Genomic DNA, 57,671 nt, shown 5'->3' with positions numbered 1-57,671 from the left:
ATCGTCGCTGCCGAAGCGTCGGTGCGACGTGTGCTCTCCTTCCACGACGCCGAGCGCTCTGCGCACCGTGGGCAGCGTGAGCGAGCCTGCAAGTGCCTCGATGCGTCGGCGGGTCGAAGCGCTCGCAGGTTGTGGCCTGCCAAGCTGCGCTGTACCTTTGCCCGTCTCGCCCCTGCCAGTGCGTGCTGTGCCGAATCGTGTCCCAAAACTCATGGAACCGGCACCGCTTCCAGCACCGAATCGACGACCTGATCGGCCGACACGCCGTCGGCCATCGCCTCGAAGGTCAGCACGATGCGGTGGCGCAGCACCTCATGCGCGAAGGACTTGACGTCCTCGGGGATGACATAGTCGCGCCCTGCCAGCAGTGCGTTCGCCTGACCGATGCGCACCAGGGCGATCGAGGCGCGGGGGCTGGCACCCAGCCGCACCAATGCAGCCAGATCGCGCAGCGGGTTCGTGCCAGTGCCGCGCGAAGTCGCCGCGAGATCGACCGCGTAGCGCATGATCGAATCCGAAACATGCACCCGGCGAGCGCAGGAGCGCAGGAACTCCACATCTTGGATGGAGAGCACATCGCGATTCAGCGTCGAAGGGTCGATAGTGTCCGAGCCGCGGCGCGTGAGCATATCCAGCATGCGCTCCTCTTCATCGGCCGTGGGGTAGGTCATGACCGCCTTCATCATGAAGCGGTCCATCTGCGCCTCAGGCAGGGTGAAAGTGCCCTCCTCCTCGATCGGGTTCTGCGTGGCAATCACCATGAACGGCTTCGGCAGCGCGATGCGTTCGCCGCCGATGGTCGTAGCGCCCTCGGCCATGGCTTCGAGCATGGCCGACTGCGTTTTCGCATTCGAGCGGTTAATTTCGTCCAGCAGCACGAAGTTGGCGTGGATCGGGCCGATCTGCGTGCTGAAGCGCTGCTTGGAGAAATCGAAGACCTGCGTGCCGACCAGATCGGAGGGCATGAGATCCGGCGTGCACTGGACGCGCTTGAACGTGCCCGACACCGAAGTGGCCAGGGTCTGGGCGGCCGTCGTCTTGGCCAGGCCAGGCACCGACTCGATCAGGATATGGCCGCCGGCGGCCAGCGTGACGATCAGGGATTCACGCAGGGTCTCCTGGCCGACGAGGGTCTGGGCGAAGCGTGTGCGAAGCCGGTCCGCCAGCACTCGTGCGCGACTCAGATCCTCGGCGGCGAGCGGGCGGGGCAGCCCTGGCGCAAGACCCTGCTGCGCAAGGCCGGGCTGTTCGGGCATATGTGGTGGGGAGGGGATTAACGGCATGATTTCACTCTATCCGACGGTTGGTTGCAATGGTATTGGTTGCATCAGTTTTGGTTGCACTGAAGTTGCAATGAATATTGAGGAATACAGGTTATGGAAATGCAGTGTGCAGGCATGGCAGTCCTCATGGGTACGGTTTCTCGCAGTACGGCATTCCACGCATTGTAGCGGCTACGGGCGAGAGGGAGCCGAAGGCAGCGCCCAGTCGACGGCCGTGGCTCCCATCGAGACCAACGCCTGATTGGCCTTGGAGAAGGGACGCGAGCCGAAGAATCCGCGCGAGGCGGACAGCGGGCTGGGATGTGGAGATTTGATGACGACTGCGTTGGTGAGCAGCGGTTCCAAACTTTGCGCATTGCGTCCCCACAGAATCGCCACAAGCGGCTGCGGACGTCCCTGATCGTCCGTTCTGGCGTTCAGCGCCCGGATGGCCTGATCGGTGACGCTCTCCCAGCCTTTGCCCTGATGGCTGTTGGGGCGTCCCGCCTGCACGGTCAGGCATCGGTTGAGCAGCATCACCCCCTGGTGGGTCCACGGCGTCAAATCCCCATTATCGGGCATCGGCAGGCCCAGATCGTCGCCAAGCTCCTTGTATATATTGATAAGGCTCTTGGGCAGCGGCCGCACGTCCGGTGCCACGCTAAAGCTCAGGCCTACCGGATTTCCGGGGGTGGGGTAGGGATCCTGCCCCACGATCAGCACTTTGATGCTGTCGAATGGGATGGTGAAGGCGCGCAGGATGTTTTTGCTCGCCGGGAGGTAGTGCCGTCCCTGGGCTAGTTCGCCGCGCAGAAAATCCCCCATGCGGTGGACTTCGGGCTCGACGTCGGCAAGAGCCGTCGCCCATCCTGAGTCGATGAGCGCGGACAGCGGCTTGACATTCGTATGGGTCATAACCACCACTGTAGTAGCTGCCTACCGAGCTGCATGCCTGGCACCACGGTACTCGCGAGTCGCCTTGGCGGGTTGCGCCGGGTTTATTCGGCCTTCGGGTCGCGTTACACTCGGTGAGTACTAGCAGGCCCGGCATAGTGCATGGCCGGCGCAGTGGTTCAGGAAGTAATGGCTTAGGAAAGGGACGTGGCATGGCGCGCAGGAAAGAGAATGCAGTGGACTCCTACGAGAAGGATGCGTTCGACACGCCTCCGGCCGGTCCAGTCGGCGTGCATCGCGGCAAGCGGTCGTTCTCGCGCAGGGCGATGCCATTCGTCGCAGTCGTTATTCTGGCCGCGCTGGCCGGGCTGCTCGTGTGGGGAATCTACTCCGGCGAGATCGCCAAGATTCATATGCCTTGGCAGCCTTCGGCCACGTCGTCGCAGTCGGCAAGTGCGCCGGCCAAGTCGTCGTCATCGGCGGCCCCATCCACGTCCGCGCCGGCCACGGCATCGCAGAGTCCCAGCGCCTCGCCTTCGCAGCCAGCGCAGACCTCGCAGCCGGCTCCGCAGCAAACTGTTAACAAGTCCGCTGCCGTACAGGTGCTTAATGGCACCGGCGTCACGGGCTATGCCGGGCGGCAGGCCGCCACGCTCAGGCAGAGCGGCTACGCCAGCGTGACCGCCAGCACGTACTCCATGGGGCAGCCTCCTGCCGCCTCGGTGGTGTGGTATCAGAACGAAACCGATAAGGCCACCGCGCAGGACGTGGCCAGCACGCTGGGCATCGCCAACGTCGAGCAGTCCGCGCAGATCGGCACGCCGGTTGTCGTCGTGCTGATGAGCTAGGCAGGCGCAGGGCCGCGCGGCGTCGAGGGGAGCCGCCGTCAGTCCCTCGGCGAGCCGTTCGGCGTTTCTCTCGGGGCCTACCGTTACAATGTCTTTCAGCGGCGAGGTGGAAAGTCCGGAATCAATCGGGTTTTCTGTATGTATTCGCGGCTACTCGAACGAGAGATGATAATTATGGCACAAGGCACTGTTAAGTTCTTCAATGCAGGCAAGGGATATGGCTTCATCAGCCCTGACGATGGTAGCGAGGACGTGTTCGTGCACTATTCCGCTATCCAGAGCAACGGCTTCAAGAAGCTCGATGACGGAGACAAGGTTGAATTCGAATCCGAGCAGGGCCCCAAGGGTCTGCAGGCCACGAGCGTGGTGAAGCTCTGATTTGACGATTGCGTCTGTGCCGTCTGGCAATACTGTCGTTCAGTAGCGCTGAGGTGTAACGGAATCGATACCAAATATCTGTGAGGACCCCGACCGATGTGGTCGGGGTCCTTTGCGTTGTGCTGCGGGCTGTGGGGGTTATGGGGCTATGAGGGTTATAGGAGCTTTTGAGCTGGGTTATCGTGCAGCAGTGCACTGATGCCCGGGCGGTGCCGTGCACGGGAAGCGTGCGATTTTCTTGCCAACAGCGCAATCGGCAGACTCGTGTTGGCACTCGACGGGGCTGAGTGCTAATCTCCCAATTAGCACTTGGAGCCTGAGAGTGATAATCGGCAGCTGACGGCTGGTCATTGCTTCTGGGTTCGGTGTGGAAATGTCCCATGTAGCCATATGTGGAGGAACAATGGCAAAAATTATTGCATATGACGAGGAAGCTCGTCAGGGTATGCTCGCGGGCCTCGATAAGCTCGCCGATACCGTCAAGGTGACTCTTGGACCTAAGGGCCGCAATGTGGTGCTCGATAAGAGCTACGGCGCGCCGACCATCACGAATGATGGCGTGTCGATCGCCAAGGAGATCGAGCTTGAGGATCCGTACGAGCGCATCGGCGCCGAACTGGTCAAGGAAGTCGCCAAGAAGACCGACGACGTGGCTGGCGACGGCACCACGACCGCAACCGTGCTCGCGCAGTCTCTCGTGCATGAGGGCCTGAAGAACGTGGTTGCCGGCTCGAACCCGATCGCACTGCGCCGGGGCATCGAAAAGGCGTCCGACACCATCGTCAAGGAGCTGATCGCTTCCGCTAAGGAAGTCGAGACCAAGGAGCAGATCGCCGCCACCGCAACGATCTCCGCCTCTGATCCGGAAGTCGGCGAGCAGATCGCCGAAGCACTCGACAAGGTCGGCGAGGATGGCGTGGTCACCGTCGAAGACAACAACCGCTTCGGCCTGGACCTCGAGTTCACCGAGGGCATGCGTTTCGACAAGGGCTATATTGCCCCCTACTTCGTCACGAACGCCGACGAGCAGACCGCCGTGCTTGAGGAGCCTTACATTCTGCTCACCTCCGGCAAGCTTTCGAGCCAGCAGGATGTCGTGCACATCGCCGAGCTGGTCATGAAGACCGGCAAGCCGCTGCTGATCATCGCCGAGGATGTCGACGGCGAGGCGCTGCCGACCCTGATTCTCAACAAGATCCGCGGCACCTTCAACTCCTGCGCCGTCAAGGCCCCGGGCTTCGGCGACCGCCGCAAGGCGATGCTGCAGGATATGGCCATCCTGACCGGCGCGCAGGTCGTGTCCGATGAGCTGGGCTTGAAGCTCGAGTCCATCGACGTCTCCGTGCTGGGCACTGCCAAGAAGGTCATCGTCTCCAAGGACGAGACCACCATCGTCTCCGGCGGCGGTTCCAAGGACGAGGTCGATGCTCGCGTCTCCCAGATTCGCGGCGAGATCGAGAACACCGATTCCGACTACGACCGTGAGAAACTGCAGGAGCGTCTGGCCAAGCTGGCCGGCGGCGTGGCAGTCATCAAGGTCGGCGCGGCCACCGAGGTCGAGGCCAAGGAGCGCAAGCACCGCATCGAGGATGCCGTGCGCAACGCCAAGGCCGCCATCGAAGAGGGCCTGCTGCCGGGAGGCGGCGTGGCGCTGGTTCAGGCTGCCAAGAAGGCTGAGGAATCCGCTGACATCACCTCGCTGACCGATGAAGAGGCCACAGGCGCTGCCATCGTGTTCCGCGCCGTCGAGGCCCCGATCAAGCAGATCGCCGAGAACTCCGGCGTCTCCGGCGACGTGGTGCTCAACAAGGTGCGCGAGCTGCCCGAAGGCGAAGGCTTCAATGCGGCAACGAACGACTACGAGAACCTGCTTGCCGCAGGTGTCGCCGACCCGGTGAAGGTGACTCGCTCCGCGCTGCAGAACGCGGCGTCCATCGCCGGCCTGTTCCTGACGACTGAAGCCGTGGTTGCCAACAAGCCGGAGCCGCCGGCTGCGGCACCGGCCCCGGGCGCTGACATGGGCTACTAAAGCCCAGTCAGGCGAGCCGAGCCGACTCAGGCGCAATCCAATAGGCCTGAGTCGATGAATGGCAAGCCGTTGTGATGAACGGCGCATGCGAGGTCCCGATCCGAAAGGGTCGGGACCTCGTCATATGCGGTCATATGCTGCTATGCGCGGTCACATGCGCAGGATTATATTCATCAGTAGGCGAACAGATGCGATGCCTGGGCTTCGGCGTCCGCGTACACTCCCGAAGCCTGCGTCAGCGCGTTCTGGATGGATTCGAGCGAGGCCTCCATCTGCTGCTGGGATGCCCGCCATTGCTCGGCCACGGCGGAGAACTGCGTTGATGCCGCGCCTTTCCACACGCCCTGCAGTGCGGCGAGGTTGGCATACATGCCCGCCACTGCCTCCCTGATCGATGCAACGGATGCGGACACCGCCGCGCTTGAGGATTGGATCTCTTCCGAGTCGACTTGATACTGTGCCATGATGGCTCCTTTGCTTGGGTTGATATGTTGTCTGGCGGTCGGGCTGGTGGAACCCGGCCGCTACTCTAGAAGCTATGCGAATGACGAAGAACAGGTACGGAAAAACGGGTGATGTGGTCGAACGCTTGCCGATTTTGGCATGCTTCGGCGTGTCACGGCCATTCGACGCCAAAAGCCGTGCGGTTCGGCAACGAATCGCTGGATTGTGGATCACTGTGTTGCGAATCATTGGGTTGCGGATTGCTGGGCAGCAGGTGACCGGGCGTCTTAAGAAACCGTCCACATTCAGCGCTGCGGCACTGCTCCTGATTGCCGTGCTGCTGCTCTGCGTCATGCCGGTCGGAACTGCCTTCGCCGATAGCGGCCAGGGCACGCCGCCTCAGATAACCGCCACCGACAACATCACCGATACACAGAATCTGCTCGGAGACAATGTCGCCGCAGTCACCGACGCCATCAACAAGACGAAGAGTGAGTCGGGCGTCACTGTCAAATTGCTGTACATCGAGTCCTTCGGCAACAATGCGAAGCCGGATAAATGGGCTTCGGACGTACTGGAATCGACCAAGCCCGCGCCCAATACGGTTATGCTTGCCGTTGCATCGGGAGACGGCAATCTCGTGGTCGTGGTCTCGCCGAAATCCGACGAATGGCTCAGCAGCAAGAAGACGGCCGATGCGCTTTCGCAGGCGGCTCTTGAACCGCTGACTGCCAAGGACACGCCGGACTGGTCCGGCTCTGCCATCGCGATGATGAACGAGCTCGATACGCTCAGCAAAACCTCGACGTCCAGCGGGGCGTCCCGCATCGGCGTGGGCCTGATGGTCGCCATTCCCGTAGTGCTACTGGCAGTGGTCGTCGCGGCGATCGTGCTGCGTCGTCGGCGTGCTGCGGCGGCCGGCGAATCGGCGTCAGCGGATGTGGCGGGCGACACTGCGGTGGCCGACATCGCCGTATCTGACACTGCTGCGTCTGACGTTGCTGTGCCTGATGAGGCCACGCCTGACGTTGCGATACTTAGCGATACAGGGGACACCGCTACGGAGCCTGCTGCGGCACCGGATGAGCCGAGGCGACGTGGCGGGCGGCATCGGCGGTGATGACTAGCTGCGCAGCATCTCCCAACGGTGTTGTACCGCAAAATTCAGCGGGCATTCAGGAAACCCCCAGCACTACGAGCAAAGCTGAACGGTATGAGCAATTCCATAGAAGCATCGATCGTTGTCGTGGACGATGAGCCCTCCATCAGGGAGCTGCTTGTCGCCTCTTTGCATTTCTCGGGTTTCGAGGTCGAGACGGCCGCATCCGGTTCGGCTGCCATCGAGGTCATCGAGAAAACCATGCCTGACCTGATCGTTCTGGATGTCATGCTGCCTGATATCGACGGCTTTACCGTGACCCGTCGCATCCGGCAGGAGGGCATCACCGCCCCGGTGCTGTTCCTCACGGCCCGTGACGACACGCAGGACAAGGTCATGGGGCTGACAGTGGGCGGCGACGACTACGTTACCAAGCCTTTCAGCCTTGAGGAGGTCGTGGCGCGCATCCGCGCCATACTGCGCCGCACCCGTGACGAAATAGAGGACGACCCCATCATCCGGGTCGCCGATCTCGAGATCAACGAGGATTCGCACGACGTGTCGCGTGCCGGGCAGAGCATCGACCTGAGCCCGACCGAATACAAGTTGCTGCGCTATCTCATGGACAATGAGGGACGTGTGCTGTCCAAGGCGCAGATCCTCGATCACGTCTGGCAGTACGACTGGGGCGGCGACGCGGCCATTGTGGAGTCCTACATCTCCTATCTGCGCAAGAAGGTCGACGGGCTCGAGGTCGATGACGGCCAGGGCGGCAAGCACAAGGTGGTGCCGCTTATCGAAACCAAGCGCGGCATCGGCTACATGATTCGCGAGCCGAAGACGAGTCAGGCCGCCTGATGACGGCCGAGGGCGGCGCGCCGGTCGATTCGCATATGTTCGACTGGTTTCGTTCGACGGCTCGTCGGCGTCTCGACGCCGTGCCGCTGAGCACTAAGCTGCTGGCCTGCATGCTGGTGCTGCTGCTCGTCGGCACAGTGGGCATTTCCCTGTCGATTCGGCAGCTGGTGAGCAAATACCTGCTGGACAAAACCGACACGCAGCTGAGCCAGCAGGCCGAGCTGGTCTACAACAACGTCGATCTGCTGCGCCACAAGGACACGAATCAGGTTGCGGCCGGGCCGACCGACTACTTCCTGCAGATACGCGACACCCATAACGCGGTGGTCGGCGATGCGCTGGTGCCCACGCTCAAGGAAGGCGTCGTCTCGGTGCCCACGTTGCCGCCTGACGGCTCGATGGGCAGCGTGGAGCTCAACAAGCCCTTCACCGCGCCGGCGGTGGTGAGAATGGGCGGTCCGCAGACCTCGCGCAGCACCATGGTGGCGGCGCAGGCCCCGTGGCGCGTGCTGGCGCTGCGGTGGGTCGCAAAAGTGGACGACAACACCACCAATGTGGGCGGCGTCGTTTACATCGGCTTGTCGTTAAGCGATCAGATCGATACGGTCAACCGACTGACGCGCTATTGCACGCTGGTGAGCATCATCATCGTGCTGCTTGGCGGTGTGATTGCCTCCCTGCTGATTCAGCAGACGCTCAATCCTTTGAAGCGCATCGAGAAGACCGCCGCGAAAATCGCCGCTGGAGACTTGAGCCAGCGCGTCCCCTCGGCACCGGAGAACACCGAGGTCGGTTCGCTCGCCGCGTCGCTGAACATCATGCTGGCGCGCATCGAGCGCAGCTTCCGTGAGCAGGAGGAGACCACGGAGAAGATGAAGCGCTTCGTCTCCGATGCCAGTCATGAGCTGCGCACGCCGCTGGCGACGATACACGGCTACTCCGAGCTGTACGCGATGCAGCGCGACACGCCGGGGGCGTTGGAGCGTGCCGACGAATCCATAGCCCATATCGAAGCCTCAAGCTCGCGGATGACTCTGCTCGTCGAGGATCTGCTCTCGCTGGCGAGGCTTGACGAGGGGCGCGGCATCGACATCACCCAGCGGGTGCAGCTGACCATTCTGCTGGCCGACGCGGCTGACGACCTGCATGCGCTGGATCCCGATCGCGGCATCACCCGCGGCGTCGTGCGGCTGGGCAGCGGGCCGGGTGAGTCCTACCTGCGCTTCGAGCAGGGCGACATGCCGCAGGTGACGCTGAAAGGCGACGGCTCGCGGCTGCGTCAGGTGATCACCAATATCGTAGGCAATATTCATCGCTACACCCCTGCCGATTCGCCGGTCGAAGTGGCCTTGGGCGTGCTCCCGGCTTCCATCGAGCTTGGCCGACTCTCCTCCATGGCCTCCGATGCGGCGTCCCTGCGACGCTTCATCGAGGCCGCAGAAGTGGGGCAGTCGCTGCGCAATGGCATGGATTATGCCGTGGTGCGTTTCATCGATCACGGGCCGGGCGTCCCTGAATCCTCGCAATCCCAGATCTTCGAGCGCTTCTACACCGCCGACCCGTCGCGTGCCCGCCAGAAGGGAGGCACAGGGCTGGGCATGTCGATTGCCCAGTCCGTCGTCAAAGCGCATCACGGCTTCATCTGCGCCTCCACGTCTCAAGGCGGCGGTCTGACGCTCACCGTCGTGCTCCCCACTGGCGCCAATCATGTCAACCCTGAGCAGGCGGCTGAACGGGAAGGCGCAGGGGCCAAGACAAAGGGAAAGCCGAAGCCGGAGAAACGCTCAAAAAGAAGCAAGGAGCCGAAAGCCACCAAGTAATGGCAGTGCGCCTGCAGCGCAGGAGCCGCGATGCATGGCCGGGGTTGCGCTAAACTGGTGTGTTGATTCGCGGGATGCGCAGAAGATCCCGCAAGAGCGATGAGACGAGTGAGGTGTTGATATGCCCAGCGGACGGGTGCGTTGGTTTGACGCGAACAAAGGGTACGGGTTCATCACGGGTGACGACGGCAAGGACGTGTTCCTGCCGTCAGCGGCGCTGCCTGCCGATGCGGCGGCACCGCGCAAGGGTGCTAAGGTCGAATTCTCGGTTGCTGATGGGCGCAAGGGGCCGCAAGCCATGAATGTCACCTTTGCCGCGCCGGCGCCTTCACTGGTCAGGGCGACCCGGCCCAAGGCCGATGATATGGCCGCCATCGTCGAGGACCTGATCAAGCTGCTTGATTCCGCAGGCAACGGCCTGCGCCGCCACCGATATCCGTCGGCGACGGATAGCAGGAAACTGGCTACGCTGCTGCGCGCTGTGGCCGACGACTTCGATGTGCAGGACTGAGAACGCATGACTGAAACAACACAAGACCCCCGCAGCATTGCTCGCGAAGCCGCAATTGACGCCGCCCAGGACGCGCAGTTGGTCGGCGACTTCGTCGAGACCGTCGAGGTGGATGGCGACGTCACCGATTTCCGCTTCGTGGCGCTCAACCGCGGCTACGAGGGATGGCAGTGGTCGGTCGCGCTCTACCACGACGCTGAACTCGACCGGTGGACGGTCAACGAGGCCACGATGATTCCCACGGACGCGGCGCTGCGCCCGCCGGCATGGGTGCCGTGGAAAGACCGGCTGACGGCCGCCGATCTTTCGGTCACCGACTCGATTGGCACCGATCCGGATGATGAGCGCTTGGAAGACGGATTCCGCAAGACCAAGGCTGCCGAAGATTCCGAAACCGCGTCAGATGCGGATACTGCTTCCGGCAGCGAAGCGGGCGAATCGAGTGAACCTGGCGAATCAGGTGAATCGGATAAATCAGACGAGCCGGGCGAATCGGTCACCGCGCAGTCGGATGCGGATGAGATAGTCGAGGAATTCGACCTGTCCCGCCGCCATGTGCTGAGTCTGCTGGGGCGTTCGCAGACCGCGAAGCGCTGGTATGAAGGCCCGCGTGGCCCGAAGTCGCTGTCGACCAAAACCGCCGATGGCAAGGTCTGCTCGACCTGCGGCTTCTTCATCCCGCTCAAGGGCGATCTCAACGTGCTGTTCGGCGTGTGCGCGAACAAGTGGAGTCCTGACGATGGCCGTGTCGTCTCAATCGACCACGGCTGCGGGGAGCACTCGGAGATCGAGCCGCCGCAGACCGCTCACCTGTGGGTGCAGTCCGAACCGGCGTTCGACGATCTGCATATCGATGTGGTTGCGCAGGCGCCGCGCGAAGAGCGTAGCGAGGTCGAGCTGATGGAACAGCTCGCTGATACCGACGACATAGAGCCTGCGGCGGATGACGTCCAGAGTGCAGCGAATGGCACGGAGAGCCACGCTGCTGCGGATACTATGACTGCGGATAATGCAGATAAAGCTGTTGCTGATACTGATGCGCGAGCCGAGGAAACGTCTGCCGTTGAGCCCCAGGAACCGGCGCAAACTACGGTGGTAGAGGGCACTGCGGTAGAAAACACAGCGGTAGAGAATACAGCGGTTACGGATGTCGCAGATGCGCAGCAGGAACCGCAGCCGGAATCAGCCTCGTCTGACAACGCAGATACGGCTGAATCCGCTGCTGAGGCTACTACTGAGGCCGCTGAACCCCAAGAAACGACTTCGCCTGCCCAGACCTCCGAAGAGGCCTGAACAGACGAAGTCTCGCTCCGGCGAGCTCGGCACAGCGTGCCCGACTCAGTGCACTAGACTCAGTGCACCACGGTGACGGGGCACTGGGCCAGATTCACGACCTGACGGGACACCGACCCGAGGAAGCGCGCATCCAGGCCGTTAAGGCCTCTGGACCCCATGATGAGATGCCCGGCATAGCGTGAGATGTCGATTAGTCCCTTGGCCGCAGGAATATGGAAGGCGTGCGTCTGGATTTCTACCGCATCGGGGACGCTTGTCGCTTCGACCATGCGCCTGATGAGGTCTTCGGCATATGCCTGGCCGGCCGAGATTGGCGCGACTGCGTTCTCGTAGCCCGGGATTGGACTCAGCTCCTTGAGCTGCCAGCAGAATACGGCATGCAAAGGCGCGCGATGCAGTTTCGCGGTGCGCGCCGCAAAACGCAATGCCCGCTCGGAGACGGGGGAGCCATCCACAGCGACCACGAAGGGACCATCCGCCGATGCCTCCGCCTCCTGCGCAAGAGGCGATTTCGCTGAACCCAAAGCGCTTGCGATGTTGCTCTGCACATCGTCCGCGTCAGCGTCCACATTCGGCACGATGGTGACGGGCGCATGCGATTCCTCAGCTAGAGCCGCGGACGTGGAGGGGGAGAGCCAGCGCATCACGCGACCCAGGGAACGCCGACCGACGACAATCTGCTGCGCCTTGGCGCCGATATGCAGCAGTGCCGCCGTGCCAGAGGCCCTGACGGGCGTCAGCGTGATATCGCTAGGTTCGACATCGATGCCGTGGCATGCCTTATCGACCCATTCGCGCAGCGTGTCGGTAATCCGATCGCGCATGGCGTTCCAGTCCGCATCGGTTTGCGGCTCGCCGCCCATACCCCACGAGGTCGTCCATCCGAAGACCGCATTGATATGCTGTCCGCTGAGTTCGGCCTCGTGCAGAGCCCAGCGCAGCGCGGCAAATGATTCGGGCGAGCCGTCCACGCCGACGACGATATCCGTTTCTGCGGTGTTTCCGAGAGCGATGTCGCCTTGGCTTGTAACTTGTGATTGTTGCCTATCATCCATAGTGTCCTCCTTGATACCGGTTGATGCCTTCAATCTTAACGCGCCGTTGCGTTCTCAGCGCAATTCGCAAACGCCCGGAAATAAACGTCACCGCGAATCGGTAGAGTGAAGTGGATTATCAAGAAGTGGAAGGACAAGCATGTTCGAACGGTTTACCGACCGTGCCAGGCGTGTGATCGTTTTGGCGCAGGAAGAGGCCAGAGCGCTTCAGCACAACTATATCGGCACCGAGCACCTGTTGCTCGGCCTGATACGCGAAGGCGAAGGCGTCGCCGCCAAGGCGCTCGCCGCCAAGGGCGTGAACCTCGAAGACACCCGCAAGCAGGTCGAGGAGATGATCGGCAAGGGCAATGCCGCGCCGAACGGGCATATTCCGTTCACGCCGCATGCCAAGCAGGTCTTGGAACTGAGTCTGCGCGAGGCGTTGCAGCTGGGGCACAGCTATATCGGCACCGAGCATATCCTGCTTGGCCTGATACGCGAAGGCGAAGGCGTGGGCACTCAGGTGCTCATCAAGATGGATGTGGATCTGGGCGAACTGCGCAGCTCCACCATCGATATGATTCGCGGCAATTCCTCTTCCTCGGACGCCAACGGCAAGGCCGATCTCGCCAATGCCGGCGGCGTGCAGGACAAGGGCCGGCAGACCGGCTCCGCGATTCTCGACCAGTTCGGCCGCAATCTCACGGCCGAGGCCGCCGCAGGCAAGCTGGACCCGGTCATCGGGCGGTCCAGCGAGATTGAACGCGTCATGGTCGTGCTTTCGCGCCGCACGAAGAACAATCCCGTGCTGATAGGCGAACCGGGAGTCGGCAAAACCGCCGTCGTCGAAGGCCTCGCGCAGAAGATAAGCGCAGGAGACGTGCCTGAGACCCTGAAGGACAAGCAGGTGTACTCGCTTGACTTGGGTTCGATGGTGGCCGGCTCACGCTATCGCGGCGACTTCGAAGAGCGCCTGAAAAAGGTGCTCAAGGAGATCAAGACGCGCGGCGATATCGTGCTCTTCATCGATGAGATCCACACCATCGTCGGCGCAGGCAGCGCGGATGGCGCACTGGGCGCCTCCGATATGCTCAAGCCCCTGCTGGCGCGTGGCGAGCTGCAGACCATCGGCGCTACGACAACCGACGAGTACCGCAAGTACATCGAGAAGGATGCCGCGCTGGAACGCCGTTTCCAGCCCATTCAGGTGCATGAGCCGACGATTGCCGAGACCATCGAGATTCTTAAGGGACTGCGTGAACGCTACGAGAATCATCACCATGTGACGATAACCGACGGTGCGTTGCAGTCCGCGGCCGAGCTTTCCTCGCGCTACATCCAGGATCGCAACCTGCCCGACAAGGCCATCGATCTGATCGATGAGGCTGGTGCGCGGCTGCGTATCAAGCGCCTCACCGCCCCGCCCGAGCTCAAGGAGCTCGATGCGAAGATCGCGACGATCTCCGGCCAGAAGGATCAGGCGATCAAGGATCAGGACTTCGAGAAGGCCGCCGAATTGCGCGACAGTCAGGAGAAGCTGGAAGCCCAGCGCAAGGAGAAGGAATCCTCTTGGCGCGAAGGCGGCTCCGACGTCAAGATGGTCGTGGACGAAGACGTGATTGCCGAGGTGATTTCGAGCAGCACGGGCATTCCGGTGTTCAAGCTCACCCAGGCCGAGTCCAAGAAGCTGCTGGGCATGGAATCCGAGCTGCACAAGCGCATCATCGGGCAGGACGAAGCCGTTTCGGCACTGTCCCGTTCGATTCGGCGCACGCGCGTGGGGCTCAAGGATCCCAAGCGGCCCGCAGGCTCGTTCATCTTCGCCGGCCCTACCGGCGTGGGCAAGACCGAGCTGGCCAAAACGCTCGCGCAGTTCCTGTTCGACGACGAGGACGCGCTGATTCGCGTCGACATGTCCGAGTTCTCGGAGAAGTACGCGGCCTCGCGGCTCTTCGGTGCGCCTCCGGGGTACGTCGGCTACGAGGAGGGTGGCGAGCTCACCGAGAAGGTGCGCCGCAAGCCGTTCTCCGTCGTGCTCTTCGATGAGATCGAGAAGGCCCACCCTGACATCTTCAACACGCTGCTGCAGGTGCTGGACGACGGCCATTTGACCGACGGCCAAGGGCGCAAGGTCGATTTCAAGAATACGATTATCATTCTGACCACCAACCTCGGCACGCGCGACATCGCCAAGGCGGCCAACACCGGCTTCAACCTCGGATCGGACGCCGAAACGAGCTATCAGCGCATGAAGGACCAGGTCACGAGCGAGCTCAAGCAGCAGTTCCGCCCCGAGTTCCTCAACCGCCTGGACGACATCATCGTCTTCCAGCAGCTCACTGAGCCGCAGGTGCGTCAGATCGTTGACCTCGACATCAGCCAGCTCAACGATCGTCTCTTCGAGCGTCATATGTCGCTCGAGCTGACTGACAGCGCCAAGGACCTGCTCGCGCAGAAGGGCTTCGACCCGCTGCTGGGCGCACGTCCACTGCGCCGCGTTATCCAGCGCGACATCGAGGATGCCATCTCCGAGCAGATTCTTATGGGCGAGCTCGAAGACGGTCAGCGCGTGCTGGTCGATTCGGAGGGCGAGGGCATTCTGGGCGAGTTCACCTTCAAGGGTGAGGCCTTCGAAGAGCCCCAGCCACAAGGCGAGCTGGTCGGCGCATCCGTAGGCGTGTCCGATGCGGATGAATCAGGCGAGAACCCCAGCAACGGCACTGCCGAGTAAGTTGGCCGCTGAGTAGTACTAGCCCGGAAGACATACAGTAATGGCCCGGTTGCCAACCTGTTGATGCAGGTTGGCAACCGGGCCATTCTCGTTGCGTACTGGCGGCGAACGACCTCTTGGCGCAAGTCAGCGGCTCTTTCCCACCATTACCCAAAACAACTGGCGGTAAACGGCCGCTGAGCACATGTCAGTGGCCGTTTACCGCCAGTTGCCGAAGAATCCGCAGGGGTTGTCTTACTTCACGGCGTTGAGCCACTGCTCCTTGGTGGCCTTTTCGGCTTCGAGCTTGGCTTTCTTCTTGGGATCGCTTGCAGCGGCAATCTGGGCATCCAGTTCGGCGAGCTGAGCGGTCAGCTGCTCCTCGAAGCTCGACTTGCGGGCGTCGGCCTCGGGGTCGCGGCTCTTCCACTCGGCATCTTCAACGGATTTGATCTGCTTGTCGACGGCGTCAAGACGACCCTCGATGCGGCGCATGTCCTCGCGCGGCACATAGCCGATCTCATCCCACTGCTCCTGGATGGCGGCCAGCGCCTGGCGAGCCTGCTTGGCTGCCTTGGCGTCCTTGACCGGGACCAGTGCTTCGGCCTTCTTCAGCAGTTCCTCCTTCTTGACTAGATTATCCCGTTCGGAGGAGTCCGTCTGCTCGCGATCGGCCTGACGCGCGTTGAAGAAGGTGTCAGCGGCCTCGCGGAAGCGCGTCCACAGCGCATCGTCCTCATTGCGCCCGGCGCGGCCAGTCTGCTTCCAGCGGTCCATGAGCTCGTTGAACTTGCGCGAGGTATCGCCCCAGGCCGTCGAATCCTTGAGTTCGTTGGCTTCGGTGATGATTTCCTCTTTGAGGCGCTTGGTTTCGTTGCGTTCGTTGTCGCGATTCTGCGCCCACTTGCGGCGCGCCTGGTTGAATGTGGTGCGCGCCGAGGAGAAGCGCTTCCACAGTGCGTCGGCATCGGTTTTGTCGATGCGTACTGACGTGCGCTGATGCTGCTGCCACTGGTCGAACAGGGAGCGGAACTTGTCGGCGGTGGAACGCCAGTTCGTCGTGTCGCCAAGGGACGCGGTCAGCGCCTCGGCCTTCTCGACGATTGCAGTGCGTTCGGCCACGGCCTTCGCCACGGCTTCCTGATGGGCCTTGGCCAGCGTTTCCTTCTTGGCCTCGCCGGCGCTCTTCAATTCCTCGTAGCGTGCCTGCAGCGACGCGATATCGCCGACGACGGCCGGCTGCGCGACTTCTTCACCAAGGGATTTGAGCGAATCGTTGATCTCCTTGGGCTTGATGTTCGCGGCCTCCAGACGGGCGGCGAATACTTCGAGCTTCGCTTTCATATCGAGGAAGCGGTGCGCGTACAGGCTCAGCGCCTCCTCGTTGGTAGCGCCCGGGAACTGCCCGACTTCGCGTTCCGATTCGCCTTCGCGCACGAAAACATTGCCCTGCTCATCTACGCGCCCGAAGGATTCGGATGCCTTGATATCGGCCTGGGAGTAAATGCTCGCAGCGGCCGGGACCTTGTGCTGGGCCGGTTTCTTCGCCAGCGCGGCGGGGGAGGGAACGTGAGGCTTGGGTACCGGAGCCTTGGCAGGAGCTTTGGGCGTAGGGGCTGCGGCCGGCTGCGAGGCGCCAGACTGCTCTGGAGCCGCTGGCGTCGGAGCCTGTTCGGGGGTCTGTGGGGTGTGTTCGGATTCGGTGACGGTTTCGTCGGCCATGGCCAGCTCCTTACGGCTTGTGGTGCACAGGGTACGCAGGCGCGGGAGTTGTTCCCGTGTTTTTTCCGCGACTTCACCTATTATAGGGAATCGTGTCAAAAGGTGCATCAATATCAGGATTTCCGGAGTGGCTTCCCTCCGAGCGGGTTGTGGAGCAGCGCGTCATCGATACGCTACGTAGGGTTTTCGAGCTGAATGGTTTCATCGGCATCGAGACACGCGCGGTGGAGCAGGGCTCGAGTTTGCTCAAAAAAGGCGAGACCAGCAAGGAGATTTACTTGCTCTCCCGGCTGCAGGAGGTCGGCCATGAATCCGACACGCCGATCGAGGACCGGCTCGGCCTGCATTTTGATCTGACCGTGCCGCTGAGCCGGTACGTCGTCGAGCATTCGGGTGCGCTTGCCTTCCCCTTCAAACGCTGGCAGATTCAGAAGGTGTGGCGCGGCGAGCGCCCGCAGGAGGGCCGCTTCCGCGAATTCGTGCAGGCCGATATCGACGTGGTGGGCAACGGCGACCTTCCGGCGCACTATGAGGTCGAATTGCCGCTCGTGATGGTCAGCGCCTTGGAGGAGCTGCGTGCGTTCGGTCTGCCCAAGGCCACGGTGCACGCCAATAACCGCAAGCTTTCCGAAGGGTTCTATCGCGGGCTGGGCTTAAGCGACATCGAAGGCGTGCTGCGCGAGATAGACAAGCTCGACAAGGTCGGCGCGGACGAAGTGGCGCGTTTGCTGGTCGAGTCCTGTGGAGCGAACGAGGCTCAGGCGAAAGCCTGCCTTGCACTTGCCGAGCTGACTGCCGCCAATGGCACCGAGCTGGCCGAGCGCTTCGACGTGCTATGCGAAAGCCAAGCCATCAGCCATGACAGCGACGCCTACACGCTGGCTCGCGAAGGACTCGACACCTTGGCGATGATTGTGGATGAGGCGGCGAAGATACGCCCCGGCTCGGTGATTGCGGATTTGAAGATCGCTCGCGGGTTGGATTACTACACCGGTTCGGTCTACGAGACCTTCCTCGATGGCGCGGCCTCGCTTGGCTCTATCTGCTCGGGCGGGCGCTACGACAATCTGGCCACGCAAGGCTCCAAGCGCTATCCGGGAGTGGGCCTGTCCATTGGATTGTCGCGGCTGGTGTCGTATATGCTGCATACCGCAGGCGCACGGGCTTCGCGCGTCTCTCCCGCCGTGGTGCTGGTGGCGGTGTGGAATGAGGCGGACCGTGTGCAGTCGAACGCCATTGCCAATGCGCTGAGAGCTCGGGGGATTGCGGCTGATGTCGCGCCGAAGGCCGTCAAGCTCGGCAAGCAGATCAAGTATGCGGACAAGCTCGGCATACCGTATGTCTGGTTCCCGGCGCAGGCGGCGCAAGGCAGCGAGCAGAACAGCGAGCAGAACGACGAAGCGACCACGGAAGCAAACGGCGAAACGCCCGGCGACGAGGTGCGCGACATCATGTCCGGCGAGCAGCGGCCGGCCGATATCAAGTCGTGGGAGCCGGATACTGTGTACGCTCGGCAAACCGTCAGTCTCAAGGCCTGATTTCCAAGGCTTTGCAAGGCGGTCGCGCTTCAGGCGCGGCATGGAAAATGTTACGGATTGACAAGGATTCAAGGAATAGAGGCAGCATGGGCCGCACGGCTTACAGAACACATCATGCCATCGAGGTGACCGAGGCGCTTATCGGCAGCACGGTGACGCTCGCCGGATGGGTCGATCGGCGTCGCGATCACGGCGGCGTGGCCTTCATCGATCTGCGCGACAGCACCGGCTTGGTGCAGGTCGTCATCAACGACGAGGAGATCGCGCGCCCGCTGCGCAGCGAATTCGTCGTGCAGGTGGTCGGCGATGTGCGCGAACGCCCCGAAGGCAATGAGAACGTGCATTTGGCGACCGGCAAGATCGAGGTCGTGGTGCGCGAGCTCACCGTGCTTGCCAAGTCCGACGCGCTGCCCTTCCAGGTCTCGACCGCGCTTGAGAACGAGTCTGAGAACAAGCTTCCCGGCGAGGACGTGCGCCTCAAGTACCGTTACCTTGATCTGCGTCGCCCGCAGATGCAAAGCAACCTGAAGCTGCGCTCGGATATGACCCGCGCTGCCCGCCATGCCTTGGAGGATATGGACTTCACCGAGGTGGAGACCCCGACCTTCATTAAGTCCACGCCGGAGGGCGCACGCGATTTCGTGGTGCCGGCCCGCTTGGTGCCCGGTTCGTGGTACGCGCTGCCGCAGTCGCCGCAGCTCTTGAAGCAGCTGCTTATGGTCGGTGGCGTCGAGCGCTACTACCAGCTGGCGCGCTGCTACAGGGACGAGGACTTCCGCGCTGACCGCCAGCCCGAGTTCACCCAGCTCGACATCGAGATGAGCTATGTGAGCCAGGAAGACGTCATCGGCATGGCCGAGCAGGTCGTCGCTTCGATTTGGAAGTCGCGTGGCTATGAGATCACGCTGCCTCTGCCGCGCATCTCCTGGCAGGACGCCATGGACAAGTACGGCTCCGACAAGCCCGATCTGCGCTTCGGCAACCCGCTTGTCGAACTCACCGAATACTTCAAGGACACCCCGTTCCGCGTGTTCAAGGCCCCGTACGTCGGCGCGATCGTGTTCAAGGGCGGTGCCTCCACGCCGCGTCGCCAGTTCGATGCCTGGCAGGAATGGGCCAAGCAGCGCGGTGCCAAGGGTCTGGCGTACGTGCAGTTCACGGCAGACGGCGAGCTCAAGGGCCCCGTTGCCAAGAACCTCTCCGATGACGAGCGCAACGGCTTGAAGGCCGCAGTCGGCGCCGAGGACGGCGACGCGGTGTTCTTCGCCGCAGGTTCGCGCGAATCCTCGCAGCTGCTGCTCGGTGCCGCTCGTGTCGAGCTGGCTCGCCGCGCAGGCCTGCTGCATCCGGACGAATTCGCGTTCACCTGGGTTGTCGACTTCCCGCTGTTCAAGCGCACCGACGACCCTGATGACGACGATGTAGCGGTCGGCCACTCCAAGTGGACCTCGATGCACCATCCGTTCACCATGCCTTCGGCAGATTGGATCGACACCTTCGACAAGGACCCCGAGCATGCGATGAGTGATTCCTACGACATCGTGTGCAACGGCGAGGAGATGGGCGGCGGCTCCGTGCGTATCCACCGCGACGACATCCAGGACCGCGTGCTGAATGTGCTCGGCATCGAACCCGAGGAAGCGCAGGAGAAGTTCGGCTTCCTGCTTGAGGCGTTCAAGTACGGCGCCCCGCCTCATGCGGGTATCGCGCTGGGCTGGGACCGCACCGTGTCGCTGCTCGCCGGAGCTGATTCCATCCGCGACGTCATCGCCTTCCCGAAGGCTGGCGGTGGCCGCGACCCGCTCACCGGCTCTCCGGCCCCGATCTCGGACGCGCAGCGCGCCGAAACCGGCGTCGACTACGACCCGGACGAGGACAAGAACTGAGCGGCGGCAGATCAGGCAGACCAACGTATGCAATTGATCATCCGATGCACTGGTTGTCTCGCAGTTTGGACAGCTGACGGAAAATAAGGTTTCACGCCTTAGTTTTCAGGCCGACACGATGCTTTCACGGAGCAGTAAAATTCTGTAAAACACACCGTGTCGGCCTGATTTGCACTCAACCGTAATATTCTGTGGCTACGATAAACACAAGTTTTGCTTTAGGAGAGGAGCGACGCGTATGACATCTCTGGATTCGACCCCTGTCGAAAACCTGACGAAATCAGCTGCCGGGCAGGAGACGGGGAGTCCGCTGGTCGAGTTGCGGCATGTGGACAAGTACTTCGGCGACCTGCATGTGCTCAAGGACATCAACCTCTCGGTAGCCAAGGGCGAGGTGCTGGTGATTATCGGCCCGTCCGGTTCGGGAAAATCCACCCTGTGCCGCACGATCAACCGTCTTGAATCGATTGATTCGGGCGAGATTCTCATCGACGGACAGCCGCTCCCTCAGGAAGGCAAGAAGCTCACCAAGCTTCGCGCCGAGGTCGGCATGGTGTTCCAGTCCTTCAATCTCTTCTCGCACAAGACGATTCTCGACAATGTGACCCTTGCCCCGCGCAAGGTGCGAGGCACGTTCAAGGCCGATGCGGAGAAAGAAGGCCTTGAACTGCTCTCGCGCGTCGGGGTGGATACGCAGGCGAGCAAGCTGCCCGTGCAGCTTTCGGGCGGCCAGCAGCAGCGCGTCGCCATTGCGAGGTCACTGGCCATGCATCCCAAGGTCATGCTCTTCGACGAGCCGACTTCGGCGCTGGATCCCGAGATGATCAACGAGGTTCTCGATGTCATGGTGAACTTGGCTAAGGAGGGGATGACGATGATCGTCGTCACCCACGAGATGGGCTTCGCCCGTCAGGCTGCGAACCGCGTCGTGTTCATGGCCGATGGCGAGATCCTCGAAGAGGGAACTCCCGAAGAGTTCTTCGAGCATCCGACGAGCGAGAGGGCCCGGGACTTCCTGGGCAAGATCCTGACGCACTGATGTGCGTGGGCTGCATATACGCATATTATATGCGGCTTAGCGCATAAACCAGAGGCATGATGTGCTGTCTGTGTGCGTACGACGGAGGCTGAGCAGGGAATGACCGGTCGCACAATGGCAACACAATGGCAATTTGTCAATTTGTATCCAACAATCACTGAAGAAGAGAAAGCGAGCATCTGATGATGAAGCGCATGGGTAAGGTAATGAAGGCGATTGCAGCGGTGGCAACCGTCGCGACGATGGCATCGATGGCGGCGTGCGGAGGCTCGTCGTCCGGATCCTCCGATGGCGGCGGGAAGAAGATCACCATCGGCATCAAGTTCGATCAACCGGGTCTCGGCTTCAAGCAGGGCAGCAGCTACAGCGGCTTCGATGTGGACGTCGCTACGTACGTGGCGAAGAAGCTTGGCTATTCCGCCAATCAGATCGTGTGGAAGGAAGCACCTTCCAAGCAGCGTGAGAGCCTGCTGCAGAACGGCACCGTGGATCTGGTCGTGGCTACGTACACCATGAACAAGTCGCGCGCTGATGTCGTTGACTTTGCAGGCCCGTACTTCGTGGCGGCGCAGGACATCCTGGTCCGGGCGAATGACAAGAAGATCACCGGACCGAAGGCCCTGGACGGCGAGAAGCTGTGCTCCGTCACCGGCTCGACCTCGGCCCAGCATGTCAAGGACGATTTCTCGCACAACACGCAGCTTATGGAGCAGCCGGGCTACGCCGAGTGCGTCACCGCGCTACTATCGGGAACCGTGGATGCGGTGACCACGGATGACATCATTCTCGCCGGCCTCGCTGCGGCCAAGGGCAATGGGCAGCTCAAGGTGCTCGGCACGCCGTTCTCCGAAGAGCCTTATGGCATCGGCGTGAAGAAGGGCAACACCGCGATGGTCAAGAAGGTCAACGCCGCCATTGAAGACATGATCAAGGATGGATCGTGGAAGGCGGCTGTCGAGAAGGCCACCAAGGGCACCGGCTACACGCCGAACGCGAAGTTCAACCCGCCGACCAAGATCGGCGACGCGAGCTGGATTCAGGATAAGTAGTCCGTTTTTCGTGGCGTTGGCGGGGCTGCGGTCCTGTCAACGCCACGAATGGCATAAGGATGGTTGTGCGGCGCGTCTGCGGGATGCGTCGCCAGATGTGGATGGGGCGCTATGAATGTTCTGATCAATCTTTTTAGCAATTACAATATCGTTGGCGCGTTCGTGGTCAATATCGAACTGACGCTGTGGAGCGCACTGTTTTCGCTGATACTTGGCGTGCTGCTCGTGACGATGCGCATATCGCCGGTATCTTCGCTGAGGGCATTCGCTTCGGGCTATGTCGAGCTGTTCAAGAACATGCCGCTGACCATTATCATGGTGTTCATGGTGCTCGGCGTGTTCGGGCAGCTTAAGTTCCAGTTCTCGAACAATTTCGATACCAACTTCTTCTGGCTGGCGACCGCGGGGCTTTCGCTGTACACGGCGGCCTTCGTGTGCGAGTCGCTGCGTTCAGGCATCAACACCGTGCCGCTTGGCCAGTCCGAGGCGGCTCGTTCGCTGGGGTTGAACTTTGTGCAGTCGGCCTCGCAGATCATACTTCCGCAGGCCTTCCGCGGTGCTGTGGCACCGCTGGGCAATACCTTCATCGCCCTGCTGAAGAACTCCACCGTCGCCGCAGCCGCCTCCGTGGCCACTGAGAGCTCAAGCCTGATGAGCACGATGATCGAAGACAACGCCAACGCGATCATCGCCATATTCCTTATCTTCGCCTTTGGCTACGTCATTCTGATCATCCCGATTGGTTTGCTGACCACATGGCTTTCGAACAAACTGGCGGTGAGACGATGAGTGGAGAATCGAATATGATGAGTGCAGCTGTTTCCACGCCCACTATGCCCCAGCAGCCGCGACGCCGCAAGAAGAACGTTTCCGCATCGGTTCTTTTCGATGAGCCCGGTCCTCGCGCCAAACGCAAGATCGCAGTGGCCAATACGATTGGCATACTGGTATTCGTGGCGCTTGTGGTGCTCGTGCTCATGCGGCTGCATAACCCACCGCAAGGCCAGAACCAGCTGAGCGCCGCGCTGTGGAAGCCTGCAGTGTCGGGCGACGCCTGGATCAACTTCTACCTGCCCGGTCTTCTCGGCACGCTGAAGGCTTCGGTCGCTGCAGTCATCGGTTCGGTGATTTTCGGCATCATCTTCGGCATCGGACGACTTGTGCCCACGCGGATCGTGCGCGCCATATGCTCGGTCATTGTGGAGTTCTGCAGGGCCGTGCCGGTACTGATGTTCATGATCTTCTTCTGGCGCTGGTTCTCGTCGATGGGCATTTCCGACCAGGCTGCATTCTATGCAGTCGTGCTAGGGCTGATTCTGTACAACGGCTCGGTGATCGCCGAACTGGTGCGTTCCGGCGTGGGCAATCTGCCCAAAGGCCAGCGCGAGGCCGCGACTGCGCTGGGCATGAGTCCGCTGCGCTCTCTGCTGTCGGTGGAGGTGCCGCAGGCTGTTATCGCCATGCTGCCCGCCGCAGTCACCCAGCTCGTCGTGGTGTTGAAGGATACCGCGCTCGGCTCGATTATCGTCTATGCCGAGCTGCTGCAGGAATCCCGTCGCCTGGGTTCTTCGTATTTCAACATTCTGCAGACGCTGGTCATTGCCACGATTATTTATTTCATCATCTGCTGGCTGCTCTCCAAGTTCGCCGAATGGCTTCCCAAGCGCATGCAGCGGCGCACTACAGGCGATGCACAGACTGAGCCGCTTGCCCCGATTGCGATTCTTGATGCGTCCAACCGCAGCCAGATAGCGGTCGCCAAGGAAAGCGAGGAACTGCCCTTCGGCGGTGCTCCGCTCCAGCATCATGTACGCTATCAGGGTTCGAATGCCGCGATTCAGGATTGGCAGCATGTCGAATACGTGCAAGGCTACGATTTCATGCATCCGGAGACCCAGATCGATATGCGCTCCCTGCAGATTCCCGACTTCATCAAGCCGATTATTCCCGGGCTCGATAGTGATAAACGCAAGGATGATTAGTCCGGCAAGAAATGGGCGGCACCGAGTGGATGGCGCTGAACAGAGGATGCTGAATAAACGGCGCTGAACTCCGCGAGGAGGGGCGTGGCATGAGTAATCATGCTGCGCCCCTCCTTTTGTATTTTGCGCGGAGCGCGTCTACGGTGAGCGGCGTCAATGGGGTATGCTGGGCGTATGAATGAATCAATGAAGAATCATGGCATACAGGCCTGGCTCACTGATATGGATGGGGTGCTCGTTCATGAGGACGAGGCGCTTCCTGGTGCTGTCGAGTTCATCGAAACGCTGAAAGAGGCCGGCACGCCGTTCCTAGTGCTGACCAACAATTCGATCTTCTCGCGGCGCGATTTGAACTGGCGGCTTCATGCCAGCGGCATCGACATTCCCGAGGAGAACATCTGGACGAGCGCACTGGCTACGGCTGAATTCGTCAGCCAGCAGATGCCGGGAGGAAAGGCGTATGTTGTCGGCGAGGCGGGGCTGACCACGGCGCTGCACGATGTCGGCTACGTGCTCACCGACAAGAACCCGGACTATGTCATCATCGGCGAGACGCGCAACTACTCCTTCGAGCAGCTGACTCGTGCGCTCCAGCTTATTCAGGGCGGCGCGCGCTTCATCTGCACGAATCCTGACTACACCGGCCCGTCGTCCAGCGGTGATCTGCTCGCTGCCGGAGCGGTGGCCGAGATGATTCACAAGGCGTCGGGCTTCGAGCCGTACTTCATCGGCAAGCCCAACCCGATTTTCTTCAGGACGGCGCTCAACAAGCTCGCCGCCCACAGCAAGACCACGGCGATGATCGGCGACCGGCTGGACACCGATATCCGTGCAGGCCTTGAGGCTGGCGTCGAGACCTTCCTTGTACTCACCGGCATCTCCTCGGCCGAATCGATTGACAAATTCCCCTTTAAGCCTTCGCATGTCGTCAACAGCATCAAGGACTTGATCCCACTGGCCGAAGGCGCGCATCCCGATACGCTCGAACAGCCCAAGGAACCCAAAGGACCGGCGAAGTTGGTTCAGCCGACGTCGACTGCTGCGGCAAAGCGCAAGTAGCAGCAGGCGTCGGATTCCCTATCACGTGGCAGGTGTGCACTCTGTCTCGTTTGTGACACTTATTCAGCATAACTGTCACAAACGAGACAGAGTTTTTTTTACTTCGCTTTGAATCCGTGCAATTTTGATAGATGATTCGCTTTGAATCCGTGATATATTCATTGTACTTTCATCTTGAAACCGTATGCGACGGCTTCGCTTGATAAGTTCAAGGCCTGCTTTGCTGGCCGTATTGGCACCCAGATAGTCCTGCACACCGCTAATATCAAACGGGGGAACGGTCGCGACTACCTGCCCATCTGTCTCGCTACATTCCTGTGAGGGATATATGGGCGCGGATGCCTGCTCGGTAACGACTGAACGATAGACTTGGCGTATTATGGCGGATTCACAGGAAAACAACGATAAACAAACACTGAGTAAACGAACACTGAGTGAGCAGATACTGAGTAAACGAACACTGGGCGAGCTCGCGCCGCGCTGGGGCGACGAAGGCGGCGCAATCGACGTTGACGAGATATACGAGCGCTTCTTCGATTGGGTGGACGAGGTCAAGGGCATCGAGCCGTGGCCGCATCAGGAGGAGGCCATCACTGATCTGCTGGCCGGCGACCATGTGGTGCTCAACACGCCCACCGGCTCGGGCAAGTCGCTGGTGGCGCTGGGCATGCATTACGCCGCGTTGTGCACGGGCAGGCGATCGTATTACACCGCGCCGATCAAGGCGCTGGTCTCCGAGAAGTTCTTTGACTTGGTCGAGGCTTTCGGGCGCGAGAACATTGGCATGATCACGGGGGACACACGCATCAACGCCGATGCGCCGATCGTCTGCTGCACGGCGGAGATTCTGGCGAACCAGGCGCTGCGCGAAGGCAGCCACGCCGATGTGGGCTGCGTGGCGATGGACGAATTCCATTACTATGGCGACCGCGAGCGCGGATGGGCGTGGCAGGTGCCGCTGCTGACGTTGCCGCATACGCAGTTCTTGCTGATGAGCGCCACGCTGGGCAATGTCGACGCGATAGCCGACAAGCTCGAGACGATGACCGGCACGGATGTCGATGTCATCGCGGACGCGCCTAGGCCGGTGCCGCTGAGCTACGAGTACACCGACAAGCAGCTCGCGGGGACCGTGGAGCTGTTGTTCAACCGGCAGGACACGCCGATCTACGTCGTGCATTTCTCGCAGGATGCCGCGCTGGAAACCGCGCAGGCATTGGCCGGAACCGGCGTGTCGAGCAAGGAGCAGCGCAAGGCGATTGCGGAGGCGATGAAGGGCACGAAGTTCACGACGGCCTTCGGCAAGATTCTGCAACGACTGCTGCGCACCGGCGTGGGCATCCATCATGCCGGCATGCTGCCGCGCTACCGGCGCCTGGTCGAGCAACTCGCGCAGCAGGGCCTGCTGCCGGTCATCTGCGGCACCGATACCCTCGGCGTCGGCATCAACGTGCCGATTCACTCCGTGGTGCTGACCGCGCTGACCAAATTCGACGGCACGAAGATGCGCCGTCTGCGCGCCCGCGAATTCCATCAGATCGCGGGCCGCGCGGGCCGCATGGGATTCGACACCGAAGGCTTGGTCGTGGCCGAAGCACCCGAATTCGAGATCGAGAACGCGCGGGCGATCGCCAAAGCGGGCGACGACCCGAAGAAGCTCAAGAAAATTAAGCGCAAAAAAGCTCCCGAGGGTTTCGTAACCTGGAACAAGGGCACCTTCGAGAAGCTGGTCGATGCCGAGCCGGAGACCTTGGTGCCGCATATGGTCATCACGCACGCGATGGTCTTGAACGAAGTCGCCCAGGGCGGCGATGCGCGGGCACGGCTCGACCAGCTCGTTGACGACTCGGCGCAGACGCCGGATCAGAAAGAGCATCTGCATAATCGTGTTGGCGAGATATTCCAGACGATGTTCGATTCCGAGTTCATCGAGGTGGAAGACAACGATCGCGGCGGCAAGGATTACTATCTCGCTATTGATCTGCCGGACAACTTCGCGCTCGATCAGCCGCTGTCGCCATTCCTGCTGGCCGCGCTGGAACTGCTCGACACTGAGTCAAGCAGCTATGCGCTCGACGTGATCTCGATGGTCGAAGCTACGCTGGACGACCCGCGCCAGGTGCTCAAGGCTCAGCAACGCCAAGCCAGAGACGAGGCGATGGCGACGATGAAAGCGGACGGGCTCGACTACGAAGAGCGCATGGAGCGTCTGCAGGAGGTCACCTATCCCAAGCCCTTGGAGGAGCTGCTTGACGCGGCCTTCGAGCAGTATCGTAAGGATGTGCCGTGGGCGAACGACTACTGGCTGAGCCCCAAATCCGTGGTGCGCGACATGGTCGAGACGGCGAGCGATTTCACGGGGTACATCTCCCGCTACGGCATCGCGCGTTCTGAGGGCACGCTGCTGCGCTACCTGTCGGACGCCTACCGGTCGCTGGCCCGCACTGTGCCGGTCGAGAAGCGCAACGAGCAGCTTGAGGATGTGATCTCCTGGCTGCGCGTCGTCGTGCGCTCGGTCGATTCGAGCCTCATCGACGAATGGGAGCATGCCGGTGATGCCTCGCAAAGCGAACTCGACGCGCTGTCCGCAGCCGCCCCGGGCGCTGCTCATCAGGTGGTCGAGGACCGGCGTGGGCTCATCGTGCTCATCCGCAACGCTGTGTTCCGCCGCGTCCAGCTCATGGACCTCGACAAGCCCGCCGAGCTTGGCGCGCTCGACAAGGACTGGGGCTACAACGTGCATGAGTGGGAGGACACGCTCGACGACTACTACGACCAGCATGAGTACGTCGGCATCGACGCGAAGGCCCGCAGCGGTGAGCTGTTCATCCTGGACGACGCCCACGAGCGCGATGAGCACACGTGGAAAGTCCGCCAGATCATCGACGACTCCGACGGCGACCACGACTGGGCCATCACCGGCACCGTCGACCTCGACGCCACGCAGGAAGGCGGCGAAGTCGTCTTCGCCGACTACCACGTCGGCCCAGTCGCGACGGTGTGACATAGGTTTGCCGCAGCATCGACTGCATGTGTAAGTCTGCACTGTGTAGTTCTGCACTGTGCAGTCTTGCACAGTGCAGTCTTACACAAGCAGTCTCGCGCAACGCGAAGGCTGTGGTGTGCCGGTTGCGATTGTTTGGCTCGAGGCTTTGCCGGTGAGCGGCCTGACTACACTGGCAGTATGACTGAGGATTTGTTTGGCGCGGCCGATGCGCCCGAGGATATGACGCGGCCGCTTGCGGTGCGGATGCGGCCCTCGACGCTGGCTGAGGTGGTGGGGCAGGATCGCGTGCTGGGGGAGGGTTCGCCGTTGCGTCGGCTGGCGAATCCCGCGTCGAAGGGCTCGCTGACTGCGCCGAGTTCGATTATCCTGTTCGGCCCTCCTGGGGTCGGCAAGACGACGCTGGCCTATATCGTCGCCAAGCAGTCGGGGCGTGTGTTCGAGGAGCTTTCGGCAGTCACCTCCGGGGTCAAGGATGTGCGCGCGGTGCTGCAGCGGGCGCATGAGCGGCTGGTGGCGCAGGGGCGCGAAACCGTGCTGTTCATCGACGAGGTGCACCGCTTCTCGAAATCGCAGCAGGACGCGCTGCTGCCCAGCGTGGAGAACCGCGATGTGACCTTCATTGGCGCCACGACTGAGAATCCGAGCTTCTCCGTGATTTCGCCGCTGCTGAGCCGTTCCGTGGTGGTCAAGCTCGAAGCTTTGGAGCCTGAGGACTTGCAGGTGCTGCTTACGCGCGCGCTTGACGACCAGCGTGGGCTCAAAGGCGAGGTGAAGGCCAGTGACGAGGCCATCGATGAGATCATCCGTATGGCTTCGGGCGATGCGCGCAAGTCGCTGACGATTCTCGAAGCTGCAGCAGGCGCGGTCACCGGTGACAAGGAGCGCAGAAAGGGCGCTCGCAAGCCGATTATCACGCCGGAGGTGGTCGGCAAGGTCATGGACGCGGCCACCGTGCGCTATGACAAGAAGGGCGATGACCACTACGACGTGATCTCCGCCTTCATTAAATCGATGCGCGGCTCCGACCCCGATGCCGCGCTGCACTATCTGGCGCGCATGCTCAGGGCTGGGGAGGACCCGCGGTTCATCGCCCGGCGCATCATGATCGCCTCGGCCGAGGAAGTCGGCATGGCCGCGCCGCAGATATTGCAGGTGACGGTGGCCGCAGCGCAGGCCGTTGCGATGATCGGCATGCCCGAGGCGCGCATTATTCTCTCCGAGGCGACTATCGCCGTGGCTACCGCGCCCAAGTCGAATGCCAGCTACAACGCGATTAACGCTGCGCTCGCCGATGTGGACGCCGGACTGATCGGCCAGGTGCCGCTGCATCTGCGCAACGCGCCGACCAAGCTCATGAAGTCCTGGGGCAACCACGAAGGCTACCAGTACGCTCACGACGCGCCCGGCGCAGTCGCCGCGCAGCAGTACATGCCCGATGAGCTGGTCGGCCATGAGTACTACCACCCCAACGAGCGCGGCTACGAGCATGAGCTCGGCCCGCGTTTGGAGCGCATTCGCTCGATGCTGCACGGCAGCAAACCCGATTCGCGTGAAGCGTAGGTAACCGGAAGGCCAGCACGATGGCCTAGATTAGAGCTATGAGCATAATGCAGCATGATTCCAGTACTCCGCGCCTTATCGTCAATACCTTGCCGTTGAACGCCGAGCAGCGCGAGCGATTCTCCCAAGCCGCCAATGGCATCCGACAGGAGTTCGTCAACGACCCTGCCGACCTTGCAAGCATGATATGGCATGCCGAGTTTCCTGCCGCCTTGCGTCCCGAGACGACGGCGATCATCGGCAATGTGCCGACCGCCGACGCCGCGCAATGCCCGCGCCTGGAATGGCTGCAGACCACGAGCGCAGGCGTCGACCGCTACGTGGCACCCGGCGTGCTGGCCGAGCGCGTAGCCGTCACCAATGCCACCGGAGCTTACGGGCGCACTGTTTCAGAGCATATGTTCGCGTTGATGTGGGCGCTGATGAAGCAGCTTCCGGAGTATACGCGCAACCAGGCGGCACATCGCTGGGCAGACGAAGGCGAGGTGCTGAGCCCGCAGGGCGGGGCAGCCGTGGTGATTGGCACCGGCGATATCGGCTCATGCTTCGCCAAACTGGCGAAATCAGTGGGTATGCGCACCTATGGTGTGCGCAGGAATGCCGATCAGGGTGCCGACGGCATCGATGAGATGTATGGCTTCGAAGATCTTGATGAGCTGCTCCGGCTCGCTGACGTTGTGGCGATGGCGGTTCCCTCCACGCCCCAGACCCATCATCTGCTGGATGCGCGTCGGCTTGGCCTGCTGAAGTCCAGCGCCGTGGTGATTAATGCCGGACGCGGCGACGCCATCGACCCCAAGGCGCTGCTGCATGTGCTGCGCGATGGCGGCATTCGTGGCGCGGGGCTCGATGTGACCGAGCCAGAGCCGTTGCCTGCGGATGATCCGCTGTGGGATGAGCCGCACTGCCTGGTCACGCCGCATGTCGCAGGCGGTAATCATCTCGCGCAGACGAGCGAGGCTATTATCGCAATCGCGCTCGAAAATGTGCGGCGGTATGCGTCCGGGGAGCCGTTCATCAACCGTCGCCGCTGAGTTGACGACGGTTGATGAACGGGCAGCAGGGCAACCGTCTCTAGAGACGCTCGTCAAGCATCGTGTCGATGTCGTCGAAGCGCTTGACCTTCGGCCGCCACACCGGGCGTCCTGCGGCGACCACGAGCTTCGGCGAGGTGAGCGTGCGCAGATCCTGCGTCGGATCGGCGTCGAGCACCAGCAGATCGGCGGCCTTGCCGACCTCGATGGATCCGGTCTCGTCTCCGATGTCCAGAATCTGGGCGTTGACCTGCGTCGCGGCGTGCAGCGCCTCGGCCGCAGTGAACCCGGCGTAATGGGCGAGCAGATACAGTTCGCGCCATGTGGCGTACTGAGTGACGAAGGTCATGCCGGTGTCAGTGCCGACGCCGACGCGAATGCCGTTCATATGCGCCTGCCGTGCAGCGGCGAGCATGCCTTCGGACACAGGCTTGGAATTCTCGTACTGGATTTCGGTGATGCCTGAGACATCGCGTGGGAAGGCGTTGATCGACATGCCGGCGGACAGCGTGGGAATGAGCGAGGAGTAGCCGTGAAGCGAGTTGGGGTTCTCGTGGAATAGGGCGATCAGCTCGTCGTCGAGGGCGCTGCCGTGTTCAATGGTGTCCACACCGGCCGTCAGCGCGTTCTTGACGCCTTCGGGGCTTTGGGCGTGCGCGGCGACCAGAAGTCCGCAGGCGTGCGCGGCATCGCAGATCGTGCGCATGCTTTCGACATCCATCTGCGGGCTTCCCGCCTCGCCAAGCACCTGCGAATCGGTGATGCCGCCAGTGGCCGCGATTTTGATGGCGTTGACGCCGTGATCGATGTTCTTTTCCACATTCGTGCGGGCGGACTCTTCGTCCTCGCATTCCAAGGCCACCAGCGGGGCCCCGTGCCCGCCGGGCGAGGCGAGCATCGGTCCGGAGGCGAAGATGCGGGGGCCGAGCATCTTGCCAGCAGCGATCTTGTCGCGCAGCCCGACCGCCACATATCCCACGTCGCCGACGGTGCGAATCGTGGTGACGCCGGAATTGAGCAGCGTATCGATGCCTGATACGGCTTTCCTGCGGATATAGGAACGGCCCACGGGAGTGCGGGTCAGCGCAGAAAGCAGGGCCTGGCCTTTCGGCGTGGCCTGCTTGGGATTGATGGGCTTGCCATCGGCGAAAAGATGCACATGCATGTTGATAAGCCCTGGGGCCACGAATTTCTCGGAGGCGTCGATACGATGGTAGCCCTGCGGCACGCCGATTTGCGCGCTGGGCATGACCTGCGAAATGCGCCCGCCCTCGTCAATGACAATCGTCATGTCCGTGAGCGTACGGCCATCCTCATCGCCGGTGACGATGTTCGTATGCTCAAGGGCGAACGGTTCGACAGTGGTTGTTCGCTTGCGTATCGCCATAGTCAATCTCCTTCGAAAGTCGCGAGGTTTTCGTTTACTGTATCACCTGCATATGGCGTTGCTGCACCTGCGGCGACACGCAGGCGCAGCGTGCAAGCGGCGTGCGGAAAGCTGCGAAAAATGGTGGAAACTAACGGAAAATTGCGCGCAACGATACCGATCGCAGCAGTTACATCAGCCCCAGCACGATGAGGGCCACGATGTAGACCGCCGCAAGCACGCCGAATGCGATATCGCGAGTCCTGACGCGCATCAGCCGCCAATGGGTCCGGCGCGCGCCCTCCTCGTAGCAGCGGGCGTCGAGGGCGAGGCTCAGATTGTCGGCGTGACGCAGCGTGCCGGCGAACACGGGGACGATGATTGCGCTCATCGCCTTGATTCTCCGGGCGGGGGAGCCGGTTTCGATGCTGCCGCCGCGCGCCGACTGCGCGTCCATGATGGCGCGCGTCTCACGCCCTAGAATCGGCAGGAAGCGCAGCGCCAGGCTCATCACCAGCGCCAGCTCCTGCGTGTGCATGACGCGATGCAGCGGGGAGAGCAGCGAGCCGAAGCCGTCGGCCAGCGCGGTGGGGGTCGTGGTTTCGAGCAGTACCGCGCCGAGGATGACCACCAGCGCAAAACGGCATATGTACAGCATCGCGACGCTCAGGCCATCCGTGGTGATAGGCACGGACGCGATGGTGAACAGCGTGGCTCCCGTGCGTACGAAGAACACGTTGAGCAGTCCCATCATCACGAATAGAGCCAGGAACATATGAATCGAGGCGAGCAGACGCAGCGGGCTGATGCGTGCCGCTGCGACGATGCCGGCCACCAGCGCCGCGCTCAGCGCCAACTGCACGGGCGTGTGAATCATGAACGCCGTAAACATGAGGGCCAGAAAAGCCACCATCTTCACCCGCGGGTCGAGACTGGCCACGAATGATGCCGGTCGGGCCTCGCCCTGCTCACCTTCTTCGACGACCGAAAGCGGTGTGGCCGCATGCTCCGGAAGCGTGATGATGCGGCTCGCCAGGGTCTGCGCCTCCTCAGGCGAGTGGGTGATCATGACGATCGTCACGCCGCGATCATGCAGCGCGCGCACCAGCTCGTGAATGCGCGCGCTGGCTGCGGCGTCGAGGCTGGCTGTCGGCTCGTCCATGATGAGGATGCCGGGCTGGCATGCGATGACCCCGGCGATGGCGGCCAGGCGTTGCTGACCTCCGGAGAGGCTGGCGGGGGAGCGCTGCGCGAGATGGCTGATGTGCAGCAGCGTCATGGCATCCTGCACACGGCTGGCGACCTCGGCTGGCGCAAGATGCTGATTCGAGGGGCCATAGGCGATGTCCTCGGCCACGGTTTCGGCGAACAGCTGACGTTCGGGTCGCTGCATCACCAGCCCCACCTGACGGCGCAGCTCCTTGCGGGCGCGTCTTGACCGTGTGGCCGGGTCGATGCCGGCGATGCGGATTGTGCCGGCGCTCGGCTTCTCCAATGCGGCCAGCAGCCGGGCGAGCGTCGTCTTGCCTGAGCCGTTGCGGCCCATGATGGCTACCGTTTCGCCGGGTTCGATGGTCAGCGACAAGTCGTCGAGAGCTGCATTGCTGGCATTCGCATAGCGCATCGAGACATGGCTCACCTCGATGGCAGGACGGTCGACGTGGGCCTGCCAATCGGCCGTCATGCCGTGCCATGCGGTGCTGTGCGAGTCGTTGGAGGCACAGTCGCGGTTGGCGGCTGTGGTGGCGGTGACATGGGTGACATCGGGTTTGGCGCCGGCGGCGGGCTGCGTAATGGTCGTATCAGTAGCCTTCGCATCAGTAACCGTTGCATACGCAATCGTCGTATCAGCAACGATGCGGCCATGCTCCATGCGAATGACGCGGTCGGCGTGCGCGGTTTCGCCGCTGCGATGCGTGACGTGCACGATGGTGGTACCGCGCGCCTGCAAAGCATCGAGTATGCCCATGACCTCGGCTTGCGCCAGGGAATCGAGCATCGCGGTGGGTTCGTCGAGCACGATCATGGACGGGGCCATTGCCAGCGTTCCAGCGATGGCAATGCGCTGCTGCTGGCCGCCGCTCATATGCGCGGGATCGCCGTGGCGGTATGCGGCCATATCCACAGCCCCCAGCGCCGCGTCGAGACGCTGGGCGATGACAGGATGCGGCAGGCCGAGGTTCTCCGGACCGAACGCGACATCGTCCTCGACCACGGTGGTGACAATCTGGTCCTCAGGATTCTGGAACACCGCGCCGATGCCGTGGCGGGCCTTTCGGTACGCCTGCGGGTCGGGCTGCGCTCCGTCGAACACCTGATGCCCTAGTAATTGCACGGTGCCGCAGTCAGGCGCGACCAGCCCGGCGATGATGCGAGACAGGGTCGATTTGCCCGAGCCATTCGGCCCGGTCAGGCAGATGCGCTCGCCGGGCCGAATCGTCAGATCGATGCCGTCCAACGCCCAGGCCTTGCCACGGTCGTAGCTGAAGCGCACGCCGTTCAGCTGCACGGCGTGCAATGTCGGGTTCGGCAGCGAGTCAGTGGATATCAGCGGTTTTGTAGATATCAACGACTCCCCGAGTATCAATGACTCGGCGGGTGCCAACGGCTTAGTGGATATCGCAGACTCGGCGCGTCCGGACAATCCAGCATCGCATGCTGCTACTGCCGCTGATGATAGCGCAGCATCCGATAACGCCGTGGCAGCCCGCATGGGCCGCGGCTGTGCAATCACATTCGTCATGCGGCGCTCAGCGATGCAGTAGGTTCGAGACGGGCTTGTAGATCAGATATGTGACAACGCCATCGATTGCGAACTTGATGAGATTGAACGGCAGCAGCACCGGCACGATCAGCGCGGCGACTTGCGCGATGCTCATATGCGCGTAAATCGGCGTGACGACCAGATTGCCCAGAATCGCAACGGCCAGCGCGCACAGCGCTCCGAGCAGAATGCCTACGATAGCACCGCCTTGGCTGCGGCGGTACTTGTAGACCAGCGCGGCCGGTACACTCAGCGCCAGGGAAACCAGCACCGCCATAAGCGTGCCCCACGGGTCCATCAGCAGATGAGGGGTGAAGCCCAGCACGCTGACGATGGCTGCGGCCGAGGGGCCGAAGGCGAAGCCGGCGATGAGGCAGACGATGCCCGAAGGGTCGTATTTGAGCCACGGAACCCCGGGAATAATCGGGAATTCGACGAAACTCGTGGCCATGGCCAGCGCGACGAACAGCGCGTAGATCGCGATGCGCCTGGTTGACCAGCGGCCGGAGTCGGCGACTCCGGTGTCATGCGCATTGCGCGCGGCCGTCGACTGCGCTGCGGGGTCAGCACCTGCAGGGTCCGTCGAAGTTGAAATCGGTGATGACGCCGGGGTATTTCCGGCATGCGAAAGGTCGCTCATATGAGCCTCGTTTCTTCCATCCGGACTGTAACCGTTGGCCCCGGATTCCCACCGGATCAGCCGCTTGACGCGGGTCGCGGGCTTCTTCTTCACCGTTATGGCCGCCATGATGGCGCCGGAATGGAAGTTACCGCCAGTAAGGATTTTCACCTTCCCTGAAACTTGCGAGTCCCTTTATACCCCTCGCCGGGGCGTCATGCAAGAGGTATCTCTTCAGGCGGATGAGAGCGGGTGAGATGAGTGGGGATGGAGACAAATGAAATAAATTGAGACAGATGAGGCGGCGGGTGGACGCAGTGCGGCAGGTTTCAGGCCTACTGCCGTGTGAACAGGCCGCCGTCGCCCCAGGTCCAGCTGCCGGAGCCGGCTCCAATCTGGAAATGGAGCTTGGCTATCCCTAGGTCGTTGAAGGCGTGGTTGTCCTGCGCCTGATAATCGATATGCGCGGCGGCCGTGCCGTCTTCGGCGTTGTAGGAGAACCATGCCGGCTGCAGATTCCTGGCGCTCGGGGCCTTCATCGCGGCTTCGACGCCTGCGGTGAACCACGCGGGTGCAAGGCGGCGATCCTCGTCGTTCATCGAGCGGGTGAATTCCTCGAAGGATTTGCTTGTGCGATGCGTGCTCTGCACCTGCACAACGTCCTCGTAGCTGCGCTGCGCATAGTCCTCGTGATGCTCGGGATATCCGATGGCCGCCACGAGGTAGAGCTCTTCGCCGCTATCGATGCTGCAATGGCGCTCCACCTGCTCGCGGTCTATGCTGGCGGCCACCCAGCAGGCGCCCAACGAGCGTTGCACGGCGGTGAGTATGATGCGCTCGCCGTAGAATCCGGCCTTCTCTCTGGATTCGTTGTCGCCGCGCGGCCCCACGATGGCCAGATAGTTCGCGACATTCGCGAAGCGCCCGGAATCGACGGCCGGGCCGAAGGCCTGTCGCTCGTTGCGGATGAGCTGCAGATGCAGACCTGACAACGTGTTCACGGCATCAAGGGCCATGTCGAGCTGGCGGGCCATGTCTTCGTCGATGGGGGCGGGGTCATAGCGACGGACGGCTGAACGGATGTTGATGGCGTCAATGAGCTGGGTGTACGACATACTTTGATTATGGCGCAGATCGGCATGCATGGCATCTAGGAAACGCCGCCGAAGAGCGAACGAAGCCTCCTGCGTGTCAGTTTTCGCGCTGTTCTGCGGTCCTATGCGAGCATGGATGCAAACGTTAGCTTGTTTTTCAGATATTGGCAGCGTGTCGGGTGCAGCGTGTCGGGTGCAGAGCGCGCTAGAATCACGGATATCAGCAATGAAGTTGCCATCCTACAGAGAGGTAAGAGATGATAGAAACAGCACAGGCGTTTGGCGTCGATATCGGAGGCTCGGGCATCAAGGCCGCGCCGGTTGATCTGGAACAGGGCCAGTTCGCCGAACCGCGTCTGAAGATTCTTACGCCCGAGGTCTCCACGCCGGATTCGGTGGCGCAGATCGTGCGCCAGCAGCTTGATCATTTCGAGGTACCCGAAGATACCCCGGTGGGCATCGCTTTCCCTGCGCCGATCAAGCCCGGGCGCAAGCTCGATTTCATGGCCAACCTCGACCAGTCGTGGATTGGCGTGGACGTCACCGAAGTATTCTCTCAGGCGTGCGGCCGACCGGTCACCGTGGTCAACGACGCTGATGCCGCAGGCCTGGCCGAGCAGCAGTTCGGCGCGGCGAAAGGACAGAACGGCTTCGTGATCGCCACCACGCTGGGCACGGGCATTGGCACCGCGCTGATCTACAACGGCGTGCTCATCCCCAATAGCGAGCTGGGCCATATCGAGCTGCCCAAGGGTAAGGGCGACGCCGAGAAGTGGGCGTCCTCTGCTGTGCGCGAGCGGGAGGATTTGGGCTATAAGAAGTGGGCGAAGCGGCTGACCAAATACTACGGTCTGCTGGAAACGTATCTGAGTCCGGATCTCTTCGTCGTCGGCGGCGGCGTGAGCCGTGTGAGCGAGAAGTTCCTGCCCTATGTCGACATCAAGACCCCTATCGTTCCGGCCAAGCTGCGCAATGCCGCCGGCATCGTCGGCGCTGCATACTATGCGACGACGAAATGGAACGGGCAGTAGTTGGTAGTACTTCTGCATGCTTGTGAACGCAAGGCCGCTGACTGTTGTCGGCGGCCTTGCTGCATTGTGGGCACCCGCAACGGTGGGCACCCGCAACGGTGGGCACCCGCAACGGTGGGCACCCGCAACGGTGGGCACCCGCAACGGTGGGCACCCGCAACGGTGGGCACCCGCAACGGTGGGCACCCGCAACGGTGGGCATCCGCAACGCCCACGAATTCGCGGCGCACAGCTAGGCTGGGCGTGTGCGTTTTTCTTCACGAGTGGATATCAGCGATCCCAACCCCATAGCCCGGGCCGAGGCACAGGCTGCTGCCCAAGGTGTGGCGCCGGGCAAGCTCAACGATTCGAATCCCACACGTCACGGGCTCGGCCCCGCCGCGATTCCCGGCGTCTACGCAGCGCAGCCGCGCGGACCTCGCCAGGCACGCGAGGCGCTGGCGGACTTCCTTGGCTTACGCGATACCAGTGCTGGTGCCAGTGCGGGCGCTGCTGCTGGCGCTATCGATCCCGACCGGCTCTATCTGCTCAGTTCGACCTCGCAAGCCTACTCCTGGCTGTTTAAACTCTTGTGCGACCCCGGCGATATCGTGCTTGCGCCCAAGCCAGGGTACCCGCTTATCGAATCGATTGCGCGCCTGGAATGCGTGCGGACGCGCGAATATCAGCTATGCTTCGATGGCTCATGGTTCATCGATGCGGCGGCGCTCAAGGCACTGCTCGACGGCCCGGACGGCCCACGCGTTCGCGCTCTGGTGCTTATCAACCCGAATAATCCCACCGGATCGTATATCAAGCCGGGGGAACGCGGCGCGGTGCTGGAACTGTGCCGCAAGCACGATATCGCGCTCATCGCCGACGAGGTGTTCTTCGATTATGCGCTTGAGCCCTTCGCAAGCAATGCACGCCTAGCTGGCGAGCGCGGCGTGCTGACCTTCACCTTGGATGGCTTCTCCAAGATGCTGGCCGCGCCGCACGCCAAAGTAGGGTGGATTCAGGTCTCCGGTCCGCAGCCTGATGTGGACGAGGCCGTGCGCCGGCTCGATGTGATCGCCGACGACTACCTGCCGATGAGCGATATCATAGCCAACCGCATCCCGGAGCTGCTGGCCGCCGTGCCTACGCAGACCGAGCGCGTCCTGGGCAGGGCATCGGCCAATTTGGCGGCATTGCATACGCTGCTGGATGATGACGCCGACGGCTTGGTGTCCGTGCTGCGCGCGGAAGGCGGATGGAATGTGCTGCTGCGGCTGCCGGCCGTGCTGGACGAGAACGATGTGGTGCTGGCGCTGATTCGAGATCAGCGGCTTTCCGGTCAGCCAGGCTATTTCTTCGATATGGCGTCGAACGGCTACCTGGCGCTGTCGCTGCTGCCCGAGCCGGAGGAGTTCGCGCGCAATGTGCGGGCGGTGCTCGCTACCGTTGCGAAGCTGCTGGGCTAGCGAATAGTGAAGAGTCAGAGAAATGCGGGAGCCATCGTCATAACGCCATGAACCAGGAGCGTACGCTGTAGTAGAGCGTCGGATATGTGTGAATCAGCGCGTCGTCGCGGCCGGGGACGAAGAAGGACAGCAGCGTTATCGCGATGCTCGCGAGCATCAGCGCCAGCAGCGCGAGACGTATGAACCAGAGCGCGGAGCATGGTCGGCAGCGGCGTGGCTGGCAATTGGCTGCGTTGCGATTCGCAAGCGTCACTGTCTCGTGCGCGTTCGGAACATCAGGAATGCTAGAAACACTAGGAATACCCGACGCGCCAGAAATGCCCGGAAAAACGAGAACCGCAGCATCTGTCTCCCGCAACACCACCAGCATGACGGCGATGGCCGCAAGAGCGAATAGCCAGCCGAAATCGGTCATATAGCGCCAGCCGAGTCCGCCTCGCGCGGCATCCACCAGCATCAGCACCACAGCCAGCGACAGGCATCCTATCAAGGTGCTCCACAGCCCTGACGCGCGCAGTCGGCGCCGTAGGAACGGCAGCGCCCAAGCCAGCAGCAAAACCGGGCACAGCATGAACAGCCCGCCGACCAGCGGCTCCGTGTACGCCCATTGGGCCAGCGGAGTCGGGGAGAGCGCCAGGAAGGGGAAGCTGCCTGTCGCGCGCAACGGCAGCAGCAGATAGTAGCCGGCGATGGACAGGATATTCGCCGCTGACGGGGCATAGTGCGTCATATCAGCGACCGTGAGCTGATAGGCGTCGCCGAATATGAACGGGGATCCGAAACGCACGGCGTTATACGCGCCGATCGGCACCACCATGAGCAACGCCGGTACCAGCACCGTACAAGTCGCGCGCAGTGTGCCGGTTTTCGCGCCCGGGCGAGCATAGTGCCATGCGGCCGTGAGCTGCTGGCGAAACAGCGGGAAGCCCAGCAGCGCAATCAGCGCGAAGGTCGGCCGGCACCCGATGTTGGCGGCTATGCACAGGCTGCCTGCGGCCAGATGCGGCAGCGATATCGCCGGCGCATCACCGATGTGCCATACGAATCGCCCGTGGTGCTTCGCATCGCTCGCCCCGATCCAGAACCACAGGCCGAGCGCGCTGAGCAGCAGCGAAGCGGCGAAAGGCACCGAATAGAAATTCATCCGCAGCCCCAGATACGCGACATTCGACCCGATCAGCACGAGCAGCAGTGCCATCGATGTGGCCGCAATCGAGGCGTGCGGGGCGAGCCGGCGCACCAAACGGACGATGAGCAGGCTGCCGGCGATGATAAAGCCTGCTACCAGCATCAGCACCGCAGCCGAGGTCGGCAGCATCGCCCCTCCCGGCACCCACAGCGAGGAAATCGCGCGGTAAGGCATGAATAGCAGCACGGCTGGCAGCACGCCGAAATAGGAGAACCAATGACCCTGATAGAACACGTAATCCCAGTAGATCGGGCTCACGCCCTGCGCCAGCAACTGCTCGCGCGTCGTCGTGTCATAGGGGTTGGCGGCGGCCGCCAACTGCCTGGGCACCGGCAGATCGAGCCAGGTGCGGCCATGCAGCAGCGCATCGGCCACATGCCCATACTGGTCGAAATCATAGGTATACTCGCCCGGCAGATGAAAGCTCAGCGGGGCAGCGGCCCGCAGCCGAGCGACCACGCCCACTGCGGCAATGGCCGTCACCGCCAGCAGCGGCAGCGCGAAGGCGAGCCGCTGACGCACGCTATGCGGATTCAGCGTGATACGCCACAGCGCCGATCCCGGCCGCCACGCAGCGATAAGCAGCACGATTGCCGCCATAACGGCGACTCTGAGCCAGTCGAACTGGAATGGCACACGCGCGTTGGCGCGGACCGCGCGAATCGCGATCAGCGATCCGGCAGGCTCCTGCAGCCACAGCCGTATGCTCGCTTTGGCATCGGTGCGCAGATACAGGGATTGCGGCACGCTCAGATCCACCGACTGCGAACGCCCGGCGCGGCCATCCGAATCTAGCCGGACACGCGCCGCGAACAGCACGGCGTTTCGCCCGTTCGCGCTGTGCGATTCGCTCGGCACGGGCGCCGGATCAATGCGCGCGTAGGATGACGAACCGTCCGCGGCGAGCTCAAGATAAGCCCCCGTAGGGTCGGTCACTTTGAACAGCCCGTCAGCGGTGCGAGCCACCCCTGGGCCCATCGCGTTGTACACGCCATCGGAATCGGTGCTGGCGGCGATGGTGGTCCAGAACGGAAGGTTGAAGGCCACGCATTCCATCATCACGATCAACGCCGCCGCCAACAGGGCGCGCAGCCATGCCCGGCGGTGCCTTCGTAAGAGTCTTATGCGTGCGATCACCCCATTATTCTATAAGCATCATGTCTGAGTGGATTGGAACAATGAGGCACATGCCTGAATTCATCCACGATACGAACGAGCGTGCCCGCTCATGGCGCGGATCCGCCATATTCGCGAAGCTGCGAAGCGCGGTCCATGCTCTCGGCGTGGCGGATGACGGCGGGCGGCGCACGGGCGCCGATCAGAGCGCTGGCCCCTCGACCTCCTCGCATGACGGAGTCGCCGGTCTGCTGGACGATTTGCGACAAGGCGCGTTGCTGCTCCCCGCACTGACCAAGCATCGTATGTTCACGCAATTCGAAGGCATCCCCAGTGCCTTGGCATTGGGCTGGGCGCAGCTGCCGCAGAGCAACGGCCAGGCTTTCTCGCTCGGCGTGTTCATGGGCGAACGGCATTTCGCGCAGATCGCGCTCGCCGATGCCAAGGGACGGGTGTTCATCGGCACCGATCCGGCTATGGACACGCACGGCATGGAGCCCTGCCTGCTGTTCGGCAAAGAAGGGCTTTCCCACCTGCCCGAGGGCGCCCGGCTGGGCAACGACGGCATGGCGCATGGCTTGTCGCTCGCATCGACCTTGCGGCGATTGAAGGCGTCGACAGTGCGTAACGAGAACCAGCGTGCCGTCGACGTCGTGCGCGGCGGCATCGTAGGCCGCGACGCGAGCGGGCGGATGACGTGGCTCGCCTCATGGCTCAAACACGACAACCGTTACACACTCGAGCAGCTGCGCATGAAGCTGCCTGAATCGATGCGCTTTGATCTGGAATATCGCGATGCCATCGCCATCGCTTTCTTCGCCGCCTACCTGCTGGTGCAGCTTGGCGGCCAGCTGATCGGCTTCGGCTCGGGTAATATCTTCCGCCGGCTCAATCGGGAAGCTCCTATGGGTGCCATCAGGCGCTGCGTGCGCGATATGAACGATGCGCGCTCGCGCGGTCTGCGCGTCTCGGGATTGGAAGAATATTTCTCCGATCTGATGGAGCAGGCTGGCGCATTGGAGCCCACCCCAGGGCTTGAAGCGGTGCATGGGGCTGAGCCGCTGCATCTGTATACGTCGAGTTATTCGGGAAGCTATTTCTTCGCATGGGATTCCTCGATGGAATTCGCCCCTGCGCTCAAATCGCTGCGCATCGAGGGCAATCTCAACCGCTTCTCCTCGGTCAGCGGATGGCTGGAACGCAATGCGCGCATCGGTGCCACGCCGATTGAAGACACGGTGACCCGCATTCAGGCCGCGCAGATCGATCTGGCGCTGCTCGAAGACCCTGCCTTGGGCGCGTTGGGCTTTGACGACCAGCAGGCGGCTGATTTGGCTGGCGACGATGGCATACGAGCCATCGAGCATATGGTCGATGCGGCGCGTGAGAGCGCGCAGACGATTGCCCGGGAGTCGCCTGATCCTGCTGGCGGAACGGACGCTAGCGGTACGGATTCTGCTGGTACGGATGCCGGTCTGGGTTCGGAATGGGTGGTGCGCCAGACCTTGGCGACGCTGCTGCGCCAGTTGAAGCTGCCATATCGCTTTGATGTGGAATTCCGTTCGAATCTGAGCGCGGGCAACGCCGCCTTCGCTTTTACGACCGCTGGCGCATCGATGATGCCTTCGCAGCGATATGACAGTAAGACGCGTACATGGGCGCAGACCAGTCCGGAGGAACGTGCGGCGATGAGCGCTGACTACAATCTGCGCGTCGGCCTGATCATGGCGGCCCTTGGCTTTGGGGCCAATCCCCATATCCACCAAATTTCGCTGCATATCGATTCCATTGGCTTGGAGGAAGCCGTCGCCGAGCAGGATAGCGCGATTACGCAGATGATGAATCAGGCGCTGAATGCCTTCGAGCGTATGCGTGCGCCCGATCTGCGTTTCGACTCGTCCAAGGCCGACCCCAAGGACGGCGACGTGCACGGGGACCCCACTCGGGCGAATACAACGCCCGACGATGAGGAACTGCGGCGTCGGGGGGAGACTCCGGCGAACCAGGGTGACACGGAATCCGGCATTCATCCGGTGGCTGGCGACGGTGCGAATACCGCTGCTGCGAGTGGCGATGTTGTGAATGGCAGTGCTGTGAGCGGTAGAGCTGAGAGCGGCGCTGCGAATGGTTTGGCGGACGACAACGCGGGCAGTGCCGCGGGCATCGATGGAGTCGCTGCCGGGCATAACTACGAAACTGGCCACGCGGCTGATCACACAACTGGTCACGCGGCTGGCAGCGAAACACCGTCTGAGAGCGGACAGCAGCGCAGCGGTCAGTCACAGGAGCCACAGGCGGGCGATGACAAGGCGCAGCGAGAGCAGGGCATGCAGCCTTCGATTGATCGGCAATTCGAGGATCTGATGCAGGGCGTGGCATTCCCCGACATCGACGAGATGACCTTCGACACGATGGGCGGCGATACGGCCCATGACATTGCAGCTGAAGGCGATGGCGGCCAGACCGGTGGCGGCGATCCGCTTGAGGCATTGCGCCGCAACCCCAGCGTTCGCACCCTGGCTACAGTCACTTTCACGCGCGAGGAGCTGCTTGCCCGGCTGCATCAGGATGGGCTGCGCCACCCCGTGGAGACGTACCGCCGCTTCGGCGCGGTCATGGACGCGGACGAGCGCGGCGGGCTGCGGGCCGTCAACGCAGAGTTCAATCTGCGTGACGCACGGTTCTCGCCGCTCGGCTCCCAGGAGGAGCCCGAGCTTTCGGATGTGGATTTCAAGCCAGGCGTGGCGCGGGTGCTGGGCGCCAGCAATACGATAGGGCTTTCGATTCAGCGCGAGGATCTGCTGCAGCGCGCGGTCGATGATTTCCACCGCCTTGCCGCCGACGACGCGCAGCCATCCGTCGCCAAAGCCCAGCAGGCCATGCGCATCGTCGAAGAGCTTGGCGACCCGGAGCTTGCCGAGCTGGCTCCGCAAGTCGGTAGCGCGCTGATTGATGATCACGACACGCCTGATTTCGAATTCTCTCTGTCGTCGCGGCTTGATCAGGAGCGGGTCAAAACCCGCGATATGCTGTTCTCCGGGCAAGCAGAGCAGGCTTTGCAGCACTTGGGCGAGCAGGTCAATCAGCTTGACGAGATGTTCGCCGCAGGTGATGGCGTGCCGCGTTATTTCAACTCCTATGCGGAGCGCGTGGTCTACAACCGACTCTTCGCCACGCCCGGCGAACGCACGGTGCTCATCCCCGACAACCTGTTCTACGCGCATATGGAGCTGGCCGATGTGCTCGCGCAGCTCAAAGGGGCGAAGGAATCGCTGCCGCAGCTCAATGCGATGGTGTCCTACGCGCCGACCTACCCGCTTTCGCATATGAAGCTGGCCGTGCAGCTGGCGCGCAATGAGGACTGGGATTCCGCCCGGGCTGCGTGCCTGAACGCGCTGCGTGTCGCGCTGGATCGCAACGACGCCGCATTCGCATACTACCGCTTCGCCTACGCCGAATGGATGCGCGACGAGTTGGATGTCGCAACGGCCGCTTATATCATGAGCGATCACATCGCCTCGGGAAGCATCGGCTCGCTGGCTGCGGAGCTGCACGAGCTGCTTGCCCGGGCGCAGTCGCAATGCGTCATAGTGCCGCATGACGTGGAGCAGGCGCAGCAGCTGCTCGCTGCGCACGGTCTGCCGGTCTGGCCGCATACCGAAGCTGCCGAGATCGTACGCGATGCGGCGCGGGTATGCGTCGACAACGCCATGTTCGTTCCGGCGCGCACGCTGTCGGTCGCTGCGGCGCGGATGAACGATTCGGATGATGACGGGATCGACATGGCGCAGGCACAGTTCCTGCGTTCGCTTAACACCTGACTGTGCGCACTATTCCCGTCGCCCGTTGCGTAGTGCGCATGAAACGAACATCGATGCCGAGGTAGATTCCCACCAAAATGGCGGAATGACAAGGTTCGCACCAGAGATTATCGATGCCGAGCATGTTCATTTAGCACGCACTACGCGAATCGCGGCATGCGTAGTGCGCATATACAATCGTGAGAGACAATCCATATCCACGTAAGACACACAGGTGAGACGACTATGAGCGACACGACACGACAGCGAGCGCAGGCTACGTTGGATTTCGACGGAGCCGCTGCCTCGGACCGGCTCGAACCCGGCTCGGCGGCATGGATCGCCGCGCTGCAGCCGACCGACGCCGATGCGCTGCAGCTGGATGATCTTGACGTAAGTGCGATGAGCGCCGAGGATGCCGCCCGATTGTGGGCGCGACTGGCCTCATGGGTGGAATCGGATCAGATCGCCTATTACGTGAACGACGCTCCGGCCTCCTCGGACGCGGCCTATGACGCGCGCATGCGCTGCCTGCAGGCGCTCGAAGCCACGTTCCCGACGCTGGATTCGCTGCAATCGCCGACGCATCGCGTGGGTGGCTCGTTCTCGAATGATTTCGCTTCGGTGCGCCATCCCTCGCAGATGATGAGTCTGGACGACGTGTTCTCCATCGAGGAGCTGTGTGACTGGTACGATTCGGTCCGCCGCGATCTCGACTGGCCGGAAGGCAAGCCGCTGCCGATGACCTGCGAGGTCAAGATCGACGGGCTGGCATTAAATCTCATATACCGTAACGGTGTGCTCGAACAGGGGCTGACGCGTGGTGACGGCGTGACCGGTGAAGACATCACGATGAACGTGCGCACCATCGCCACGATTCCCGCCAATCTGGCCGGCGAGGCCAAGGATATTCCCGAATTCGTGGAGATACGCGGCGAGGTGTTCATGCGCTGGGACGACTTCCGCACGCTCAACGAGCGCAACGAAGACGAGGGCAAGGCGCCGTTCGCCAATCCGCGCAACGCCGCAGCCGGCTCCTTGCGCCAGAAGGACCCACGCATCACCGCCACGCGGCGGCTGAGCTTCTATGCCCACGGCCTGGGTCAGTTGCGCTGGCCGGGCGGCCGGGTGCCGCAGGGCGCAGACCACGTCGAGGACCAGTCGCAGGCCTATGAGTTGTATCAGGCTTGGGGCATTCCCATCTCTCCACATAATCGCGAAGTTACCGATTTCGATCAGATTCTGACGATGATCGACTATTACGAGGAGCATCGCGGCGACATCGAGCATGCGCTTGACGGCATCGTGGTCAAGGTCGACGACCTGGCGCTGCAGCGCACGCTGGGTGCCACGTCGCGCGCCCCGCGCTGGGCGATTGCGTACAAGTATCCGCCTGAGGAGGTCAACACCGAGCTGCTCGACATCCAGGTGCAGGTCGGGCGCACGGGCCGCGTCACACCGGTCGCGATCCTGAAGCCCGTGCTGGTCGCCGGCTCGACGGTGTCGCGCACGACGCTGCACAACGCCTTCGAGGTCAAGCGCAAGGCTGTACTGATCGGCGACACGGTGGTGGTGCGCAAGGCCGGCGATGTGATTCCTGAACTGGTCGGCCCGGTATTGAGCCGTCGCGAAGGGCGCGAAGATCAGCTGCGCGAATTCGTGATGCCGGCGCATTGTCCGTCCTGCGGCGCGGTGCTGGCTCCCACCAAAGAGGGCGACAAGGACATCCGCTGCCCGAATGTGGAGGCGTGCCCGGCCCAGCTCACCGAGCGCATCATCAGCCTGGCCTCGCGCAAGGCCTTCGACATCGAGCACTTGGGTGGGCAGAGCGCTGTGGCGTTGACCAATCCGGAGGAGAACCGTCCGAGTTCGGCCGACACCTATGCGCCCAACCTGCGCGAGATAACCGTTGCTCCGGGCGAATCACCGAAATCGTATGAGCCGGTCGAGGGGCTGGAATTGCCGCAGGAACAGACGCCGGTGCTCACCAGCGAAGCGGGGCTGTTCGCAATCACGGCCGAGGACTTGCGCAATGTCTACGTCTGGCGCGAGGCGCCCATCATCGAAGTGAACGAACGAGCCGACGAGTCTGGGCGCAAGCACAAGCAGCGCCGACGGGTCGGCAGCTCGGGCCTGTGGCATCGGGTGCCGGCGTTCTACAACCAGAGCAAGTCGGGCGAAATCGCCGCCAAGCCCTCGCGCACCACGCTCGCCATGCTTGACGAGATTCAAAAGGCCAAAGACGCCGACCTATGGCGCGTGCTGGTGGCGCTGTCGATCAGGCGGCTCGGTCCTCCCACCGCGCGGCTCGTGGCCACGCGGCTCGGCTCGCTTGAGGCCATCGAGCAGGCCAGCGCCGAGGAACTGTGCGACATCGACGGCATCGGGCCGGAGATCGCCCAGTCCATTGTGGACTGGTTTGCTGCCGCACATACGCCCGGCGACTGGCGCGGTACGATTCTCGCTGCATGGAAGGCCGCAGGGGTCGGGCGCGGCGTCGAAACGAACAATGCGCCGCAGACCTTGGCCGGCAAAACAGTCGTCGTCACCGGCTCGCTTGAGGATTTCAGCCGCGATTCAGCGAAAGAGGCCATCATTGAGCACGGTGGCAAGGCGGCCGGTTCGGTGAGCAAGAAAACGGATTATGTCGTCATCGGCGCGAATGCTGGCTCCAAGGCGGGCAAAGCCGAGGAACTGGGCCTGCCGATGCTTGACGAGGCGCAGTTCAAACGGCTGCTAGAGACCGGCGAGCCGGGGGAGACGGCTGGGACTGCGATCGAGTCGGCGGGTGATTCGGCAAACGATTCAGCGGAACAATCCGGTGAGTCGATGGGCAACGAGTAAGGCTTGTAAACGGCTGAGAATCCGGCTTGGCGAATCGCTCTGGCACGCCGCGCGTCGAGGCGCTAGGGTGGTTGGGGCGAATAACACGAGGAGGCTTGGATGACGCACACGCAGCCTGGATCACCGGCAACGCGCAATATCGAGGCGGAGCTGTATGAGCGCCTGAGCAAGGTGATCGACCCGGAGCTGGGTCGTTCCATCACCGATATCGGCATGATTGCCTCCATCAAGGCGACACTCGCGGCTGCGCCCGGTGCAACCGGCTTGGCAGCGGTTGCTGATGTCGCTGACGCTAGTGGTGATGCTGCTTCCGGCCTTGCTGACGCTGGCGACACCTATGACGTGACGGTGAAGGTCGAGCTGACCGTCGAAGACTGCCCGCTTTCCCAGACCATCACCAACCAGATCAACGGCGCAGTGGCTTCGTATCCTTACGCGACGCTTATCCCACATATCGAGGTGTCGTCGATGAGCCGCGACAAGCTCGCTGATTTGGTGGCCGGGCTCAAGGCCGAGCGACGGCAGAACCCGTTCAACAAGCCGGGCATCAAGACGCGCATTTTCGCCATCGCCTCGGGCAAGGGCGGCGTCGGCAAATCCTCGGTCGCGGCGAATCTGGCCGCCACTTTCGCGGCCCTTGGCTACGATACAGCCGCCATCGACGCCGATATCTACGGCTTCTCGCTGCCGAAACTCTTTGGTGTGCACACCCGGCCCACGAACCTCAACGGCATGCTCATGCCTGTCACCGCATGGGGCGTCAAGATGATCTCCATCGGCATGTTCGCCGGTTCCGAGCGCGCGATCCTGTGGCGGGGCCCACGGCTGCAGCGTTCCTTGGAACAGTTCCTCGCCGATGTGTGGTGGGGCAGCCCCGACGTGCTGCTGCTCGATCTGGCCCCCGGCACCGGGGATATGGCGATTTCCGTGGCGCAGGCGCTGCCCAACGCCGAGCTGGTCGTGGTCACCACGCCCCAGCCCAGCGCCTCCGACGTGGCCGTGCGCTCAGGACTGGTGGCCTTGCAGGTGCCGATGAAGGTGCGTGGCGTCGTGGAGAATATGAGCTACTTCGACCATAATGGCGAGCGGCTGCGGCTCTTCGGCGAGGGCGGTGGTGCGCGCGTCAGCCAGCAGCTGACCGAGGCGCTCGGCGTTGACGTGCCGCTGCTCACTCAGCTGCCGCTGCAGCCCGAGATCCGAGAGGTCGGCGAAACCGGCCGCCCGGCGGTCTTAACGCCCGAAGGCGCACTGGATTCAAGCCCGCTGGCGCGGTCCTTCGAGGCCCTGGCGAAGCGGCTTATGAGTTGAGCTGCTGCAATCACCGGATTTTACCCTGATTCCACCCCGAATAGCCCCTGATTCTCCTCCTGCTGCCACGACGCCAGCGATACCGTGGAGCCAACTAACAGATGGTTCACGGAATCAAAGGGATGCGATATGAGCGATGACGCACTTCGAAACAACGCCAGATATGGTGACATGGCCGATGGCATGACCGATGGCATGGTGATGGCGGAAGGGTTGGCCAAGAGTTTCGTCTCCGGTGATGGGACTTCGACCACGGTGTTCAGTGATGTCTCGTTCAGCGCGAGTGGTGGCATGACGGCGATCACCGGCCCGTCCGGGTGCGGGAAGAGCACTTTGCTGTATTGTCTGTCGGGTTTGGAGTCGCCTTCGCGCGGAAGCGTGCGGGTGTTGGGGGAGCGGCTTGACGGGAAGGATCAGCGCGGCTTGGCGCTTTTCCGCAGGTCGCATATCGGGTTCGTGTTCCAGGCGTACAATCTGGTCCCCTCCATGACGGTGCGCGACAATATCCTGCTTCCGCTGACCCTTGCGCGGCGGAAGGCCGACCGCGAGAGGCTTTCGGCGCTTATGGAGAAGTTCCGGCTGAGCGGGCATGAGGGCGCCATTGCGGGTTCGCTGTCAGGCGGCGAGCAGCAGCGGGTCGCACTGGTGCGTACGCTTGTCGCCGACCCCGATGTCGTGTTCGCCGACGAGCCGACCGGGGCGCTCGACCGGAGCACGGGCCAGCTGGTCTTTGACGAGCTGCGCGGCTTCTCCCATCGTCCGGGCAAATGCGTCATCGTGGTCACGCACGATCCCGGGCTCGCGCAGCAGTGCGATGCCGTCTATACGATGCGCGACGGCAAACTCGCTGCGCCCGGAAGAGGTGAGCTATGACGTGGGCGTTCAATGATCTGAAAGCCAATAAGGGCATCTGGGCCGGGGTGCTACTGGTGCTGACGGTGACGCAGACGATTCTGTGCGCCACGGGCGTGAGCATGGGGGTCAACGATTACTACCTCGGCGTGCCCGGGAAGACGGGCGAAGCCGCCAAGCATCTGGGCTCGGGTCTGGCCCTGGTGTATGCCGTAGCGGTGGTTCTGGGCTGCCTGGTGATCATGCTCACGCTGCAGGCCTCCATCCGGCAGCGGCGGCAGGGATTGGCGCTGCTCTCCCTACTCGGGGCCACGCCGCGACAGGTGCTGGCGTTCACCGTGACCCAAGTATTCGCCTTGACCATGATGGCCTCCGTCATAGGGCTGGCACTCTCGCCGCTGCTTGCGCCGCCTATCCTGCAATTCCATTCCGCAGTCCTGGGACTGCCGCCGGTGCTGACGTTCACTTGGCATAATTTCACACGATCGGCATTGACGGGCTTGGCGGCCGGGCTTATCACGGCGCTGCTGGGTGCCTTTCTGACGCTGCGGGACCTGAGAACGATGATTCCCGTCCAGCTGCTGAACCGGGCAGGCGCAGAGGAGAGAATGACGAAAGCGAAGAGCAGCAAGGGAAAGCTCCTGTTCCTGAGCGCCATGATCGTCCTGCTGCTGCCACTCGCCGGCAATGTATATCTGTCGCAACACGGCCTTGCCGCCATGAGCAGCGAGCAGATCATGACCGTCATAAGCCTGACAGGCAACGGCTCATTGCTGGCGATCATCCTGATACTGGTCGCGCTGACGCGCTCGGGCGGCTCCGCCATCGGCTGGTCCACCAGAGTCTGGACCCGCCTGATACCGGCGCGCTCGCCCGCCTGGAAGATAGCCCGCTCGCCGGCCATCACACGAAGCCGGGGCAAGGCGTTCGGCTCCTCCGTCATCTCCCTGACGGCCTGCCTGTTCCTAGTCGGCGGACTGCTCGCCGCAGGGCAGACCAGCACCGCCGGCATGCGCAGCCTCCCGCAATTGCGTGGTCTATCGTCGGCTAGCCCGATGGAGCTGCTCGCCGGATTCTGGGCGGCGCTGCTGATCACGCTGGTCGGGGCTGTCGCCAGCTTCGCCATCTCCGCCAAGGAACGCAACCTCGACCTGGCCCTCGTCTCCATCGCGGGCGCCGACCGCCGTCAGCTGCTCGCGATATCCGCATTGGACGGCTTTATTCTCATGACCACGGGCGTCCTCGTCGCCGCAGCAGCAACCTTGGTGGTCGGAGCCGCCACAGCCATAGCGTTCCTTCCTTTGTCTGGCAGCTTCCACATGGTCTTCCCCGGGCAGTTCCTCCTCGCACTAGGTGTGCCAATTATCACCATTGGCTCGTTTGCGACCCTCTTTTCCGCGCGATCGACCTTACAGAAGCCAGCTATCGCTACCATCCAAGCAGCCATCGGCGAATAGGCGGGAACGGGCCATAGCTGAACGAGCCTTGACATAATCATCCGATGATATACACTAAGTGAGTGCTCACTTACCTAGTGATTGGAGACGGCATGGCGAACATGACCGCGACTATGACTACGACCACGATGATTACGACCCTGATTGACCGCGAACGGCGGCAACGCTGATGACGCAAGCAGATAACAACAGGCCGGGCGGCGACAACACCGATGATGCCGCCGTGGTGACCGTCTTACATGTCTGCCAGAACTACAGCAAAACCGAAGTGTTGCACGACGTGAGCCTAGAGATCAGGCGTGGGGAGATAGTCGCGCTTATCGGGCCGAGCGGTTCGGGCAAGACCACGCTGGTGAGTGCCATCATGGGGATGCTTGCCCCGCAGTCAGGCTCCGTACAGGTGCTCGGCGCGCGCATGCCCAACCGCATGCTGCTCGGCAGCATCGGCTACATGGCGCAGAATGACGCCTTGTACACCGACTTGACAGCCTTGGAGAATCTTCGATTCTTCGGCACCGTGCTCTCGATGAGCAAACAGCAGCTGCGTGCGGCGATTCCGCAGGTCGCGGGCGTCGTCGGGCTAGCGAAAGACCTACATACCAAGGTCGGCAATTTCTCCGGAGGAATGAAGCGAAGGCTATCCCTCGCCATCTCGATGATCAGCAATCCGCCCATCCTGATACTCGATGAACCGACCGTCGGCATCGATCCTGAACTGCGCAGGCAGATTTGGACCGAGCTACGTCGATTGGCGGGCGAGGGGAAGACGATTCTGCTGACGACGCACGTCATGGAGGACGCGCAGCAATCGGACCGGCTCATCATGATTCGAGACGGCATGAACATCGCCGAAGGCACGCCTGACGAAGTCGTCGAACAGTTCAGCGCACCAACGCTTGAGGATGCGTTCATCGCGGCGGGAAAGGGACAAGATGCGCACCATAGCAATCATTAAACGAGTCATGCTGGAGATGCTGCGCGACAAGCGCACGCTGGCACTCATGCTCGTCGCGCCGCTGCTCATTCTCACGCTCTTGTACTACCTGTTCCAAGGGGTCGGAACCACCAGCGCCGATCTCGGTGTGCGAGCGGTGGATTCCCGGCTCGTCGCCGCGCTCAAATCCGACAGTCTCGCCGTGCATATGGTGCCTGCCAGCGGCAACGATGCAAGCACAAGCGCCGAGCACATCATCAGGGACAATGATTACGCAGGATTGCTCGAGCAGCATGGCAGCACGCTGACACTCACGTTGGCAGGCGATGACATCAGCAAGAATGCGCTTATCGAACAGCGCTTGCACGCTGCGCAGGTGACACTGCAAGCCAAAGCCGCCGAGACGACCATCGCCGCGCAGGCCCAGGCCTTGACAGCGCTGCAACAGCAACTTGAGAGCCTTACTGCGACGCTTAAGGCAGCGAATATCCCGCTAGCGACTCCTATGCCGGTAGCGCCTACGCAGCCCCTAGTTCCTTCAAAGTCAGCGCCCGCCACGGTTTCGGTTCACTACCTGTACGGCACCAAAGACTCGACCTTCTTCACGAATCTGCTGCCGGTGCTGATGGCGTTCGTCGTGTTCTTCTTCGTGTTCATCATCTCCGGTATGGCGCTGCTGCACGAACGTACCACCGGTACGTTGTACCGGCTGCTCGCCACGCCGATCACATTCCGCGAAATCCTTGGAGGCTATCTCGCGGGCTACGGGCTGTTCGCCGTCATTCAGACCTGCCTGATTATGCTGTTCGCCATCCAGGTATTCAAGATTCAGATTCTAGGCGGCCTATGGTTGGTCATGCTTATCAGCATGCTCATCGCGCTGACGGCGCTCGCTCTCGGTCTGCTGATCTCGGCCTTCGCGAAAACCGAATTCCAGATAATGCAATTCATCCCTATCATTATCATCCCGCAGATATTCTTCTCCGGTCTCATATCCGTTGATTCTATGCCGCGCTGGCTGCAGGTGATCGCCCATATCATGCCCCTGTATTGGGGTGCCACGAGCATGAGCGACGTCATAGAACGCGGGAGCGGCTTCAGCGACGTCGCGCCGCATCTTATGGTGCTCGTGGGATTCCTGATCGTGTTCTTTGCGCTCAATATGCTGACGATGCGTACGCTTCGGCGCTCTGGAACGCGGGGAAAGCTGCTGCGTCGGCTTCGTGGGCCGCATGCGTTGCATAGCTCTCGCACGCGGGCGGAAAGGTAGGTGCGCTGTGACGCAGTCACGTCAACTGATCGAGGATGCGTTTGCGGCGAGCCTGCAAACAGATGATCTGACCGACAAGCAGCGGGCCGTGCTCACGGCCTGCCTCACGCTGTTCTCACAAAAAGGATTCGACGCCACCAGCACTAGGGACATCGCGCAGCTTGCACACGTTTCCGAGGGAACCGTGTACAAGAAATACCGCAGCAAGCAAGGCCTGTTGGACGCGCTGCTCGCGCCGCTGGCCACCGTGGTGGTGCCCCGCCTCGCCAAAAAGTTCATGGGGGAGATCGCACGGAACGATTCTGCGGACTTCCGGGCGTTCCTGGATTTTATTGTGCGCGATCGCATGGCCTTCGCCATATCCAACCGTCAGCTCATCCGCATCATGATCGGCAGAGTGCTCAACGATTCTCAGATGCTCACGACGGTTCTAGGGCAGTTTTCCGACGCCATCACCGAGACGATTGAGCCAATCCTGAAACGCTATCAGCAGTCGGGCCAGCTCGTCGACTGGCCCGCCACAACAATCATGCGCACCATCGCCTCCACCGTCATCGGCACCACGATGCCATACATCTTGTTGGATTCGGCAGACCTCAACATCGATTCCGCCACCGTCAAAGTCGTCGATTTCCTCGCGAAGGGGTTGTCGCCGGGTGAGAGTCATTGAATTTTCTCATTTTTTGATGATTCACGCCAAAGATTTGGTTGCACCTGTCTTGTTTGATCATTTACTAAGCAGATTCTTGGGTACAGTCGTCTAATGGGGTCTTTCGAGCATGTCGGCACATATCTGGGAATGGCGGAATTCCAAGAGTTAGGTGAACAATTGAATCGACTCGAATGAGTTTGTACTTTTGCAAGTGCTTAATAGACGAAAAAAGTGCTGAGAAGATGGAAATTCTAGGGTGCAGAAGTCACTGGACCGCTAGACCACATTTATTCAGCACTTTTTTCGTCTATTAAGCACTTCGGAAAGTAGACAGGGAATCCAGCAGACAACATTTTGACGGAATGCCGGCGTTCCAGGAGAATAAGCAGTGTCCGTTTCATCGCATACGAAGGTTTTATTCATGGAATGTGCTTAATAAAATTGTGTGCAGCATTCACATGCTCAAGAAGGCTGCCGATAAAGGCATAAATTTTAAAATCCATAGTTTTCTGCCCCCAAACTGCCGAAATATCTGTGGTCTCTCGCACTTTTTCGACTAGGGCCGAAAAGTGTGAGTCGAGCCATGATATCGTAAGGTTTGAGATAGAGATTCCTGATATGCCAAGGGATCTGAATTTTTGGCGAAAGGGTTGCCGACCTTGCTTTTGTGATGAATGACGGATGCGCGAGACGGTCATGCTATATACATGGTGCTGTCTTGTAGTGCGTGCGCGTTGAGGCGCATTGCCGCGCTCGTCCCATCACATCGCTTCGCAGGCCAAGCCGCATCACGCTGGAATATAAGGGCTGCGAGCCTCAGTTGGGTTCCACCGCATACCGTCAGCATCGTTGAAGTTTCTTGCAATGCGCTATATTCCATGATTGGAGTGACCAACTATGGTGCACCCGCAAGTATTGACGTTGAATGACATCAGCTATGAATATCCCAGTTCTTCGACGCCGCTGTTCGAGCACATCAGCGTGACCTTTCCCTCCGGATGGACTGCGGTGCTGGGCGATAACGGCATCGGCAAGACCACGCTGATGCAGATTGTAATCGGGCATGTGAAACCTGACAGTGGCAGCATCGCACCGAAACCGGGCAGCCTCATCAGCGCCTACTGCCCGCAGCGCACCGACGAAGCCCCGGAAAACCTTGAGGATTTCGCCGTCGACTGGTCGCCGGAAACCTTGCGGATACGCGAGACGTTGGGCATCGGCGATGATTGGGCGTATCGCTACGACAGCCTGTCCGGTGGCGAGGCAAAGCGGCTTCAGCTCGCCTGTGCGCTTTCGCTGCGTCCTGACCTATTGATTCTTGATGAGCCGACCAATCATGTCGATGAACCCACGCGTTTGGCCATTGCCGAAGCGCTGCGCTCCTTTAGCGGCATAGGCATCGTGGTGTCGCATGATGTGGACCTGATCGAAGCTGCATGCTCGCGTTGCGTGGTGTTCGAGCGGCGGCATATGAAGGGCCGCAATGTCACTGCGATTCTGGAATTCGCCGGCGGGTATGCCGATATGACAGCTCAGGTCGAACGCCGCGACCACGCAGCAAGCGATGCGGCGGTGAGTGCGAATAAGGAGGCGAATCGCTTGCGACACATACGTGCCGAGCGCTTCCAGCAGGTGCAGAAGGCTGACGCGATCAAGCGGCATGGAGAGCGGATCGACGCCAGGGATCATGACGCGCGGGAGCGCCGAATCGGAGCGAAGGCGCTGAGTCTGGACGCCAACCCTGCGCGGCAGTATGCGCAGCTGGGCGGGCGTTTGGCGGCTGCCGACGAGCGTGCGGCGAGCATTGCGACTGCGGCGAAGCGCTATGACGGCCAGATCTGGTTCGATATCGAGTCAAGCCACCGCCGAGAGCTGGTGCATCTGCCCGCAGGGGTTATTTACTATGGCTCTGACGCGGTGATAGCCGAGCCGGACTCCGGGCATTATATGGCGCTGGCTCGATTGCGTGTCGTTTCGCAGGGGACTGGCTCGATGCCGGCTGGTTCGGCTGCAATCAATCCGGCAGCAACAGCATCGCAATCAACGCTGTCGCAACCGGTGCTGTCGCAAGAGCCAGAAGATACGTTAGGCGCAGCGGATTCCCCCCGAGTTGGCGTGGCGATCCCCGTGTTGAGTGTCGGTCCGCGAGATCACATCGGCATCACCGGCCCGAACGGTGGAGGGAAAACCACGATTGTGAATGCTGTGCTGAGAAGCCTGGGTGGTTGGAACGACAAGAGCGTTGAGCAGATTGACCAGAATGATCAGGCCAACTCAGGCGGCGAGATGCCCTACCTCATGATTGCGCAAAACACCACCGACGATGATGCGCAGCGCGCGTTGGCGCAGTTGCTCGAGTTGCCAGGCGAAGTCAAATCGCAGGTTCTGAGCTCCTATGCCCAGCTCAACGCCAATCCGGACCGGCTGGCTGCCGGCACATCGCCTTCGCCGGGGGAGCTGCGCAAACTGCTGCTGTGCCTAGGAATCGCACAGCATCCGCAGCTCATCATCATGGATGAGCCGACCAATCACCTCGATCTGCATTCCAAGCAGGCGCTGGCCGCAGCGCTGCAAGCCTACTCGGGCGCGCTAATGGTAGTCTCCCACGAGCGCTGGTTCCTGCGCCAAGTCGCTTCGACGCTATGGGAGGTCGGCTGACCGAGAGCTGAACAGCAGACAGGTGACCGTGCCAGCTGCACGGCACACAGTTGGAAGGCAGCACAGACGAGAGGCAGCACAACAGAGAGTTATAGGCCAAAATGTGGTGCTTATGTTTGGGGTTTGGCCTTGTGGGTGTAGGCGTGTCGGGGCGGTATTTTTCCGCGGGGAAAATTAGGGGGCCTGCCGGGTAGTGCCGGACCGGGTGAGGAC

The 57,671-nt window shown here is 61.9% G+C and carries 41 protein-coding genes, 1 pseudogene and 1 riboswitch (1 of these 43 running past the window's edge); of the genes and pseudogenes, 30 read left to right on the top strand and 12 right to left on the bottom strand.

The features are described from left to right. The 3 genes from DDF78_RS07850 to DDF78_RS07840 form a co-directional block, all read right to left on the bottom strand. On the bottom strand, positions 1-213 hold the start of the coding sequence (locus tag DDF78_RS07850) for a DUF58 domain-containing protein (protein ID WP_152581400.1). It extends 822 nt beyond the left edge of the window; the window shows 213 of its 1,035 coding nt (coding positions 1-213); its start codon is at positions 211-213; the stop codon falls past the left edge of the window. Then, entirely contained in the window at positions 210-1,283 is a 1,074-nt protein-coding gene (locus DDF78_RS07845; protein WP_152581401.1) for an AAA family ATPase, read from the bottom strand. The genes DDF78_RS07850 and DDF78_RS07845 overlap by 4 nt, the downstream gene beginning before the upstream one ends. Before the next feature lie 171 nt (positions 1,284-1,454). Then, entirely contained in the window at positions 1,455-2,177 is a 723-nt protein-coding gene (locus tag DDF78_RS07840; protein WP_152581402.1) for a uracil-DNA glycosylase, read from the bottom strand. A gap of 191 nt (positions 2,178-2,368) precedes the next feature. Here DDF78_RS07840 and DDF78_RS07835 point away from each other — a divergent pair, with 191 nt between their 5' ends. The 3 genes from DDF78_RS07835 to groL all read left to right on the top strand — a co-directional run bounded on the left by DDF78_RS07835 (position 2,369) and on the right by groL (position 5,411). After that, positions 2,369-3,004, top strand: coding sequence for a LytR C-terminal domain-containing protein (locus DDF78_RS07835; RefSeq protein WP_152581403.1), 636 nt, complete (start codon positions 2,369-2,371; stop codon positions 3,002-3,004). Between the two features lie 174 nt (positions 3,005-3,178). After that, positions 3,179-3,382, top strand: a complete 204-nt coding sequence (locus tag DDF78_RS07830; RefSeq protein ID WP_024463733.1) for a cold-shock protein — start codon at positions 3,179-3,181, stop codon at positions 3,380-3,382. A 403-nt stretch (positions 3,383-3,785) separates the two neighbouring features. Further along, positions 3,786-5,411, top strand: coding sequence for a chaperonin GroEL (gene groL, locus DDF78_RS07820; protein ID WP_152581405.1), 1,626 nt, complete (start codon positions 3,786-3,788; stop codon positions 5,409-5,411). Between the two features lie 173 nt (positions 5,412-5,584). Here the strand turns inward: groL and DDF78_RS07815 are convergent, their stop codons facing one another. Beyond that, entirely contained in the window at positions 5,585-5,875 is a 291-nt protein-coding gene (locus DDF78_RS07815; RefSeq protein ID WP_152581406.1) for a WXG100 family type VII secretion target, read from the bottom strand. A gap of 80 nt (positions 5,876-5,955) precedes the next feature. On the opposite strand from DDF78_RS07815, the gene DDF78_RS07810 reads away from it, so the two are divergent. From DDF78_RS07810 to DDF78_RS07790, 5 genes are all read left to right on the top strand, one after another. After that, positions 5,956-6,975: a TPM domain-containing protein gene (locus DDF78_RS07810; RefSeq protein ID WP_152581407.1), complete on the top strand. Its 1,020-nt coding sequence runs from the start codon at positions 5,956-5,958 to the stop codon at positions 6,973-6,975. A 93-nt stretch (positions 6,976-7,068) separates the two neighbouring features. Then, on the top strand, positions 7,069-7,812 hold the full coding sequence (locus DDF78_RS07805) for a response regulator transcription factor (RefSeq protein WP_152581408.1): 744 nt from the start codon (positions 7,069-7,071) through the stop codon (positions 7,810-7,812). A 35-nt stretch (positions 7,813-7,847) separates the two neighbouring features. Beyond that, a complete protein-coding gene (locus tag DDF78_RS07800) occupies positions 7,848-9,632 on the top strand; it encodes a sensor histidine kinase (RefSeq protein WP_152581445.1) in 1,785 nt (594 codons plus the stop codon). Between the two features lie 121 nt (positions 9,633-9,753). Continuing rightward, positions 9,754-10,143, top strand: a complete 390-nt coding sequence (locus tag DDF78_RS07795) for a cold-shock protein (protein ID WP_152581409.1) — start codon at positions 9,754-9,756, stop codon at positions 10,141-10,143. A 6-nt stretch (positions 10,144-10,149) separates the two neighbouring features. Then, a complete protein-coding gene (locus tag DDF78_RS07790) occupies positions 10,150-11,436 on the top strand; it encodes a DUF3027 domain-containing protein (protein ID WP_152581410.1) in 1,287 nt (428 codons plus the stop codon). 59 nt (positions 11,437-11,495) lie between these two features. Here DDF78_RS07790 and DDF78_RS07785 read toward each other — a convergent pair whose 3' ends face one another. Further along, positions 11,496-12,494: a universal stress protein gene (locus DDF78_RS07785; protein WP_152581411.1), complete on the bottom strand. Its 999-nt coding sequence runs from the start codon at positions 12,492-12,494 to the stop codon at positions 11,496-11,498. A 139-nt stretch (positions 12,495-12,633) separates the two neighbouring features. Between DDF78_RS07785 and DDF78_RS07780 the strand changes: the two genes are divergently transcribed. Beyond that, complete coding sequence (locus tag DDF78_RS07780; protein ID WP_152581412.1) at positions 12,634-15,207, top strand: ATP-dependent Clp protease ATP-binding subunit; 2,574 nt, start codon at positions 12,634-12,636, stop codon at positions 15,205-15,207. Positions 15,208-15,441: 234 nt separating this feature from the next. Here DDF78_RS07780 and DDF78_RS07775 read toward each other — a convergent pair whose 3' ends face one another. Further along, on the bottom strand, positions 15,442-16,908 hold the full coding sequence (locus DDF78_RS07775; protein WP_152581413.1) for a DUF349 domain-containing protein: 1,467 nt from the start codon (positions 16,906-16,908) through the stop codon (positions 15,442-15,444). 92 nt (positions 16,909-17,000) lie between these two features. Between DDF78_RS07775 and hisS the strand changes: the two genes are divergently transcribed. From hisS to DDF78_RS07725, 10 genes are all read left to right on the top strand, one after another. Then, positions 17,001-18,446, top strand: a complete 1,446-nt coding sequence (gene hisS / locus DDF78_RS07770) for a histidine--tRNA ligase (RefSeq protein ID WP_152581414.1) — start codon at positions 17,001-17,003, stop codon at positions 18,444-18,446. 86 nt (positions 18,447-18,532) lie between these two features. Further along, positions 18,533-20,332 (top strand): aspartate--tRNA ligase, encoded by a 1,800-nt coding sequence (aspS, locus tag DDF78_RS07765; protein WP_152581415.1) that lies wholly within the window; start codon positions 18,533-18,535, stop codon positions 20,330-20,332. Positions 20,333-20,570: 238 nt separating this feature from the next. After that, complete coding sequence (locus DDF78_RS07760) at positions 20,571-21,371, top strand: amino acid ABC transporter ATP-binding protein (RefSeq protein WP_152581416.1); 801 nt, start codon at positions 20,571-20,573, stop codon at positions 21,369-21,371. Between the two features lie 185 nt (positions 21,372-21,556). After that, positions 21,557-22,420, top strand: coding sequence for a glutamate ABC transporter substrate-binding protein (locus DDF78_RS07755; RefSeq protein ID WP_237564610.1), 864 nt, complete (start codon positions 21,557-21,559; stop codon positions 22,418-22,420). Positions 22,421-22,531: 111 nt separating this feature from the next. After that, positions 22,532-23,209, top strand: a complete 678-nt coding sequence (locus DDF78_RS07750; RefSeq protein ID WP_152581418.1) for an amino acid ABC transporter permease — start codon at positions 22,532-22,534, stop codon at positions 23,207-23,209. A gap of 44 nt (positions 23,210-23,253) precedes the next feature. Then, complete coding sequence (locus DDF78_RS07745) at positions 23,254-24,402, top strand: amino acid ABC transporter permease (protein WP_152581446.1); 1,149 nt, start codon at positions 23,254-23,256, stop codon at positions 24,400-24,402. A gap of 174 nt (positions 24,403-24,576) precedes the next feature. Further along, positions 24,577-25,461 (top strand): HAD-IIA family hydrolase, encoded by an 885-nt coding sequence (locus tag DDF78_RS07740; RefSeq protein ID WP_237564606.1) that lies wholly within the window; start codon positions 24,577-24,579, stop codon positions 25,459-25,461. A 379-nt stretch (positions 25,462-25,840) separates the two neighbouring features. Beyond that, positions 25,841-28,465, top strand: coding sequence for a DEAD/DEAH box helicase (locus DDF78_RS07735; RefSeq protein WP_152581419.1), 2,625 nt, complete (start codon positions 25,841-25,843; stop codon positions 28,463-28,465). Between the two features lie 180 nt (positions 28,466-28,645). Next, positions 28,646-30,028 carry a replication-associated recombination protein A gene (locus DDF78_RS07730; RefSeq protein ID WP_152581420.1) on the top strand — a complete coding sequence of 461 codons (1,383 nt, stop codon included), beginning with the start codon at positions 28,646-28,648 and terminating at the stop codon, positions 30,026-30,028. 38 nt (positions 30,029-30,066) lie between these two features. Then, on the top strand, positions 30,067-31,062 hold the full coding sequence (locus DDF78_RS07725) for a D-2-hydroxyacid dehydrogenase (protein WP_237564605.1): 996 nt from the start codon (positions 30,067-30,069) through the stop codon (positions 31,060-31,062). A 40-nt stretch (positions 31,063-31,102) separates the two neighbouring features. Here DDF78_RS07725 and DDF78_RS07720 read toward each other — a convergent pair whose 3' ends face one another. The 5 genes and pseudogenes from DDF78_RS07720 to DDF78_RS07705 all read right to left on the bottom strand — a co-directional run bounded on the left by DDF78_RS07720 (position 31,103) and on the right by DDF78_RS07705 (position 36,926). Beyond that, entirely contained in the window at positions 31,103-32,449 is a 1,347-nt protein-coding gene (locus tag DDF78_RS07720) for an amidohydrolase family protein (protein ID WP_152581421.1), read from the bottom strand. Positions 32,450-32,618: 169 nt separating this feature from the next. Further along, on the bottom strand, positions 32,619-34,112 hold the full coding sequence (locus DDF78_RS12450; RefSeq protein ID WP_423773198.1) for a CbiQ family ECF transporter T component: 1,494 nt from the start codon (positions 34,110-34,112) through the stop codon (positions 32,619-32,621). A 168-nt stretch (positions 34,113-34,280) separates the two neighbouring features. After that, positions 34,281-35,141, bottom strand: a pseudogene (locus tag DDF78_RS12445) (energy-coupling factor ABC transporter ATP-binding protein); the annotation flags it as partial. Between the two features lie 37 nt (positions 35,142-35,178). Beyond that, positions 35,179-35,832 (bottom strand): ECF transporter S component, encoded by a 654-nt coding sequence (locus DDF78_RS07710; RefSeq protein WP_152581422.1) that lies wholly within the window; start codon positions 35,830-35,832, stop codon positions 35,179-35,181. 4 nt (positions 35,833-35,836) lie between these two features. Next, positions 35,837-35,999, bottom strand: a riboswitch (FMN riboswitch). Between the two features lie 147 nt (positions 36,000-36,146). After that, positions 36,147-36,926 (bottom strand): nitroreductase family protein, encoded by a 780-nt coding sequence (locus DDF78_RS07705; protein ID WP_152581423.1) that lies wholly within the window; start codon positions 36,924-36,926, stop codon positions 36,147-36,149. Positions 36,927-37,162: 236 nt separating this feature from the next. Between DDF78_RS07705 and ppgK the strand changes: the two genes are divergently transcribed. Both ppgK and DDF78_RS07695 read left to right on the top strand, forming a co-directional pair. Then, positions 37,163-37,936 carry a polyphosphate--glucose phosphotransferase gene (gene ppgK / locus DDF78_RS07700; protein WP_152581424.1) on the top strand — a complete coding sequence of 258 codons (774 nt, stop codon included), beginning with the start codon at positions 37,163-37,165 and terminating at the stop codon, positions 37,934-37,936. A gap of 245 nt (positions 37,937-38,181) precedes the next feature. Continuing rightward, positions 38,182-39,378 (top strand): pyridoxal phosphate-dependent aminotransferase, encoded by a 1,197-nt coding sequence (locus tag DDF78_RS07695; RefSeq protein ID WP_152581425.1) that lies wholly within the window; start codon positions 38,182-38,184, stop codon positions 39,376-39,378. 37 nt (positions 39,379-39,415) lie between these two features. Here the strand turns inward: DDF78_RS07695 and DDF78_RS07690 are convergent, their stop codons facing one another. After that, positions 39,416-41,704, bottom strand: coding sequence for a glycosyltransferase (locus DDF78_RS07690; protein WP_237564604.1), 2,289 nt, complete (start codon positions 41,702-41,704; stop codon positions 39,416-39,418). A 50-nt stretch (positions 41,705-41,754) separates the two neighbouring features. On the opposite strand from DDF78_RS07690, the gene DDF78_RS07685 reads away from it, so the two are divergent. From DDF78_RS07685 to DDF78_RS07645, 9 genes are all read left to right on the top strand, one after another. Further along, positions 41,755-45,504: a tetratricopeptide repeat protein gene (locus DDF78_RS07685; protein WP_152581426.1), complete on the top strand. Its 3,750-nt coding sequence runs from the start codon at positions 41,755-41,757 to the stop codon at positions 45,502-45,504. A 225-nt stretch (positions 45,505-45,729) separates the two neighbouring features. Next, a complete protein-coding gene (gene ligA, locus DDF78_RS07680; RefSeq protein ID WP_152581427.1) occupies positions 45,730-48,327 on the top strand; it encodes an NAD-dependent DNA ligase LigA in 2,598 nt (865 codons plus the stop codon). Positions 48,328-48,426: 99 nt separating this feature from the next. Continuing rightward, positions 48,427-49,635 (top strand): P-loop NTPase, encoded by a 1,209-nt coding sequence (locus tag DDF78_RS07675; protein ID WP_152581428.1) that lies wholly within the window; start codon positions 48,427-48,429, stop codon positions 49,633-49,635. Positions 49,636-49,764: 129 nt separating this feature from the next. Beyond that, complete coding sequence (locus tag DDF78_RS07670; RefSeq protein WP_152581429.1) at positions 49,765-50,508, top strand: ABC transporter ATP-binding protein; 744 nt, start codon at positions 49,765-49,767, stop codon at positions 50,506-50,508. After that, complete coding sequence (locus DDF78_RS07665; protein ID WP_152581430.1) at positions 50,505-51,944, top strand: FtsX-like permease family protein; 1,440 nt, start codon at positions 50,505-50,507, stop codon at positions 51,942-51,944. The genes DDF78_RS07670 and DDF78_RS07665 overlap by 4 nt, the downstream gene beginning before the upstream one ends. A gap of 169 nt (positions 51,945-52,113) precedes the next feature. Next, positions 52,114-52,899: an ABC transporter ATP-binding protein gene (locus DDF78_RS07660; protein WP_152581431.1), complete on the top strand. Its 786-nt coding sequence runs from the start codon at positions 52,114-52,116 to the stop codon at positions 52,897-52,899. Next, the gene (locus DDF78_RS07655; RefSeq protein ID WP_152581432.1) at positions 52,877-54,148 is read left to right on the top strand and encodes an ABC transporter permease; all 1,272 of its coding nucleotides are present in this window, start codon (positions 52,877-52,879) and stop codon (positions 54,146-54,148) included. The genes DDF78_RS07660 and DDF78_RS07655 overlap by 23 nt, the downstream gene beginning before the upstream one ends. A gap of 7 nt (positions 54,149-54,155) precedes the next feature. Beyond that, positions 54,156-54,818, top strand: a complete 663-nt coding sequence (locus DDF78_RS07650) for a TetR/AcrR family transcriptional regulator (protein ID WP_162000785.1) — start codon at positions 54,156-54,158, stop codon at positions 54,816-54,818. Positions 54,819-55,697: 879 nt separating this feature from the next. Next, a complete protein-coding gene (locus tag DDF78_RS07645) occupies positions 55,698-57,458 on the top strand; it encodes an ATP-binding cassette domain-containing protein (RefSeq protein ID WP_152581434.1) in 1,761 nt (586 codons plus the stop codon). Positions 57,459-57,671 lie beyond the last annotated feature (213 nt).

This window comes from Bifidobacterium tibiigranuli, from assembly GCF_009371885.1.
GTDB classification, from domain to species: Bacteria; Actinomycetota; Actinomycetes; order Actinomycetales; family Bifidobacteriaceae; genus Bifidobacterium; species Bifidobacterium tibiigranuli.
The sequence above is the reverse complement of the archived record's forward strand: the minus strand, read 5'-3'. Positions and strand labels throughout refer to the sequence as shown.

Excerpts from the sequence above, each read along its gene's own strand:
- DDF78_RS07845 (WP_152581401.1), bottom strand. The coding sequence starts at position 1,283 with ATGCCGTTAATCCCCTCCCCACCACATATGCCCGAACAGCCCGGCCTT.
- DDF78_RS07840 (WP_152581402.1), bottom strand. The coding sequence starts at position 2,177 with ATGACCCATACGAATGTCAAGCCGCTGTCCGCGCTCATCGACTCAGGA.
- DDF78_RS07835 (WP_152581403.1), top strand. The coding sequence starts at position 2,369 with ATGGCGCGCAGGAAAGAGAATGCAGTGGACTCCTACGAGAAGGATGCG.
- DDF78_RS07830 (WP_024463733.1), top strand. The coding sequence starts at position 3,179 with ATGGCACAAGGCACTGTTAAGTTCTTCAATGCAGGCAAGGGATATGGC.
- groL (WP_152581405.1), top strand. The coding sequence starts at position 3,786 with ATGGCAAAAATTATTGCATATGACGAGGAAGCTCGTCAGGGTATGCTC.
- DDF78_RS07815 (WP_152581406.1), bottom strand. The coding sequence starts at position 5,875 with ATGGCACAGTATCAAGTCGACTCGGAAGAGATCCAATCCTCAAGCGCG.
- DDF78_RS07810 (WP_152581407.1), top strand. The coding sequence starts at position 5,956 with ATGACGAAGAACAGGTACGGAAAAACGGGTGATGTGGTCGAACGCTTG.
- DDF78_RS07805 (WP_152581408.1), top strand. The coding sequence starts at position 7,069 with ATGAGCAATTCCATAGAAGCATCGATCGTTGTCGTGGACGATGAGCCC.
- DDF78_RS07800 (WP_152581445.1), top strand. The coding sequence starts at position 7,848 with ATGTTCGACTGGTTTCGTTCGACGGCTCGTCGGCGTCTCGACGCCGTG.
- DDF78_RS07795 (WP_152581409.1), top strand. The coding sequence starts at position 9,754 with ATGCCCAGCGGACGGGTGCGTTGGTTTGACGCGAACAAAGGGTACGGG.
- DDF78_RS07790 (WP_152581410.1), top strand. The coding sequence starts at position 10,150 with ATGACTGAAACAACACAAGACCCCCGCAGCATTGCTCGCGAAGCCGCA.
- DDF78_RS07785 (WP_152581411.1), bottom strand. The coding sequence starts at position 12,494 with ATGGATGATAGGCAACAATCACAAGTTACAAGCCAAGGCGACATCGCT.
- DDF78_RS07780 (WP_152581412.1), top strand. The coding sequence starts at position 12,634 with ATGTTCGAACGGTTTACCGACCGTGCCAGGCGTGTGATCGTTTTGGCG.
- DDF78_RS07775 (WP_152581413.1), bottom strand. The coding sequence starts at position 16,908 with ATGGCCGACGAAACCGTCACCGAATCCGAACACACCCCACAGACCCCC.
- aspS (WP_152581415.1), top strand. The coding sequence starts at position 18,533 with ATGGGCCGCACGGCTTACAGAACACATCATGCCATCGAGGTGACCGAG.
- DDF78_RS07760 (WP_152581416.1), top strand. The coding sequence starts at position 20,571 with ATGACATCTCTGGATTCGACCCCTGTCGAAAACCTGACGAAATCAGCT.
- DDF78_RS07755 (WP_237564610.1), top strand. The coding sequence starts at position 21,557 with ATGAAGCGCATGGGTAAGGTAATGAAGGCGATTGCAGCGGTGGCAACC.
- DDF78_RS07750 (WP_152581418.1), top strand. The coding sequence starts at position 22,532 with ATGAATGTTCTGATCAATCTTTTTAGCAATTACAATATCGTTGGCGCG.
- DDF78_RS07745 (WP_152581446.1), top strand. The coding sequence starts at position 23,254 with ATGCCCCAGCAGCCGCGACGCCGCAAGAAGAACGTTTCCGCATCGGTT.
- DDF78_RS07740 (WP_237564606.1), top strand. The coding sequence starts at position 24,577 with ATGAATGAATCAATGAAGAATCATGGCATACAGGCCTGGCTCACTGAT.
- DDF78_RS07735 (WP_152581419.1), top strand. The coding sequence starts at position 25,841 with ATGGCGGATTCACAGGAAAACAACGATAAACAAACACTGAGTAAACGA.
- DDF78_RS07730 (WP_152581420.1), top strand. The coding sequence starts at position 28,646 with ATGACTGAGGATTTGTTTGGCGCGGCCGATGCGCCCGAGGATATGACG.
- DDF78_RS07725 (WP_237564605.1), top strand. The coding sequence starts at position 30,067 with ATGAGCATAATGCAGCATGATTCCAGTACTCCGCGCCTTATCGTCAAT.
- DDF78_RS07720 (WP_152581421.1), bottom strand. The coding sequence starts at position 32,449 with ATGGCGATACGCAAGCGAACAACCACTGTCGAACCGTTCGCCCTTGAG.
- DDF78_RS12450 (WP_423773198.1), bottom strand. The coding sequence starts at position 34,112 with ATGACGGCCGATTGGCAGGCCCACGTCGACCGTCCTGCCATCGAGGTG.
- DDF78_RS07710 (WP_152581422.1), bottom strand. The coding sequence starts at position 35,832 with ATGAGCGACCTTTCGCATGCCGGAAATACCCCGGCGTCATCACCGATT.
- DDF78_RS07705 (WP_152581423.1), bottom strand. The coding sequence starts at position 36,926 with ATGTCGTACACCCAGCTCATTGACGCCATCAACATCCGTTCAGCCGTC.
- ppgK (WP_152581424.1), top strand. The coding sequence starts at position 37,163 with ATGATAGAAACAGCACAGGCGTTTGGCGTCGATATCGGAGGCTCGGGC.
- DDF78_RS07685 (WP_152581426.1), top strand. The coding sequence starts at position 41,755 with ATGCCTGAATTCATCCACGATACGAACGAGCGTGCCCGCTCATGGCGC.
- ligA (WP_152581427.1), top strand. The coding sequence starts at position 45,730 with ATGAGCGACACGACACGACAGCGAGCGCAGGCTACGTTGGATTTCGAC.
- DDF78_RS07675 (WP_152581428.1), top strand. The coding sequence starts at position 48,427 with ATGACGCACACGCAGCCTGGATCACCGGCAACGCGCAATATCGAGGCG.
- DDF78_RS07670 (WP_152581429.1), top strand. The coding sequence starts at position 49,765 with ATGAGCGATGACGCACTTCGAAACAACGCCAGATATGGTGACATGGCC.
- DDF78_RS07665 (WP_152581430.1), top strand. The coding sequence starts at position 50,505 with ATGACGTGGGCGTTCAATGATCTGAAAGCCAATAAGGGCATCTGGGCC.
- DDF78_RS07660 (WP_152581431.1), top strand. The coding sequence starts at position 52,114 with ATGACGCAAGCAGATAACAACAGGCCGGGCGGCGACAACACCGATGAT.
- DDF78_RS07655 (WP_152581432.1), top strand. The coding sequence starts at position 52,877 with ATGCGCACCATAGCAATCATTAAACGAGTCATGCTGGAGATGCTGCGC.
- DDF78_RS07645 (WP_152581434.1), top strand. The coding sequence starts at position 55,698 with ATGGTGCACCCGCAAGTATTGACGTTGAATGACATCAGCTATGAATAT.